Annotated in this window: 55 protein-coding genes (2 of these 55 only partly in view); 30 read left to right on the top strand and 25 right to left on the bottom strand. The window is 57.1% G+C overall.

Annotation, left to right across the window (positions count from 1 at the left end; genetic code table 11):
• The 6 genes from HY010_10035 to HY010_10010 form a co-directional block, all read left to right on the top strand.
• Positions 1 to 637 carry the final stretch of a protein kinase gene (locus tag HY010_10035; GenBank protein MBI3476062.1) on the top strand. 2,117 nt of this gene lie to the left of the window's left edge, so 637 of the gene's 2,754 nt are visible here — the last part of the coding sequence; its start codon lies off the left edge, out of view; it ends in the stop codon at positions 635 to 637.
• A 136-nt stretch (positions 638 to 773) separates the two neighbouring features.
• On the top strand, positions 774 to 1,667 hold the full coding sequence (locus tag HY010_10030) for a hypothetical protein (protein ID MBI3476061.1): 894 nt from the start codon (positions 774 to 776) through the stop codon (positions 1,665 to 1,667).
• A gap of 32 nt (positions 1,668 to 1,699) precedes the next feature.
• Positions 1,700 to 2,617: a hypothetical protein gene (locus tag HY010_10025; protein MBI3476060.1), complete on the top strand. Its 918-nt coding sequence runs from the start codon at positions 1,700 to 1,702 to the stop codon at positions 2,615 to 2,617.
• 162 nt (positions 2,618 to 2,779) lie between these two features.
• Positions 2,780 to 3,679 (top strand): hypothetical protein, encoded by a 900-nt coding sequence (locus HY010_10020; protein ID MBI3476059.1) that lies wholly within the window; start codon positions 2,780 to 2,782, stop codon positions 3,677 to 3,679.
• A gap of 97 nt (positions 3,680 to 3,776) precedes the next feature.
• Positions 3,777 to 4,661: a PQQ-like beta-propeller repeat protein gene (locus HY010_10015; GenBank protein MBI3476058.1), complete on the top strand. Its 885-nt coding sequence runs from the start codon at positions 3,777 to 3,779 to the stop codon at positions 4,659 to 4,661.
• Between the two features lie 526 nt (positions 4,662 to 5,187).
• The gene (locus HY010_10010) at positions 5,188 to 7,635 is read left to right on the top strand and encodes an SBBP repeat-containing protein (protein MBI3476057.1); all 2,448 of its coding nucleotides are present in this window, start codon (positions 5,188 to 5,190) and stop codon (positions 7,633 to 7,635) included.
• A gap of 166 nt (positions 7,636 to 7,801) precedes the next feature.
• Here the strand turns inward: HY010_10010 and HY010_10005 are convergent, their stop codons facing one another.
• On the bottom strand, positions 7,802 to 8,131 hold the full coding sequence (locus HY010_10005) for a hypothetical protein (GenBank protein ID MBI3476056.1): 330 nt from the start codon (positions 8,129 to 8,131) through the stop codon (positions 7,802 to 7,804).
• Positions 8,132 to 8,324: 193 nt separating this feature from the next.
• Here HY010_10005 and HY010_10000 point away from each other — a divergent pair, with 193 nt between their 5' ends.
• From HY010_10000 to HY010_09990, 3 genes are all read left to right on the top strand, one after another.
• The gene (locus HY010_10000) at positions 8,325 to 8,702 is read left to right on the top strand and encodes a helix-turn-helix transcriptional regulator (GenBank protein ID MBI3476055.1); all 378 of its coding nucleotides are present in this window, start codon (positions 8,325 to 8,327) and stop codon (positions 8,700 to 8,702) included.
• The gene (locus tag HY010_09995; GenBank protein ID MBI3476054.1) at positions 8,692 to 9,441 is read left to right on the top strand and encodes a hypothetical protein; all 750 of its coding nucleotides are present in this window, start codon (positions 8,692 to 8,694) and stop codon (positions 9,439 to 9,441) included. The genes HY010_10000 and HY010_09995 overlap by 11 nt, the downstream gene beginning before the upstream one ends.
• Positions 9,442 to 9,880: 439 nt before the next feature.
• Positions 9,881 to 11,065 (top strand): hypothetical protein, encoded by a 1,185-nt coding sequence (locus HY010_09990; protein MBI3476053.1) that lies wholly within the window; start codon positions 9,881 to 9,883, stop codon positions 11,063 to 11,065.
• A 297-nt stretch (positions 11,066 to 11,362) separates the two neighbouring features.
• On the opposite strand, the gene HY010_09985 is transcribed toward HY010_09990, so the two are convergent.
• A complete protein-coding gene (locus HY010_09985) occupies positions 11,363 to 13,285 on the bottom strand; it encodes a winged helix-turn-helix domain-containing protein (protein MBI3476052.1) in 1,923 nt (640 codons plus the stop codon).
• A 160-nt stretch (positions 13,286 to 13,445) separates the two neighbouring features.
• On the opposite strand from HY010_09985, the gene HY010_09980 reads away from it, so the two are divergent.
• A complete protein-coding gene (locus HY010_09980) occupies positions 13,446 to 15,407 on the top strand; it encodes a hypothetical protein (protein MBI3476051.1) in 1,962 nt (653 codons plus the stop codon).
• A 67-nt stretch (positions 15,408 to 15,474) separates the two neighbouring features.
• On the opposite strand, the gene HY010_09975 is transcribed toward HY010_09980, so the two are convergent.
• Positions 15,475 to 15,741, bottom strand: a complete 267-nt coding sequence (locus HY010_09975; protein ID MBI3476050.1) for a hypothetical protein — start codon at positions 15,739 to 15,741, stop codon at positions 15,475 to 15,477.
• A gap of 231 nt (positions 15,742 to 15,972) precedes the next feature.
• Here HY010_09975 and HY010_09970 point away from each other — a divergent pair, with 231 nt between their 5' ends.
• On the top strand, positions 15,973 to 16,167 hold the full coding sequence (locus tag HY010_09970; GenBank protein MBI3476049.1) for a hypothetical protein: 195 nt from the start codon (positions 15,973 to 15,975) through the stop codon (positions 16,165 to 16,167).
• Positions 16,168 to 16,263: 96 nt separating this feature from the next.
• On the opposite strand, the gene gltA is transcribed toward HY010_09970, so the two are convergent.
• On the bottom strand, positions 16,264 to 17,664 hold the full coding sequence (gene gltA / locus HY010_09965; GenBank protein ID MBI3476048.1) for an NADPH-dependent glutamate synthase: 1,401 nt from the start codon (positions 17,662 to 17,664) through the stop codon (positions 16,264 to 16,266).
• Positions 17,665 to 17,714: 50 nt separating this feature from the next.
• Positions 17,715 to 18,602 carry a sulfide/dihydroorotate dehydrogenase-like FAD/NAD-binding protein gene (locus HY010_09960; GenBank protein ID MBI3476047.1) on the bottom strand — a complete coding sequence of 296 codons (888 nt, stop codon included), beginning with the start codon at positions 18,600 to 18,602 and terminating at the stop codon, positions 17,715 to 17,717.
• Between the two features lie 199 nt (positions 18,603 to 18,801).
• Between HY010_09960 and HY010_09955 the strand changes: the two genes are divergently transcribed.
• Both HY010_09955 and HY010_09950 read left to right on the top strand, forming a co-directional pair.
• Positions 18,802 to 19,902 carry a hypothetical protein gene (locus HY010_09955; GenBank protein ID MBI3476046.1) on the top strand — a complete coding sequence of 367 codons (1,101 nt, stop codon included), beginning with the start codon at positions 18,802 to 18,804 and terminating at the stop codon, positions 19,900 to 19,902.
• 85 nt (positions 19,903 to 19,987) lie between these two features.
• Complete coding sequence (locus tag HY010_09950; GenBank protein MBI3476045.1) at positions 19,988 to 20,689, top strand: hypothetical protein; 702 nt, start codon at positions 19,988 to 19,990, stop codon at positions 20,687 to 20,689.
• 459 nt (positions 20,690 to 21,148) lie between these two features.
• Here the strand turns inward: HY010_09950 and HY010_09945 are convergent, their stop codons facing one another.
• Positions 21,149 to 21,376 (bottom strand): hypothetical protein, encoded by a 228-nt coding sequence (locus HY010_09945; protein ID MBI3476044.1) that lies wholly within the window; start codon positions 21,374 to 21,376, stop codon positions 21,149 to 21,151.
• A 93-nt stretch (positions 21,377 to 21,469) separates the two neighbouring features.
• Here HY010_09945 and cadA point away from each other — a divergent pair, with 93 nt between their 5' ends.
• Positions 21,470 to 23,959 carry a cadmium-translocating P-type ATPase gene (cadA, locus tag HY010_09940; protein MBI3476043.1) on the top strand — a complete coding sequence of 830 codons (2,490 nt, stop codon included), beginning with the start codon at positions 21,470 to 21,472 and terminating at the stop codon, positions 23,957 to 23,959.
• Positions 23,960 to 24,062: 103 nt separating this feature from the next.
• Here cadA and HY010_09935 read toward each other — a convergent pair whose 3' ends face one another.
• Positions 24,063 to 24,665 (bottom strand): TlpA family protein disulfide reductase, encoded by a 603-nt coding sequence (locus tag HY010_09935; GenBank protein MBI3476042.1) that lies wholly within the window; start codon positions 24,663 to 24,665, stop codon positions 24,063 to 24,065.
• Between HY010_09935 and HY010_09930 the strand changes: the two genes are divergently transcribed.
• The 6 genes from HY010_09930 to HY010_09905 all read left to right on the top strand — a co-directional run bounded on the left by HY010_09930 (position 24,579) and on the right by HY010_09905 (position 28,087).
• Positions 24,579 to 25,709 (top strand): glycosyltransferase, encoded by a 1,131-nt coding sequence (locus tag HY010_09930; GenBank protein ID MBI3476041.1) that lies wholly within the window; start codon positions 24,579 to 24,581, stop codon positions 25,707 to 25,709. The genes HY010_09935 and HY010_09930 overlap by 87 nt on opposite strands.
• 28 nt (positions 25,710 to 25,737) lie before the next feature.
• A complete protein-coding gene (locus HY010_09925; GenBank protein ID MBI3476040.1) occupies positions 25,738 to 26,148 on the top strand; it encodes a 6-carboxytetrahydropterin synthase in 411 nt (136 codons plus the stop codon).
• Positions 26,145 to 26,555: a 6-carboxytetrahydropterin synthase gene (locus tag HY010_09920; protein ID MBI3476039.1), complete on the top strand. Its 411-nt coding sequence runs from the start codon at positions 26,145 to 26,147 to the stop codon at positions 26,553 to 26,555. The genes HY010_09925 and HY010_09920 overlap by 4 nt, the downstream gene beginning before the upstream one ends.
• A gap of 82 nt (positions 26,556 to 26,637) precedes the next feature.
• Complete coding sequence (gene folE, locus HY010_09915) at positions 26,638 to 27,237, top strand: GTP cyclohydrolase I FolE (GenBank protein ID MBI3476038.1); 600 nt, start codon at positions 26,638 to 26,640, stop codon at positions 27,235 to 27,237.
• On the top strand, positions 27,227 to 27,712 hold the full coding sequence (locus HY010_09910) for a VOC family protein (GenBank protein MBI3476037.1): 486 nt from the start codon (positions 27,227 to 27,229) through the stop codon (positions 27,710 to 27,712). Before folE ends, HY010_09910 begins: the two co-directional genes overlap by 11 nt.
• A gap of 30 nt (positions 27,713 to 27,742) precedes the next feature.
• Positions 27,743 to 28,087, top strand: a complete 345-nt coding sequence (locus HY010_09905) for a hypothetical protein (GenBank protein MBI3476036.1) — start codon at positions 27,743 to 27,745, stop codon at positions 28,085 to 28,087.
• Positions 28,088 to 28,227: 140 nt separating this feature from the next.
• Here HY010_09905 and HY010_09900 read toward each other — a convergent pair whose 3' ends face one another.
• Positions 28,228 to 28,935 carry a rhomboid family intramembrane serine protease gene (locus HY010_09900; GenBank protein MBI3476035.1) on the bottom strand — a complete coding sequence of 236 codons (708 nt, stop codon included), beginning with the start codon at positions 28,933 to 28,935 and terminating at the stop codon, positions 28,228 to 28,230.
• A 105-nt stretch (positions 28,936 to 29,040) separates the two neighbouring features.
• Here HY010_09900 and truB point away from each other — a divergent pair, with 105 nt between their 5' ends.
• On the top strand, positions 29,041 to 29,922 hold the full coding sequence (gene truB, locus HY010_09895) for a tRNA pseudouridine(55) synthase TruB (GenBank protein ID MBI3476034.1): 882 nt from the start codon (positions 29,041 to 29,043) through the stop codon (positions 29,920 to 29,922).
• A 185-nt stretch (positions 29,923 to 30,107) separates the two neighbouring features.
• Positions 30,108 to 31,628, top strand: a complete 1,521-nt coding sequence (locus HY010_09890) for a zinc ribbon domain-containing protein (protein ID MBI3476033.1) — start codon at positions 30,108 to 30,110, stop codon at positions 31,626 to 31,628.
• A gap of 184 nt (positions 31,629 to 31,812) precedes the next feature.
• Here HY010_09890 and HY010_09885 read toward each other — a convergent pair whose 3' ends face one another.
• The 6 genes from HY010_09885 to HY010_09860 all read right to left on the bottom strand — a co-directional run bounded on the left by HY010_09885 (position 31,813) and on the right by HY010_09860 (position 37,297).
• Positions 31,813 to 32,145, bottom strand: coding sequence for a hypothetical protein (locus HY010_09885; GenBank protein ID MBI3476032.1), 333 nt, complete (start codon positions 32,143 to 32,145; stop codon positions 31,813 to 31,815).
• A gap of 26 nt (positions 32,146 to 32,171) precedes the next feature.
• On the bottom strand, positions 32,172 to 33,311 hold the full coding sequence (locus tag HY010_09880) for a hypothetical protein (GenBank protein ID MBI3476031.1): 1,140 nt from the start codon (positions 33,309 to 33,311) through the stop codon (positions 32,172 to 32,174).
• A gap of 97 nt (positions 33,312 to 33,408) precedes the next feature.
• Complete coding sequence (locus HY010_09875; GenBank protein ID MBI3476030.1) at positions 33,409 to 33,894, bottom strand: bifunctional nuclease family protein; 486 nt, start codon at positions 33,892 to 33,894, stop codon at positions 33,409 to 33,411.
• 77 nt (positions 33,895 to 33,971) lie between these two features.
• Positions 33,972 to 35,306 (bottom strand): tRNA (N6-isopentenyl adenosine(37)-C2)-methylthiotransferase MiaB, encoded by a 1,335-nt coding sequence (miaB, locus tag HY010_09870; GenBank protein ID MBI3476029.1) that lies wholly within the window; start codon positions 35,304 to 35,306, stop codon positions 33,972 to 33,974.
• A gap of 108 nt (positions 35,307 to 35,414) precedes the next feature.
• Positions 35,415 to 36,473 (bottom strand): YpdA family putative bacillithiol disulfide reductase, encoded by a 1,059-nt coding sequence (gene ypdA, locus HY010_09865; protein MBI3476028.1) that lies wholly within the window; start codon positions 36,471 to 36,473, stop codon positions 35,415 to 35,417.
• A 161-nt stretch (positions 36,474 to 36,634) separates the two neighbouring features.
• Positions 36,635 to 37,297 (bottom strand): O-methyltransferase, encoded by a 663-nt coding sequence (locus HY010_09860; GenBank protein MBI3476027.1) that lies wholly within the window; start codon positions 37,295 to 37,297, stop codon positions 36,635 to 36,637.
• Between the two features lie 73 nt (positions 37,298 to 37,370).
• On the opposite strand from HY010_09860, the gene hpt reads away from it, so the two are divergent.
• From hpt to lysA, 3 genes are all read left to right on the top strand, one after another.
• Positions 37,371 to 37,982 carry a hypoxanthine phosphoribosyltransferase gene (hpt, locus tag HY010_09855; GenBank protein ID MBI3476026.1) on the top strand — a complete coding sequence of 204 codons (612 nt, stop codon included), beginning with the start codon at positions 37,371 to 37,373 and terminating at the stop codon, positions 37,980 to 37,982.
• Positions 37,983 to 38,065: 83 nt separating this feature from the next.
• Positions 38,066 to 39,853, top strand: coding sequence for a GAF domain-containing protein (locus tag HY010_09850; GenBank protein MBI3476025.1), 1,788 nt, complete (start codon positions 38,066 to 38,068; stop codon positions 39,851 to 39,853).
• Between the two features lie 65 nt (positions 39,854 to 39,918).
• Positions 39,919 to 41,157, top strand: coding sequence for a diaminopimelate decarboxylase (gene lysA / locus HY010_09845; GenBank protein MBI3476024.1), 1,239 nt, complete (start codon positions 39,919 to 39,921; stop codon positions 41,155 to 41,157).
• 37 nt (positions 41,158 to 41,194) lie between these two features.
• Here the strand turns inward: lysA and HY010_09840 are convergent, their stop codons facing one another.
• The 5 genes from HY010_09840 to HY010_09820 form a co-directional block, all read right to left on the bottom strand.
• Positions 41,195 to 42,067 carry an alpha/beta hydrolase gene (locus tag HY010_09840; GenBank protein MBI3476023.1) on the bottom strand — a complete coding sequence of 291 codons (873 nt, stop codon included), beginning with the start codon at positions 42,065 to 42,067 and terminating at the stop codon, positions 41,195 to 41,197.
• A gap of 4 nt (positions 42,068 to 42,071) precedes the next feature.
• Entirely contained in the window at positions 42,072 to 43,730 is a 1,659-nt protein-coding gene (locus HY010_09835) for an amidohydrolase (protein MBI3476022.1), read from the bottom strand.
• Between the two features lie 69 nt (positions 43,731 to 43,799).
• Positions 43,800 to 44,684 carry an NAD(+)/NADH kinase gene (locus tag HY010_09830; GenBank protein ID MBI3476021.1) on the bottom strand — a complete coding sequence of 295 codons (885 nt, stop codon included), beginning with the start codon at positions 44,682 to 44,684 and terminating at the stop codon, positions 43,800 to 43,802.
• 143 nt (positions 44,685 to 44,827) lie between these two features.
• Positions 44,828 to 45,568: a TlyA family RNA methyltransferase gene (locus tag HY010_09825; GenBank protein ID MBI3476020.1), complete on the bottom strand. Its 741-nt coding sequence runs from the start codon at positions 45,566 to 45,568 to the stop codon at positions 44,828 to 44,830.
• 231 nt (positions 45,569 to 45,799) lie between these two features.
• Positions 45,800 to 46,546 (bottom strand): YebC/PmpR family DNA-binding transcriptional regulator, encoded by a 747-nt coding sequence (locus HY010_09820; protein MBI3476019.1) that lies wholly within the window; start codon positions 46,544 to 46,546, stop codon positions 45,800 to 45,802.
• 226 nt (positions 46,547 to 46,772) lie between these two features.
• Between HY010_09820 and HY010_09815 the strand changes: the two genes are divergently transcribed.
• Complete coding sequence (locus HY010_09815; protein ID MBI3476018.1) at positions 46,773 to 48,497, top strand: hypothetical protein; 1,725 nt, start codon at positions 46,773 to 46,775, stop codon at positions 48,495 to 48,497.
• Between the two features lie 36 nt (positions 48,498 to 48,533).
• Here HY010_09815 and HY010_09810 read toward each other — a convergent pair whose 3' ends face one another.
• Positions 48,534 to 49,070: an AI-2E family transporter gene (locus HY010_09810; protein ID MBI3476017.1), complete on the bottom strand. Its 537-nt coding sequence runs from the start codon at positions 49,068 to 49,070 to the stop codon at positions 48,534 to 48,536.
• 6 nt (positions 49,071 to 49,076) lie between these two features.
• Here HY010_09810 and HY010_09805 point away from each other — a divergent pair, with 6 nt between their 5' ends.
• The 4 genes from HY010_09805 to HY010_09790 all read left to right on the top strand — a co-directional run bounded on the left by HY010_09805 (position 49,077) and on the right by HY010_09790 (position 52,572).
• Entirely contained in the window at positions 49,077 to 49,652 is a 576-nt protein-coding gene (locus HY010_09805) for a sigma-70 family RNA polymerase sigma factor (protein ID MBI3476016.1), read from the top strand.
• 4 nt (positions 49,653 to 49,656) lie between these two features.
• Complete coding sequence (locus HY010_09800; protein MBI3476015.1) at positions 49,657 to 50,079, top strand: hypothetical protein; 423 nt, start codon at positions 49,657 to 49,659, stop codon at positions 50,077 to 50,079.
• Entirely contained in the window at positions 50,069 to 50,662 is a 594-nt protein-coding gene (locus tag HY010_09795; GenBank protein MBI3476014.1) for a periplasmic heavy metal sensor, read from the top strand. The genes HY010_09800 and HY010_09795 overlap by 11 nt, the downstream gene beginning before the upstream one ends.
• A gap of 266 nt (positions 50,663 to 50,928) precedes the next feature.
• Positions 50,929 to 52,572, top strand: a complete 1,644-nt coding sequence (locus tag HY010_09790) for a VCBS repeat-containing protein (protein MBI3476013.1) — start codon at positions 50,929 to 50,931, stop codon at positions 52,570 to 52,572.
• A 28-nt stretch (positions 52,573 to 52,600) separates the two neighbouring features.
• On the opposite strand, the gene HY010_09785 is transcribed toward HY010_09790, so the two are convergent.
• The 5 genes in view from HY010_09785 to HY010_09765 are tightly spaced (at most 43 nt apart) and all read right to left on the bottom strand, a layout consistent with a single transcriptional unit that may run on beyond the window.
• On the bottom strand, positions 52,601 to 53,542 hold the full coding sequence (locus HY010_09785) for an ROK family protein (protein MBI3476012.1): 942 nt from the start codon (positions 53,540 to 53,542) through the stop codon (positions 52,601 to 52,603).
• Positions 53,543 to 53,553: 11 nt separating this feature from the next.
• The gene (locus HY010_09780) at positions 53,554 to 54,732 is read right to left on the bottom strand and encodes a Gfo/Idh/MocA family oxidoreductase (protein ID MBI3476011.1); all 1,179 of its coding nucleotides are present in this window, start codon (positions 54,730 to 54,732) and stop codon (positions 53,554 to 53,556) included.
• A gap of 42 nt (positions 54,733 to 54,774) precedes the next feature.
• Entirely contained in the window at positions 54,775 to 55,191 is a 417-nt protein-coding gene (locus tag HY010_09775; GenBank protein ID MBI3476010.1) for an EamA family transporter, read from the bottom strand.
• A gap of 10 nt (positions 55,192 to 55,201) precedes the next feature.
• Positions 55,202 to 55,645 (bottom strand): EamA family transporter, encoded by a 444-nt coding sequence (locus HY010_09770; GenBank protein ID MBI3476009.1) that lies wholly within the window; start codon positions 55,643 to 55,645, stop codon positions 55,202 to 55,204.
• Positions 55,646 to 55,688: 43 nt separating this feature from the next.
• On the bottom strand, positions 55,689 to 57,070 hold the 3' portion of the coding sequence (locus tag HY010_09765) for a GMC family oxidoreductase (GenBank protein MBI3476008.1). 319 nt of this gene lie beyond the right edge of the window; only the last 1,382 of its 1,701 coding nucleotides appear in the window; the start codon falls outside the window, past its right edge — the gene reads right to left on this strand; it ends in the stop codon at positions 55,689 to 55,691.

Here is a 57,070-nt window from a genome sequence, read left to right as displayed (position 1 = left end):
AGCCGACGAACAGGCGCGTCGCGGCTACGTTAAATCCCTGAAGGGCGGCGACCCGATCGGAGCCGATCAGGCCCGCCTGATCGGCGTTTCAATCGCGCGAATCCGCGGCAACCCAGGCGAAGCGAAAAAGCTGTTGGCTGAACTACAACCCCGGTTGCGCACCCTACCGCCTGGAGATGTTTTCGCAGCTTCGTTTCTGGCGGAGAGCGCCCTGATCGAGCAGGCGCAGGGCGATTTGCCCGCGGCTCTGGATTCGATCAATCGTTCGGTGGCGATAGCCGAAGCCTCCGTGAGAGCCGGCAAGAAAGGCGCCGATCTGATCCCGATTTTCCTAACCTACCGATCGAACATGGAGCGCCCCCTCGGCCGGACGGCCGAAGCGGTTACGGACGCAAAACTGGCTTTGGACCAACTCCAGCGCGACGCGCAACCCGGTACATTCTCCTGCGACATCGGGCGCGCGTACCTGGCCCTGGGGTTGGCCCATCTGGCCAAGGACAAAGGAAAAACCAAAGCCGACGACAGCGTCCTCGCATTGCGATCCGCATCCACGCACCTCGAGAACACGCTGGGCCCCGACCACCCCGATACCCGCAGTGCCCGCCAGCTCGCGGGCCTCGACGCTGCCAGACCATGAACGCCCCTAATATTTCCTGAATTCTCCTGTCGTAGTTTGCGCGCGGCTTCCGTTTATCCCAAGTAGAGTCCGTTGTGGACGCCCCCCGCCACTACGGAATGGTCCAAAGGAGACCACCTTGGAAAATCAACCAGGAATGTCATTCGTTAAAATCCTTGCCCTCATTTTAGGAATGGTTTGTGCCCAAACCGCTCCTTCACAAACATTCAAAAAGGTTGCTGTAAAGGGAGGGGCACCGATCGTGCAGGTCTCGGCTGGCGGATCAAGCGTATGGGCACTCGCCAGCAACGGGCACCCTTACTTCTATAAAGGCGGTCAATTCGTCATGGCGCAGAACCTGGCTCTGACACAGATCGCGGCTGGGGGCGGCAGTCTGTCTCAACCAGATGCGGTGTGGGGGATCAATGCGGCTGGCGCCGTTTACAGCGCAACTCTTACGGGAACAAAGTGGGTCTTCTCGCAGATGCCGGGTGTTCTGGACTTCATCGCCGTGGGCATCGGTTACCACGATAGCTGCCACCCTTACGAAGTATGGGGACTCAACACAGCGGCCTTCATCTACCGGTACAACTACTGCCTCCAGAATTGGGAGCAGGCGCCTGGAACCCTCGGCACGATAGCGGTAGGCGGTGGCGAAGTTTGGGGAATTGGCGGCGGCCTACCCTTTGTATTCAATTTTTCGACCCTCAGTTTCGACCAGGCATTCGTCCACGGCACGCTAAGCCAGATCTCTGTCGGTCCCAATGGGGCTTGGGCGACCGACGGCAGTAGGGTTTACGCATACGACAAGCTTTTGGGCGAATTCTTTAACCTGGGACCCGGTGTTCAGATTCAGGCGGGCGGGAACGGGGCCTGGGCAATCGATGGGTTCCATAGTGTTTTTCACTTCGATCCCTACACGCTGAATTTCGATCGAATCCCGCACATATTTTCGCGTTCATCTCCCCAGCTCTACAACATCAGCGTGGGCGGCGCTGGCGTGTGGGGAATCAATAGCTCCAACGAAATCTACAACTTTTCTACGCCCTAGGCCGCACTCGGGGATGGTCCAAGGAGACGACGATGAAAAACAAAATTCTCTCATTGCCCTTACTGGCTTTGGCTGTGGGGTTGATTTGCATTCAAGCCGCAACTGCGCAATCGTTCAAGCGAGTCCCCGTCAAAGGAAGCGTGCCAATCGTTCAGATCGCGGCTGGGGATTCGAGCGTCTGGGCACTCGCCAGTAATGGCCACCCGTACGTCTACAAGGGCGGTCAATTCGCCATGGCGAAGAACCTGGTCCTGACACAGATTGCGGCCGGCGGAGGCAGTTTGACTCAACCCGACGCGGTCTGGGGGATTAGTGCAGCAGGAAATGTCTACAGCGCTACTCTGACCGGAACAAAATGGGTTTTCTCATTGATGCCGGGTGTTCTCGATTTCATCGCCGTAGGCATCGGCTACGCCGACGACTGCCACCCATACGAAGTATGGGGACTCAACACAGCGGCCTTCATCTACCGGTACAACTACTGCCTCCAGAATTGGGAGCAGGCGCCTGGAACCCTGGGCACGATAGCGGTGGGCGGCGGCGAAGTTTGGGGAATTGGCGGCGGCCTACCCTTTGTATTCAATTTTTCGACTCTCAGTTTCGACCCGCCGCCGGACGCATCGAACCGTTCTTATGTGGACATCACAGTCGGCCCGTTTGGCGCATGGGCCAAGAGGTCATTTACAGGTGATCCAGACGTTTATTTGTATGACAAATTGTTGTTTGAATTCTCTCCTGAAGGTGACTACCTCGATCAGATCAAGGCGGGAGGGAACGGAGTCTGGGGCCTTGGTTCCGCCCATTCCAGCATTTTTATCTCTCACTTCGAGCCGAGTACGCTGAAATTCGTTGAGATTTCTCGCGAGAAGCTCACTTCCATCAGCGTTGGCAACAGCGGCGTTTGGGGGATCAACGGTTCCCACGAGGTCTATAGTTTTTCCACTCCCTAGCTAGAGGGCCCCAGTCTTCGATCTTTGGAGACTGGGGATTTTTCCCGCAGGACTCCCCCGTCATTGGAGCCCCATTGTCGTCTTTTCCCTAAGAGTTTCGTTTATCCCAGTAGAGCCTGATGTGGGGCTGGCCTCGTCGCCACGGAATAGTCAAGGAGACCCATGAAAAACAAAAACGCAAAATCATTGCTCACGATGTTTGCCCTGATTGCGGGAATCGTGTGCTCCCAATCTGCGCCCGCACAAACCTTCAAGCGCGTACTCGTCAAAGGGGGAGCCCCGCTCGCTCAAATCGCGTCGGGAGGCGCGAGCGTATGGGCGCGCGCCAGCAATGGGAAACCGTACATCCTTAAGGCCGGTAAGTTCGTCCTGGCGAACAATCTCTCTCTAACCCAACTCGCTGTCGGAGGAGGCAATGCGTTCCAGGCGGATGCGGTTTGGGGTCTGGATTCTTCCGGCAATATCTACACCGCGACCAAGAGCGGAACTTCCTGGGTCTTCTCACCAGCTCCAGGTGTTCTCGATTTCATCGCGGTAGGTCCTGGCTATCAAGACAGCTGCCACCCCTACGAAGTATGGGGACTCAACTCGGCGGCCCTGATCTACCGGTTTAACTATTGCATCGGGAACTGGGACTTTGTGCCCGGAACACTTGGCACACTTTCGGTGGGCAGCGGTGAGGCTTGGGGGCTGAACGGCAACGGCGACATCTTTCGGTTCGATTTTACGACTCTCGCCTTTCGCCAGGTTGCGGCACCGGCGACCTTTGACCAGATCACGGTGGGCACCAATGCCGTCTTCGTGAATAAATTCGGCGGGTACCCATTATTCGAGTTGACACGAGTCGGGCAGAACACCGTAGAAGGATCGCTGATTCAGATCCAAGCGGGCGGAGACGGAGTCTGGGGACTTGGTTCCTCCCAGCAGATCTTCCGCTTACAGCCGTTTGCGATTGGTTTTACCCAGATTCCGGGCGCACTCGTTTCCATCAGCGTGGGCAGCGGCGGCGGCGTCTGGGGGATTGACAGTACCGGGAAGGCCTACGCGTTCTCGACTCCGTAATCAGTGCGTCCCAGTTTCGACCTTCGGGGCTGGGGCTGTAGCTCGATAGTCAATTCGGCGGAAAAGTAGGAAATCTCATCTTTACAGGAGGTACGTCATGAAGCTTTCTCCATATTCACTGCTCTTCGTCCTGGTTTTGGGGATTGCGTGCGCTCCATCCGCGCCCGCACAAACCTTCAAGCACGTAAAAGTGAAAGGCGGAGCCGCGCTGGAGGACATCGCAGCGGGAGCTTCCAGCGTCTGGGCGCTTTCAAATACCGGGAACCCATATGTTCTCAAAGGAAAACAATTTGCTCTGGCGAACACCATCACGCTAAGGAGCATCGCTGTCGGGGGAGGCAATCTGAGTCAGGCGGACGAGGTTTGGGCGCTCGACTCCGCCGGCAAGGTCTACCGAGCCAGCAAGAGCGGGACCAGTTACGCTTTCTCGCAAGTGCCAGGCATTCTCGATTCGATTGCTGTCGGTCCCGGCTACCACGACAATTGCCATCCCTACGAAGTTTGGGGACTCGACGCCGCTACACAAATCTTTCGCTACAACTATTGCACAAAGGCTTTCGATCAGGCGCCGGGATTTCTCTCCAGCCTGGCCGTGGGCGGTGGCGACATGTGGGGGATTAACTCCAACGGGAAGATCTTCCGGTTCGACTTCGCGACCGGTGGTTTCGTTCAGTTGCCCGGGATCCTCACGCAGGTCGCGGTGGGTCCGAATGGTTCTTGGGGTCTCTTCAATACTCAGATTTACGAGTTCTACGACAACATCCAGGATTTCGGACAACTTTCCGGAATACTAAGCGAGATCCGCGCGGGCGGGAACGGAGTCTGGGGACTCAATGCCTCTGGCTCAATTTTTCGCCTGGATTCCAGTTCGATGACGTTTGTTCAGGTTCCCGGCACGCTCGCCCGGCTCAGTGTCGGCAGCGGAGCTGGCGTCTGGGGAATCAACGGCGGCAAGGAAGCCTACGGGTTCTCCACGCCGTAGGAGAGTGCGCCATGACGGCAGGGGCCCCCGCGCCAAGCTGACATTGAGTCGCTCCGGTGTTGCGGGCCCTTTCGGCGTGTTGGCCACTTAACGTGCGAGTGTCCCTCGTCTTGTTCCTTGAAACGTGGGTGTCTGCGCTCTTCCGGGAAATGTCGGGCCACAACAAACGCTCTCTAGTTTCCGTACGCCAGAAGGCTCGACCCAGAAATCCGCTCCCCGACGATACGCTGAAACGCAAATGCAACGTCGTTTTCTTGCTCCAGCCCAGTTCGTTTTTCGCCTTGGATCGAACTTCTCACGGCGATAGGTGACCCTTGTCACCGCCTTCCACCGGACTACCTCCTACAATTCTCCACTGGTCAAGTATCCACGTTGCACGGCCTCAGGATACCGTCACCCAGGAATCTCACCGAAGAAGACTGCGCGATGCTTAGTGCAACATTCCTCATCGAACAGCTTCCACCCCAACACCTAACCCGCATTGAGCGCAGGATCCCGGGTGGGCCAAGGTGATTCAGGAGGAATTATGAAGACAAGAGTTCTCTGCTTCTGCTGTCTGCTGCCGCTCTTGACCGGTGCTCACGGGCAGACCGTTGCTCCACCCGCTCACTCTGGGATGCCTGCTCAGAAAGTGCGCGTAGCAGAAGGTTACGGCAAGCTTCCGCTTGCCTTCGAGGCCAACCAGGGCCAGAGCGATCCGCAGGTGAAGTTCCTCACGCGGGGCGCGGGCTACAGTCTGTTTCTTACGTCCACCGAGGCGGTTCTGACTTTACGAAAAGCCTCTCAGCAAAAGCCCGTCTCGCCCACTGCGAAGTCTCTGCCTCCGCTCGAACAATCTGCCGTGCTCCACATGAAGCTGGCAGGTGCCAACTCCAAGACGGAAATGTCGGGGCAAGATGAATTGCCTGGCAAGAGCAACTATTTCGTGGGCGACGACCCGAAGAAGTGGCAAGCCAATGTCCGGCAGTATGCCAAGGTGCGTTATGAAAACGTCTACCCTGGAGTGGATCTGGTTTACTACGGCAATCAACGAGAGCTGGAATACGATTTCGTGCTTCAGCCTGGAATTGACCCGAGCGTGATACGACTCGGAATCGAAGGTGCGACAAAGCTCCGCCTTGAACAGGGCGATCTGGTGTTGAGCAGCGCAGCAGGCAACGTTCATCTGCGCCGTCCGCAAATCTATCAACAGGTGAATGGGGCGAGGCGCGAGATTCGCGGTGGCTATGTAATTAATAAGAACGAGGTGGGATTTCGCGTAGGTTCTTACGATCACCAGAGACAACTGATTATTGACCCCGTACTTGCCTATTCCACCTACCTGGGCGGGAGCGGAAGAGACTTTGGTACTGGCATCGCGGTTGACCTGGCAGGCAATGCCTACGTGACCGGATACACATACTCAACTGACTTTCCTACAGCCAATGTTATCCAAGCTACGAATCATGGGTCTGCGGATGCGTATGTGACGAAGATCAATGCCGACGGCAGCGCCCTCGTGTACTCCACCTATCTGGGCGGAAGTCGTGACGACTTCGGTTGGGGCGTCGCCGTGGACGCGGCAGGCAACGCCTACTTGACCGGCTACACGCGATCAACAGACTTCCCCGCGGCAAACCCCATTCAGCGCAAGGACGGCAGCGGTTACAATGCGTTTGTCACCAAGATCAATAGGGACGGTAATGCACTCGTCTATTCAACCTACCTTGGCGGAGGCGGAGACGACTTCGGTCATGGCATCGCTGTGGACGCGGCGGGCAATGCCTACGTGACCGGGTGGACGTACTCAACTGACTTTCCTACAACCAATTCCTTTCAAACAGGGAATCACGGGTCTGCGGATGCGTATGTGACAAAGATCAATGCGGACGGCAGTGACCTCGTGTACTCCACCTATCTAGGCGGATCCTCACACGACTACGGTAGCGCAATCGCAGTCGATGCGGCGGGCAACTACTACGTGATTGGAACGACATGCTCAACTGACTTTCCTACGGCCAATCCCATTCAAGCCACGAATCATGGGTGTTACGATGCGTTCATAACCAAGATCAATGCTGACGGCAGCACCCTCTCTTACTCCACCTACCTGGGTGGGAGCGGGGAAGAGTTGGGGCAGGCCATCGCTGTGGACGGGACAGGCAACGCCTACTTTACCGGGTACACCCGATCAACCAACTTTCCCACAGTGCGTGCCATCCAGTCGACGAACCACGGCGAGTATGAGGTGTTTGTCAGCAAGATCAATAGCGACGGTAGCGCCCTCGTGTACTCCACTTACTTGGGGGGAGCCGATTGGGACTTCGGTTCCGGCATCGCTGCGGATGCGGCAGGCAATGCCTACGTGACCGGGTATACATACTCAACGGACTTTCCTACGGCCAATGCTCTCCGGGCAGAGAACAGTGGCTTTGACGATGCATTTGTCGCCATGGTCAACGCCGCTGGTAGTGGCCTCGTGTACTCCACATACTTGGGCGGCAAGGGGTATGACTACGGTCAAAGCATTGCGGTGGACGCGATAGGCAATGCTTACGTAAGCGGGTCAGCGCAGGCTCACCACTCATTCCCCACGACTCTCTTAGCATTTCAACCGTCGTCGTCGGGCAGGGCTGCATTCATTACCAAAATTGCCTCCCAGACCTTTGTAAGCGTCTCCCCTTTGAAACTCACTTTTGGCAAGGCTGTGGTGGGTACGTCCAGCAAGCCGAAAAAGGTCACCTTGACTAACACAGGCACGGGCGTGCTGGCCATCAACCAAATCTATATCGCCGGCAAGGACACTGGCGATTTCACTCAAACGAGCGACTGTGAAGCTTCGATTGAACCCACGGCGAGTTGCACAATCTCGATTATTTTCACGCCCACAGCCGTGGGAAAGCGAATTGCGGTTCTGGTAATCAGCGATTCTGACCCAGCAAGCCCGCAGGCGGTTGCATTAAGCGGAAACGGAATTGTCGGCCTCAATCCTTGACAGGTTGACTCTTTGTCGGCGTGATGGCCGCCAGGCAACTCGGGCAAGGGAGTAGCCGGTATCACTGCGGCTGTGACCAACGATCCTTGCGAGTGGCACATTTCACAACCTGCCGCACCCAAGCGGGTCGTTGCGTCCCTAGTGGATCGCATCTGGCGGGCAGCGCTCACTGCTTTATGTATGGGGATGTAGCTGCCGAGCCCATTACAACTCTGAACCAGTGCCGCTCGACGTCCAACGAGTCAACTCCCGCAGTCACCGTTCTCCAATCGCTTCTTAGATGACCAAAGCCATCGGCCACGGTCATGCTGCCATAAAGGTGCGCCCGTGATTCTTTAGGATCGAAATCCCAAGTTCCGCGAATCGTCATGGGCTGTTCTTGCTGTATCGCGACACGTTGGACAAAAGTCCCGTCCGCGTTCAAGGTAATCGTTTCGATTCCAAATGGATGCGATGCAACGTAAGTACCAACCATCGTTTCAGCAGGCACTCTCATGGAGCATCCTGCCAAGATCACCATAACCACGAAGGCAACTAGAGACCGAACGCCACTATCCATCAGTCGCTCCCCACTTTCTTTGCGGTCACTCGTACTTCATAACATATTGCGGATGCACGAAGTAGTCCTTAGGTATTCACTCACTCAGCCTGGGCTTGCCATATATCCGCAACGGATATAGTATCGGAGCATGGCGAAGAAGAGCGTGGTGCGAGATCCGCTGACTCCCGCAGTGCTGCACATCCTGCTGGCGCTTTCGACTGGGGAGCGGCACGGGTACGGGATCATGAAACAGGTGCAGGCGGACTCGCAGGGCAAGGCAAAGATGGGCCCGGGGACGCTCTATGGCTCGATGGGGCGGATGATGGAGGCCGGGCTGATCCGGGAAAGCGATAAGCGGGTCGATCCGGAGATGGACGACGAGCGGCGAATTTATTACGAGCTTACAGGGGCGGGGCGGGCGGCACTGGAAGCGGAGCTGAATCGGTATCGCAGCGTGGTGGCGGTGGCGAAAGCGCGCTTGGCGAAAGAAAACTTGTCGACAGAAAGCCTGGCGCATGGCCGCTAACGGCGCAGTCCGCCGCTATCAGACGTGGTATGCGATGCTGCTGCGGTTGTATCCGCGGCCTTTCCGCGAGCGGTTCGCCGAGGGAATGGTGCAGACATTTCACGACCTGTGCCGTGAGCGCGTGGACGCCAAGAGGGGACTAGCCGGGCTCGCGCTGTGGATCTTTTTCGAGACATCCGTGGGAATCGTCAGGGAGAACGCAACTCATATGCCGCAACTGGGTAAGACAATTCTGCGTGTCGCGCTGGGAGCGCTGGCTGCGTTGATGGTGCCGCTCGTGGCATCGCGGCTGGTACAGGGATGGAACTGGAGCGCGGGAAGTTTCGTGTTCGTGTATGTCCTGTTTTTCGCCACTGGGATGGTGTATGCGCTGATCGCGAGGAAGATGGGCGTGTGGTCGTACAAGGCAGGGGTCGGCTTGGCGCTGGTCACGGGGTTCGCCTTGGGGTGGTCCACCATGGTCCAGGTCGCGGACTCGGAACATCCGGAGAACCTGGCGTACCAAATCGTGCTCGTGGTGGGAATCATTGGGGCCTTGCTGGCGCGGCTGAAAGCGCGAGGGTTGGGTCGCACGTTGTTCGCGATGGCGGCGACGCTGGCGCTGATTACCGTGCTGCTGCCTTCGGGCGCGCCGCCCGACAGGGCGCGGGATATGGTCATCGGGCATTTTGTCTTCGTGGCGTTGTTCACCGCGTCCGGTCTGCTGTTCCGGCACGCGAGCTTGGCGGGAGTGAAGTAACACCGCGGCCGGATGCAAATCGCGACAGACTCGCAAACGGAGTGACGCCCGCTCCCCATTTCACGCTGAAACAACACATTGTGGAACAGGCGAGACGCCGCGAAAGAAGTTACATCCTAATGACAATGTCATGACGATGTTTTTACTTCAAAGTTCATTCGTGCACATCCAATCCTTAAGCGCTGAAGTCCCTCCCAATTCAGGCGACCTCTAATCGGGGATCGCTGGCGCCGAAAAAAAATGCGCGTAGTCGCTAGTTCCGCTCGCCATTTTTTATTTCGTATCACATTTGACCGGGGAACAACGACGGGCTGTTTGGCTCGCACACTCGTGGTGTGTGGTGTCCACAGCGGAGCTTTGCTCAATCGGAAAGGGAAGCAATCAAGATATTTCGTTCCAGCGCCCGCCTGTGCGGTCGCAGCAGACAAGGACAAAACTTATGAGAAAACGATACCTCACTCTTGTAGTACTTATCGGCTTTGCGTTGGCGATCCTGCCGACGCAGGCACAGACTTTCACCGCTCTCCATCAGTTCAACAACAATCAAACGGACGGGGCGTTCTCAGAGGGAGCAATTCTGCGGGATGCCGCCGGCAACCTTTATGGAACGACGACCAGCCCGGCAACTGTATTCAAGATCGACAACAAGGGTAAGGAATCGGTGCTCACTTTCTTGAACAACTCGGCGACCACTGGCGCGTTCCCCACAGGAACATTAATCCAGGATCAAGCCGGCAACCTGTACGGCGTTGCGGAAGGCGGACCAGGCGCCGGGGTCATCTATAAGATTTCTCCTCAGGGAGTTGAATCCATTGTGTTCGCCTTCTCCGGAGGGCTGAACGTCGACGTGCCCGAATTGCCGGCAGGCGGCGTCATCATGGACAGAACGGGAAACATCTTTGGCGCAGCTCAGTTTGGCAGCGATCAGAGTTGCCAACTTGGTTGCGGCAGCATCTTCGAACTGAGCACTACGGGCCACCTGCAATTGCTCCACAAATTCACGGGCGGTTCTGATGGCGCGAATCCGATTGGACCTCTCGTGCAGGATGCCGACGGAAATTTATTCGGCGTGACTCAGTCGGGCGGCGATTTCCTGTGCAAAGAGATTTTCTTGTTCGAGGGTGCGGGCTGCGGCGTGGTCTTCAAGCTCGACAAGAATCGAAACTTCTCCGTCCTACATACCTTCAAGGGCCGTAGCGATGGCGCAGTTCCGCAAGGCGGGCTGCTGCTGGATGCGGCGGGCAACTTGTTTGGCACGGCTTTCAAAGGTGGTAAGACCGAGCACGGAACGGTGTACAGAATCGCCAAAGATGGCACGTACACAATCCTCCACCGGTTTATCCAGCGCGAAGGACGGAACCCCAACGGTGGTCTGGTTGCAGACCCGGCCGGGAACCTTTATGGCACCGCGCAACAGGGCGGTATTCACAATCTCGGCACGGCATTTCAGCTTGCTGCCGACGGCAGCGTAAAGGTACTGCACGCGTTCGCGGGGCTTGAAGACGGAGCTGTCCCGTTCGCGGGACTGTTTCGGGACGGTGCGGGTCATCTCTACGGAACTACCGTGAAGAACTTCCTGATCCAGCAAGTGCAGGGCGGCAACGTATTTGAGATTACGCCCTAACGTTGTGAATTGGCTTCGATCCGGCCGGCCTCGGCAGGGGCCGGCTTTTTACTGGCAGTTTGCTGAAGAAGTGCAAACCCGCGACCTCGGGGCTGAACCGCTGCGCTACCCCGGGGCGGAAGTCGTTACTACTGCGGGAGTCATGTGGAACTGTCATCCTTACCTGGGCTGGGCGAAGGGGCGGCAGTCTCTGCGCACGAAGAGAAAGCAGATCCTTCGCTCGCCCTCGGCTTCGCCTCCGGGCGGCTCAGGATGACAGTTTCAGATGAAATCGCGTCTAGTAGGTCAGAGAAACTGTTAGGGGGTCGCAGGCGCCAACCCGACTCGACTTACTAAGTCGTGAAACCTTGGGTCGGACCGCAGTGAGTCCAATCTTGGATCGACATTGAGATAGACCATCCAGAAGGTGCGCTCCCGATAGGCCCGCTCCAGCCACTTGAAGGCCTCGTCGCGTTTCCCCAGAGCAGCATAGGCTTCCGCAATGTAGTACGACTCGGCCGGTTCGCGTGCCGGGGATTCGAGTTTTGCGAGGATATTGAACGCTTCACGACGCCGTCCGGAAGCGGCATAGAACCACGCTTCCAGTTCTTGAAAGGGCTGGGTTCCACCGCCGGCCAGTGCAGCGCCTTTGTGGAAGTAGGAGAGCGCGTCGTCCAGCCGGCGCATGTGCGCGTACGCGATGGCCACATAGAAATAGCCGCGGACAAACGTCGGGTCCATGTCAAGGACCTTGAGTTCCTGCTGCAGGGAGAGGTCGACGTGTCCAGTCCAGAAGTAAACGGACCCAACGTCGAGCCGGATAATCAGCGAAAGTGGATCGAGTTCCTGGGCGCGCTTGGCTTCGGCAATCGCTTCAGCGCCGCGGCCCATGGCGCTGAGAAAAATTGCGAACCAGTGGTGGGCAGTTGCATAGCCGGGATTCAGAGAAATGGCGCGGCGGAATTCGTGCTCCGCGTCCGCCCAGTTCCAATCGAGCTGAAATCGCACCCAAGCGAGAGAGGCATGAGCTTCGGCCGAATTGGCATCCAGTTCCAATGCTTTGAGCGATGCGATTTTCGCCTGGCCAAGTGCTTCGGTGGCGGGAATCGAGACGGAATCGCTAATCACGTTGTAGCAGTCCGCCAGGCCGGCATATGCCAGGGCAAAGTTGGGATCTCTACGGGTTGCGCTGCGAAAATATTCGATGGCTTGCGTCAAGCCTTCGGCATCTCTTCGGTTCCAATAGTAGCGGCCGCGGAGATAGAGTTCATACGCTTCCGGGTCGACACGGTGCAGGGATGACAGGCGCGACCGCTCGTCGGCAGTCAGTTCAAGGCGAACGCTGTCGGCAATAGCCTGCGCGACCTGACCTTGCATGATCAATGCATCGCCCAAATCCCGTTGATACATCTCAGCCCACAGGTGCCGGTCGTTCCGGGCTGCAATCAACTGAGCGGTGATGCGAACCTGGTTGCCCGCGCGAGTCACTGTACCCTCGACCACCGCGTCGACACCAAGTTCCCGTGCTACTTGCGGGATCGATTTGCGGGCGCCCTTGTATTGCATGACGGACGTACGCGACACAACCCGCAGAGAACTGATCTTCGCCAAGTCGGTGATCAGAGCGTCCGTCATTCCATCGGCAAAATAGGCTTGTTCCGGATCGTTCGAAAGATTTTCAAGCGGTAGAACTGCAATCGACTGAATGTTGCCGGCGCTGGTACCGAAGATGGCGTCCCGCCAGCCATGCACATTGAGCACTAGCGGTGTGGCGATCACGGCGATCAGGATGGCAGCGATCAGGACGGGAATGCGCCAGGCAGGACTGAGCCTGGGTTTCCGAGTATCGACAGACGCTGTCGACTGACCTGCTCCGCCAGGCTGTTCGGAGGTCGTCGATCGTGATTTGTGGTCCGCCGGAACGGATCGGACCTCGGCGACGAAGCGGTAGCCGCGCTTGGGAATATTCTCAATGCAGGCAACGCCGGCCAGACCCTCTTCCAGTACCTTCCTGAGAACCGAAATATTCCGCGTGAGGCTGCCTTCTTCTACGAACGTGTCGGGCCAAACGTGTTTGAGAAGCACATCCTTTTCGAGGATGCGGCCGTGGTTTTCGACCAGCAGAAGGAGCGTATCTAATGCCTTGGGCGCAAGGGGTACGACCTCGCCGTTACGGAAGAGCAGGCGTTGGTCAGGGTCGAGCCGGAATCCGAGAAATTCGTAGAAGTGGCTGGGCGACACAGGGTTAGCCCCTGGCAAAAAAGTGTAAGAACAATATCAGAGTTTTGTAAGGACATCCAGACTCGGGTTGGGCTATCCAGGTAGGCAAGAACTGGGTCGCGCTGCTTCTGACGGCGCACTTTCTCCACCCAGTACTAATTCTGCGCAAGGAGTACCGGGTATGAAGGTCTATCTGTGGTTGGCTGTCTTGTTGGCAATGGGCTGGGTGTCGATCCCAGCGGAGGCGCAGACATGGGGCGGAGGAACCGGGGTCTGGAGCAATGCGGCGAACTGGTGCGGAGGCATTCCCAACGGTGGAGACGCTTTCATCGGGAACTGCAAGGGCGGTGGGACCGGGGTGGTCACACAGGACACAGGCAATGCACCCGTCGGGAACCTCACCATTGACAGCGGGAACAGCGTGTCGGTAGCACCCGGAAAACGGCTCACCATCGCTGGTGCGACGATCAGCAACGCTGGCACGCTGACTCTAGCGGGAACGGGAAGTCAGGGTGCGCAGATGGTGTGGAGCGGCTCGACGGTGACGCTGAAGGGAGGCGGGACTTTTGCAATGAGCGATGCGCCGAACCTCGTCATCGGAGGCAGCGCCACGACGCTGATCAACCAGGAGACCATCTCAGGCGGAGGGACGATGGCGGCCGAAGGCAATTTCAACATGAACAACCAGGGTCTTGTGAACGCTAACCTCACAACGCCTCTGCAACTCCGCACGACTTTCGGCACGTTGCTGAATAGCGGCACGCTTCAGGCCAGCAATGGCGGTACCCTGCGACTGGTGGCAGGCACGGGCGGTCTGGGCTTTGACAACACCGGCGGGACCATCCAGGCACTCAACGGTTCGACGGTGACGTTGGAGGGTGTTGCCATCACTGGCGGCACTTTCAGCACAAGTGGCAATGGGGTGGTGCTGGTCAAAGGCCTTGGCGGCTTCAACAATCTAACCAACTCCGGTCTGATCCAAGTCGGTGGACTCACGAGCAACTCTGCATTGGCACGCCTGAGCGGAACCATCAACAATACCGGCACGTTCCAACTGGGCTCAGCGGCCTGGGGGGACGACAACACACTGATCGATGGAACCGTAATTTTGAAGGGAAAGGGCACCATCCAATATGTCAATGCGGTGGAGTCGATCGTGAGTGGCAGCGGCACACCCTTTCTGGACAATGTGGACAATCTGATCGAGGGGGGCGGAACGCTAGGCAACGGCATAATGGCTCTGACCAACGAAAAGAAGGGCTTCATTCTGGCGAACCTACCCGCGCAGTTTAACCTCAATCTCAACCCCTTCAACAACCAGGGGAAGTTGCAGGTGAATGTGGGCAGTGTGGCCGTAATTCCCAGCAAGTTCAGTAATTTCTCCGGTTCGACCCTGACTGGAGGCACGTACATAGTAGGTGGAACTCTCAAGTTCGCGAATGCCAACATCGTGACCAATGCGGCCAACATACAACTGACGAGTCCCACTGCGCTCATCACTGCCAGTACTACGAACGCGTTGCTGGGTTTGTCGTCGAATACGAAGAAGGGATCGCTCACGATTCAGGGCAAGGCAGCACTCACCACGAACATCGCCTTTACGAATGCTCACAACACATCTGTGAAGGCGAACAGCAGCTTCACCGTCGGCGGCGCCAGCACCTACACCCAGACCGGGGGCACGACGAAAGTGGATGGAACCCTATCGGCGACAGCCGGTTTTGCGCTGCAAGGCGGGAGTCTCCTCGGGAAAGGAAAGGTCGCAGCATCGGTGGTTTCTGACTCGATCGTGACAGCAGGAGACTCCACCAACGCTTCGGGCAAGCTCTCCATCATTGGGGGCACTGGAACCTACACACAGAGAGCGACCGGCACCTTGAATATCCAGATCGGCGGAATCGATGTGGGAGGGAAATACAGCCAACTGGCCGTCGCTAACGGCGCCAGCCTGGCGGGAACCCTGAACATCAAGCTGATCAAGAATTTCCTGCCTGCAATCGGCGACACGTTCACGATCCTGACAGCGAGTGCGCGCACGGGCCAATTCAGCACCGTCAACGGACTGAGCATCAACTCCGGCGAGCATTTTGAGATCAGTTACGCGCCAACGTCCGTCCAGTTGGCAGTGGTGTCTGGTCCGTAGCGCCTTCCGGTTTTTCTCGCCGGATTCAGGGGACTGGACGCCGAGGAAGACCCTGCTGGAAACCGGTCTAATCCTTTACGTTCTTCTGGGAATGGCGATCGTCGGAATAGCCTCCCCATTGCGGCAGAAATTGTGCAATGGAGTGTGCAAGAAAGAGCGGTCTCTGTCGCCGCCGTTCCCGAAGAGTGAACATCAGCGCAAGAAAGAATCCTGTCAAAGCTCCGAGAAATCCTTCCGTCATGGAGAGCGCATTGAACGTGCGCAGGCCCTGGCCGGTTAGCAGGAATCCCGTATATGCCATCGTCGGCGTCCACAAAATCGCACGAACCTTCATGGAATCCTCACTGCGAGGTGGCATCCGCGATATTGTCACAGGATGTCTCGCCTTGCCGAAATCCTTAGGGCAATTTGAGTTGTCATTGATTATTTTTCGCTAACACCCTGCCGAGGCAGGGCCCTCAGGCACGCCTGTGCTACTACCTTAACTCTTACGGGCCATTCCTGGTCAAGGTTGGGGAAGTGTAGTCTTCGGAAACCAGACTCGCGACACTTTTCAGGAGGTACTATGCTCAGCGATGCTCCGAGGCAACGTAAGAAGACTTGGGACGAACTTGCCTTAGCAGCTTCAAAGGAAACCGACCCCGAAAAGATTGCGACGATCGCGGAAGAAATGTTTGCCGCTCTCGAAGAGCGCGAACGATCCGTTCGCATGCAAACTGAGAACCCAAAGCCGTCGAAATACCCCGATTACACGCATTGACTCCAGAAGTTGCTGGTAGTTGACTACAGCTGTTGCAAGAATTCTGATCTTGTTTGCACAGGAGTCAGCGCTATTTGAACGGTCTCACCTCACCACTTACCATTGCCCATTCACTAGATATTCGTGGATTGCCTTCGCTGCTCTTCGACCAGCCCCCATCGCCAGGATCACGGTGGCACTTCCGGTGACAATGTCACCGCCGGCGAAGACTCCCTTTCGCGAAGTTTTTTGCGAGGTCAAGTCAGCTTCGATGTAACCCTTCTTATTTGTATTCAGGCCGGGCGTGGTGCTTTGCACGATTGGATTGGCGCTAGTTCCGATGGCAATGACAGCTACCGAGAGGGGCAGGTCGAATTCGGACTTTTGAATTGGGACGGGACGGCGCCGGCCGGAGGCGTCGGGTTCGCCGAGTTCCATCTTCTGGCAACGTGCTCCGACCAGCCAGCCTTTGCCGTCGGAGAGGAATTCGATGGGGGCGGTCAGTACGTTGAAGTCGATGCCTTCCTGTTTTGCATGTTTGACTTCTTCGAGACGGGCGGGCATCTCGGCTTCACTGCGACGATAAAGGACGTAGGCTTTGCGCGCTCCCTGGCGTAGGGCGGACCGAATTGCATCGAGCGCCGTATTTCCTCCGCCAATCACGGCCACATCTTTGCCACGGAAATCTACGATCGGCTCATCATAGCGAGGGAATTCGTAGGCGTGCATGAGGTTGATACGCGTTAAGAATTCGTTGGCGGAATAGACGCCGTTCAAATGCTCTCCAGGGATTCCCATGAACTGCGGAAGTCCGGCGCCGGTCCCGATGAAAACGGCGTCGTAGCCCTCTTCTTCGACGAGTTCATCGATGGTCACGGTGCGGCCGACGACGACGTCGGTTTCAAACTCCACGCCCATGGCGCGCATGTAGTCGACTTGCTCGCGGATGATCTTCTTGGGTAAACGAAATTCCGGGATGCCATAAACGAGCACGCCACCGACTTCGTGGAGTGCCTCGAAAACGTGTACGTGGTGGCCCCTTTGGACGAGGTCTCCGGCGGCGGTGAGCCCGGAAGGTCCGCTGCCAACGATTGCAACCTTCTTGCCGGTGGGCGCGGCCTTCACCAGAGTCTTGAGATCGAAGTGTTGTTGCTCGTAGTCGGCGACGAAGCGTTCCAGGTAGCCGATGCCCAGAGACTCGCCTTTCTTGTTGAGCAGGCAGCCTCCTTCGCAGTGATCTTCCTGTGGGCAGACGCGTCCCGTGATGGCGGGAAGCACGTTGTCTTCTCGGATCTTGGCAGCAGCGCCCAGGAAGTCGCCGTCCACAATTTTCTGAACGAATTCTTTCACTTTCACGCCGACCGGACAGGTATCGGTACAGCTCGGCTTGGCGCATTCGATGCAGCGCAGAGCCTCCTGCCGCGCGAGTTCGGCAGAGTATCCGAGATTGACTTCGGTGAACTGCTGGGCGCGCTCGAGGGCTGGACGCTCCGGCATGTGCTGGCGAGGCATCTTCATGCGGTCGCGGTTGGGAATCGGATTCTTAAACTTGGTTGGAGTTGTGGCCATTACTTTGCCTCCAGCGCGCACGGGACCGCCGGTTCAGAGGTTGCTGCGGTTTTTTTCGCGGCCAGTTCCTGCCGGTAATTTTCCATTGAGCGTTTCTCGGCATCGCGATACATGGAATTCCTCTGCACGAGGACATCGAAATCCACGCGACTGGCTTCGAACTCGGGACCGTCCACGCAGGCAAATTCGCTCTTGCCGTCCACCAGCACCCGGCAACCTCCACACATACCGGTGCCGTCGATCATGATCGGGTTCAGGCTCACGACCGTGCGGATATTCTCTTTGCGGGTCACTTCCGCGACGGCTCTCATCATGGGGATCGGGCCGACGGCAAGCACCAGGTCGATACGCGTGCCGCTGTCGATCAAGTGCCGCAGTTTGTCGGTGACCAGCCCTTTGTCCGCGTAGCTGCCGTCATCGGTGGTGACAAAGACGCTGTCACTCACTTCGCGCATCTCGCGCTCCAGGATGACGAGGTCCTTGCTGCGGCCGCCAATGATGGAGATCACATGATTACCGGCTTGCTTCATCGCGGCGGCGGTCGGATATGCCATGGCCGTGCCGACTCCTCCACCAATCGCGACGACAGTGCCGAAGTGTGCGATCTCCGATGGTTTGCCGAGCGGTCCCACGATATCGAGAAGACTGTCGCCGGTTTCGAGCGAGTTCAGCAGATGGGTCGTCTTGCCCATGGACTGCACGACGATGTTGACCGTGCCGTTTTGCGGGTCGGAGCGTTCGATGGTGAGGGGGATGCGTTCTCCGCTCTCACAAATTCGGATGATGACGAACTGGCCTGGACGCTGCTTGCGAGCGATCCGGGGCGCCTCGATGATGAAGCGCTTGATTCCGGGGGCGATGAATTGAGCATGAACGATCTTGAACATGCAGGCACCTTTGCAATCCTCAAATATTGTCCCGTGGGCATGTAACCAGGGGCGGTGATGTGCATCACGTGCTATGGGTCAGGGATTCAAGCGGTTACCGGGACAAAGTCCAAGAAATATCCGCTAAACTTTCCCCGCGGGCGTGGTGTAGCATCGCAGGTTCAGTTTTGCAGAACCTGACGAGGAGAATATTTTTTCCATGAACTCTGGACGGAGGCAGTTCGTGCAGGGAATTGGAAGTCTGGGAGTTATGGCGGTGGCTGGAAAGGGAACCTTAATGGCAGATTCGATGTCCTCTCCGATGCCTTGGCCCAAACTGGTGGGTAGTCCCGTGCTCGACAGCCTGCATCCGGTGATTGAGCACTCGCGCGACGTTCATACCCATATCGAGAGACTGCGGGAAGTTGCGGGATGGATGGCCTATGAAGAACTCCCGATGCCCGACTACGCCATCCCGCTGGGCATGGGAGAAGGCAAGATCGAAGATGCGATCGATTTTGTTCTGACGTCGGACGTCGTGGACACGGCCTTCACCGATTTCTCTACCCACGTAAAGTTCCAGGTCGACTATGCGGGACGGAACTGGTCGGATTCGGATGCCCTCTTTGCCTGCATGAAGCGGGCGTTGGACAACGGGATCCCGGTGCTCGATGGCAAGTTTCTGGCTCAGGTCACGCGGCCGGAAATGGACAAGATATTTGCGGGCAACATCGAAATACCGATGCTGAACGAGAAGATGGAAGTGTTTCACCAGGCGGGAGCGGTTTTGGCCGAGAACTATGATGGACGCTTTCACAATTTCGTGAAGTCCTGCTCGCCCCGGCTCTATGACAACGGAAATGGACTGGTGGATCGACTGGTCAAGGAGTTTACGCGGTTCAATGATGTGAGCGACTACGACGGCCACGCCATCAAGCTGTATAAACTCGCACAACTCGGACTGTGGCTCTTGTATTCGAGCCTTCGCAAGACAGGAAAGTTTCAGCTGGAAGATCTCGACAAGATGACCGCGTTCGCGGACTATATCGTTCCGGTTCCGTTGCGCTTGATGGGCATCACAAGTTATTCCGCGGATCTGGAACACGCGATCAATACGCATCAGATGGTCCCGAGGGATAGCCGGTGGGAAGTGGAGATTCGCGCTCACTGCATCTACGCGACCGCGATGCTGTGCGAAGAGATCAACAAGATTCGCCCCAAGGATCTGCAGATTATCATTCCGCAGATTGATGCGCGCCTCTGGACTCACTACCATACGACATGGTGGCCTCATCATCTGACGAAGACGATCATGTACTGACCGTGGTGACGAAACGATGGGTGAATTCTTCGCCTGAAGGGAACAGGTTTTACAAAATTTCATTTTCGAATTTGGAGTGGTAAACATGAAAAATCATCTCGTAGTAGTGTTGTGCGCTCTTGCTCTGGTCGCGGTTACGGGCTGCAAAAAGAACTCCGAAGAACCCGCGAAGCCAGCGGCCACCAATTCCAACAATGCGGCGTCTCCAGCCGCACCGGCTGCAAGCGCTGCGCCCGCCCCTGCCGCGAGCAGCGGGGCTGTCAACGGATCGTCTGCCGAGACCACGTCGAAGATGGCTGCGGCCGACTGGGCGTTGAAACAGGATGAAATCAAGCATGATGCCAACGGACAGTGGGCGATCCAGGCAACCGCTTCTTCAACATATGGCGATGCGCAGGGTGCGGCTTCCTATTCTGCCAATCAGGTGACTGGAACTCCCAATGTCGAAAGTTACGGAGACAATGGGAATGCGTGGGCGCCGAAAACTGAAAACGAGGGCATTGAGTGGTTGGACCTGAAATATCCGAAGCCGGTGCATGCCACCGAGGTTCGCGTTCGCGAATCGTGCGGATCGGGAGCTGTGATCAAAATTGAAGTATTTGATGAACAAGGCGTGGGGCACAGTGTCTGGCAGGGCAATGATCCGACGACGGAACTGAACTACCTTATGGTGAAGTTCCCCAAGACTACGTTCAAGACGGACCGCGTCAAGGTGACACTGGCGACCAATGTGATTCCCGGTTGGAATGAAGTGGACGCCGTTCAGCTGATCGGCACTAGTGAGTAATTTGCGTTCGGAATCTGGGCTGAACGAGCGGTGCGTACAGACGTCCAAGAAAGTGGCGGGCGCTGCAACGTGACGCGTCCGAAAAATCTACACACGGGTAAAAGTTTCCCGCCAAGCGCAAAACCTACCCGTCGGGGCGGGCCACAACCCAGTACTGGCAAGGGTTTAGCAATGGCACGTCAGATGCTCCATGGAAGAACAGACGAAGTGGCGCGCAACGGGGTACTCGGAATAAACTTCGGCCAGAGGTAGATCCGGGTGCCCCTTGCATAACCGACTCGTTGACGCACACTCTGCCTCGTTTCCCCACAGCCTTCCCCCGATCATCCCGTTGTACAAGACTGAAGGATGCGGGGCGGAGTGTGGGACAAACGGCTCTGGGCCTTTCGCACTTAGCACTTAGCTTTTCGGCCCTTCAACCATCGGTTCCGATTTGAACCTCTAAGGATTTCTGCTAGTTCAGGCTGGGGTCAGCTTCTCGGTGAGTTCCAGGCCGGCTTGGCGCAGGAGGCGTGCGACTGCTTCTTCGCTGAGGCGCGAGGCATCGAAGAGGACGCGCACCGTGTGTTCCTTCTCGTCGAACGTGGTGCGCTGGATACCGTAGACTTCGCGGACACTGTCGAGCGCGCGTAATTCCTTTTCGCCGGGCTGGGACTGGTAGTGAAACGCGACTTCAAGGTACGTCATCTCTTCTCTCCCCAAATCAAAGCTTCGCAGGTTACCCTTTGAGTATCTAATAAAGGTTCGATTCCGCCAAGGAGCATCTGGCGAACGGGGACAATGGAACACACTCACGCGGAAAAACCGGGCAGCTCGGGACTCGTGGACCCCGTCTGCGGGATGAAGGTCGATCCAGCAACGGCGAAGTTTCGCACCGAGTATGAGGGGAAGAGCTATTTTTTTTGCTGCGCAGGGTGCCTCTCCAAGTTTTCTGCGAATCCACAGCAGATTCTTTCCGCGCCGCCAAAGCCCATGGGATCGGGAATGGTCTCACTGGGGATGGTGCAGGGAATTGCGGCGGCTCCAGCGAAACCCGCTGCGACTGCGGGAAAAGGGGATGCGCGGATTTACGTGTGTCCGATGTGCGAAGGGATTCGACAAGTTGGGCCGGGACCTTGTCCGAAATGTGGGATGGCTTTGGAACCGGAATCCCTAGCGGTGCCTACCACGCGGACAGAGTGGACGTGCCCGATGCATGCGGAGATCGTTCGGTCGGGGCCGGGGAACTGTCCGATCTGCGGGATGGCTCTGGAGCCGCGCACGGTGACAGCTGCTGAGGAGGAAAATCCCGAACTGCGCGACATGACACGGCGTTTCTGGATCGGAGTCGGGTTGACGGCGCCGTTGCTCGTGATCGCAATGGGCAGCATGTTGTCCCCGCACTCGTTCATGGCCTCGCCGTGGCCTTCAGTTCTGCCTTGGCTGGAACTGATTCTCGCTACTCCGGTCGTTCTGTGGTGCGGTTGGCCCTTCTTTCAGCGGGGCTGGGCGTCCATCGTCAACCGCAGCACGAACATGTTCACGTTGATCGCGATGGGGACGGGCGTCGCTTATGTATTCAGCTTGGTCGCCACGATTTTCCCTGGAATTTTTCCTGCTTCCTTTCGCACGATGGCTGACCGTCCCGATGTCTATTTTGAAGCCGCGGCGGCGATAGTCACGCTGGTGTTGCTGGGACAAGTCATGGAACTGCGGGCGCGCAGCCAGACTTCAAGTGCGATCCGAGCGCTGCTGGATTTAAGTCCGAAGATGGCGCGTGTGATCGCAGGGGATGGATCGGAGCGCGACATCCCTCTGGACCAGGTGCAGGTGGGAGAGAAGTTGCGTGTCCGTCCGGGCGAGAAAGTTCCGGTGGATGGCGCGGTTCTGGAAGGATCAAGCGCGGTCGATGAGTCGATGATCACGGGCGAGTCGATCCCGGTTGAGAAGACTGCTGGCTCGCGGCTGATCGGCGCCACCGTCAATGGTCATGGCGCACTGGTGATGCGCGCGGAGCGCGTTGGCAGCGAAACGATGCTGGCGCAGATTGTGAAGCTGGTCAGTCAGGCGCAGCGCACGCGGGCGCCGATTCAGCGACTGGCCGATCGCGTGGCGGGATGGTTTGTTCCGGCGGTGATCGCGATTGCAGTTCTTACTTTTGTTGCGTGGGCGGTCTTCGGGCCGGAGCCGCGCTTTGCGCACGCGATTGTGAATGCGGTGGCAGTGTTGATTATCGCTTGTCCATGCGCGCTGGGACTGGCAACTCCGATGGCCATCATGGTCGGGACGGGACGTGGAGCGCACGCAGGAGTCTTGATCAGGAACGCGGAGGCACTGGAGACGCTGGAGAAAGTCGACACGATCGTCTTTGACAAGACGGGGACGCTCACGGAAGGCAAGCCGAAAGTGGTGGCGTACAGTGACGCGGAAGTCCTGCGGTTGGCGGCGAGCGTGGAAAGAGCGAGTGAACATCCGCTGGCTGCCGCGATTGTAGAAATGGCTCGCAAACAGAATCTTCGTCTTTCGGAAATTTCTGGCTTCGAATATCTGGCGGGCACGGGCGTGAAGGCGATTGTCGATGGCAAGCGGATCGCCGCCGGAAATCGTGCGCTTATGACCGAAATTGGCGTATTCGGCGCCGGGCGAAAGGAAGGCGTGCTGGTCGGAGGCGGACCAGGAGCGACACAGGTTTATGTTGCGATCGATGGACAATACGCCGGGCACATCGCGGTTACTGATCCCCTAAAGCGGAATGCGGCCGCGGCATTGCGCGAGTTGAAGGCGCAGGGTGTTCGACTGGTAATGCTGACCGGGGACAACCAGACAACGGCGCAGGAGATTGCGCGCGCCGTCGGGATCGAAGACTTCAAGGCAGAAGTGCTGCCAGCGCAGAAATCTGAAATTGTGAAAGTGCTCCAGAAAGAAGGACACGTCGTCGCCATGGCGGGCGATGGGATCAACGATGCTCCCGCACTCGCGTTGGCGCAGGTTGGGATCGCAATGGGAACGGGGACGGATGTCGCACTGGAGAGTGCGGGAATCACGCTGCTTAAAGGAGACCTTGAAGGAATTCTGCGGGCGCGAAAGCTAAGTCAGGCGACCATGAGCAATATCCGTCAGAATCTGTTTTTTGCGTTTATCTACAACTCGATCGGGGTGCCGATTGCCGCGGGCGTGTTGTATCCATTCTTTGGATTGCTGCTGAGTCCGATTCTCGCGGCGGCGGCGATGAGCTTCAGTTCCGTGTCGGTTATCGCGAATTCGCTGCGGTTGCGGCGCGTGCGGTTATGAATCCAGGCAGATCTGTCATCCCGAGCGAAGCGAGGGATCTGCATCTGGCTGGAGAGCTGCAGATCCCTCGCTTCGCTCGGGATGACAGTTCCTATTTTGTGCTTTAGAGTCTGCTGAGGTAATCGAGGACTTCCTGGCTGTTCCAGTTCACGGCGCCGATGAATTTGCGGCGGACGACTCCGTTGCGATCAATCACGTAGGTTTCGGGCCAACGGAAGGTACCGTAGAGGGTGGGCGCTTTCTGCGCTTCGTCACGGACGGCTACGAAGTTCACGCCGTATTCTTTTAGAAACTTGTGGTAGGCGGCATCGTCGGCGTCAATACTGACTCCTACGACGGTCACGCCGTTCTTCTTCATTTTCTCCTGCATCCGGACGAGGGATGGGGTCTCTTCGATGCAAGGAGCACACCACGATCCCCAGAAGTTCAGGACCACCACCTGGCCTCGAAACTCGCTGAGCGTAACTTTGTGATCTGAGTCCTGAACGGTGAAATCAGGGGCATTTTCGCCGATTCGGGGAGGCCGGTTGCCGCTGTAGCATCCAATTAGAGCCGTCAGCAATCCAATAGCGAGGGCAAGGATAGTTCGTCTCACACCGCTATAATAGCGGAAATCCTTATGGATGCTGTGATCCACGCCACACCTGAGGTTTCGATTATTGTTCCCGCCCGGAATGAGGAAGTGTGCCTGGGGGATTGCCTGCATTCGCTGGTTTCGCAGGCGGGAGTGACGTTCGAGATCATTGTGGTCGACGACCAGTCGACGGATCGAACTCGAGCGATCGCGAATAGCTTTGCAGGCGTGCGTGTGCTATCTCCGGGACCCTTGCCGAACGGGTGGACCGGAAAGAATAACGCGGTGGTTGCCGGAGCACGAGCAGCGCGCGGAGAGTGGTTGCTGTTTACGGATGCAGACACGGTGCACCTGCCCGGATCGCTGGCGGGGGCCTTGGCCGAGGCGAAAGAGCATCGGGCGGAATTGCTGTCGTATTCGCCAGAGCAGATCGCGGTGACGTTTTGGGAGATCGCCACGCTGCCTGTCGTGTTTGCGGCGTTGGCGCGGCAGTACCCGCCGGCGCTGGTGAGTGATCCAGAGTCTCCGGTGGTCGCCGCCAATGGACAATACATCCTCGTGCGCCGCGAGGCGTATGACGCTGTCGGCGGGCATGCGGCGGTTGCAACCGACTTGCTCGAAGATGTTGCGCTCGCCCGGGCGGTAAAAAGTTCGGGACGCAAGATTCAGTTTCGATATGCGGGCACTTCGGTACGGACGCGGATGTACCGCAATTTCCACCAGCTTCGCGAAGGGTGGACCAAGAATCTGGCACTGTTGTTTCCGAAACCCAGATGGCTCGCGGCGAAGGTATTACTTGGCTGGAGCGTCGCGTGGCTGATCTTCTGCCTGCCGTGGATCGTCCGTCTGGGTGCAGGCCTCACTACTGGAGCCGTGCATGAAGTGTTCCATCGGTGGATCGGAATAGGCTGGCTGAATGGAATTGTGCTGATCGGACCCCTCTCTCTCATGATCCGGCTGAGAAAGGCGAACTTTACATGGGACATGGAGGTTCTCGGAGCGATCTTCGGCTATCCCATGTTCGCGTACCTATTGCTGCGTTCGAAGAACGCACATGCGCGCCATAAAGTCCTGTGGAAGGGACGGAACTATGCGGGATCCGTTGGTCAGCCAGAGGCGACGGACAACGCTGCCGCAGTGATGATGAATCAGGCGCTATTGAAGTCGCACAAATGAGACTGAAAACTGGAAACGAGCAACCTAGATGGTCTATCTGACACGCAAGGCGGAATTTTCGGCGGCACATGTCTATCACAATCCGGCATTTACACCGGATGAGAACGTGCGGATTTTTGGCAAGTGCAACAACCCCAACGGGCATGGGCATAATTACACGCTGGAAGTGACTGTGAAGGGAGCCGTCGATCCGAAATCGGGGTTCGTGGTGGACTTGAAGCAGTTGAAGGAAATCATGAACAGGGAAGTGCTGGACGCGCTGGATCATCGGCATCTCAACAAGGAAGTGCCGGAGTTCGCGCATCGAATCCCTACGACGGAAAATATTGCGATCGTGATCTGGCAGCGTCTGGTGACGAAGCTCCAGACCGCGCAACTGCATCGCGTGCGGGTTTACGAGACGCCGGATTTGTTTGTCGATTTCTACGGAGAAGCATGAAAGCTCATCTGACCCGGCGGTACATGTTTTCTGCTTCGCACCGATTGCACAGCGAAGCCATGTCCGCAGAGGAGAACCAGGCAATCTACGGGAAATGCAACAACCCTCACGGACACGGTCACAACTACGTGATCGAGATCACGGTGAGCGGACAAGTCGACGCCCAGACAGGCATGGTTTGCAATTTAGTGGACCTGGACGCATTTGTGCACCAGCATGTCATCGAGCGTTACGGCCACCAGAATTTGAACCTCATGCAAGAATTCGTGCAAGAAGTGCCCACTACGGAAAATTTGTGCATTGCCATCTACGGAATTGTGCACCGTAGCTTCCAGAAAGCGCATCTTGAAAAGGTAAGGATTGAGGAGACGATGATGAATTCGTTCGAATACGGAGGAAACTTGTAGTCTTGCAATTTGTAATTGGCAATTGAGAACCGGTAAATCGGGTTCGGCAATTGCGAACAATAGATTGCAAATTTCAAATCTTATGAAATCAACTACCCAGCCGACCTCACTGACCAGTGCCAGCTATGAAGAACTCGTGCGCGAGATGCTCGTCCGCCTTGGGGAAGATCCTGATCGCGAAGGATTGATACGCACACCAGAGCGCGTCAAGAAAGCCAATGAACATCTCACTCGGGGCTATAAGGAAGATCCCGAGGCATTGTTGCGCGAAGCTTTGTTTACGGTCACCTATGACGAGATGGTGATCGTGAAGGACATCGAGATGTTCAGCCTCTGCGAACATCACCTGCTGCCGTTTTTTGGGAAAGTGCATGTCGCTTATATCCCGAACGGCAAGGTGATCGGTCTGAGCAAGATTCCGCGCCTGATTGAGATTTTCTCGCGGCGTTTGCAGATACAGGAACGTCTGACCACACAAATTGCGGAGACGATCCAGAAGACGATCGAGCCGCAAGGCGTGGGCGTTGTGATCGAAGCGCGGCACCTCTGCATGATGATGCGCGGCGTCGAGAAGCAGCATTCGTCGGCGGTGACGTCGTCGATGCTGGGATCCTTCCGAGACGAACAGGAGACGCGGACAGAATTCTTGTCGCTGATCCGGCAGCGGACGAATGGGGTGTGAAATGGCGGCCACGCCGGTTCGCCAGATCTTTGAGACTCATTTGACCGTGAGGGATCTCGACCGCTCCGTCGCGTTTTATCGCGATGTGGTGGGATTGGAAATGGCTCTTCGGAATGAAGAGCGCAATGTGGCATTTTTCTGGGTAGGGGGCCGTGGAACCACGATGCTGGGCCTGTGGGCGGTAGGGTCTTCTCCACTCGCGATGAAATTGCACACGGCGTTTGCCGTGGACCTTCAAGACTTGCTCGCCGCCCCGGAAGTCCTGCGCAAGGCGGGGGTCACTCCTCTCGATTTCTACAGTCGACCGGCGATCGAGCTTTCCGTTCTTGCGTGGATGCCGGCCGCTTCGGTCTACTTCGAGGATCCTGACGGCCATAGTCTCGAATACATTGCGATGCTACCGAACAACCCGAGGCCGGAAGTTGGGATCGTATCCTACAGCGAATGGATTAAAGGCATGGCGGCAGCAAGATAGCTAGTCTGTAATTTGTTAAGGCGACGCTTTATGAGTTGGATCGACACTTTCAAATCGTTGAAGAGATCGGAACATCGTCTCGCCTGGATTATCGCGATGACGGCTGATGCCATCCAGATCGTCGCATTGCCTTTCTTTGTCGAAGGCGCCCTGTCACCTGCGGATTCCGTACTGGATGTGCTTGTAGGTCTGGTTTTGATTCGTCTGCTGGGATGGCATTGGGCGTTTCTGCCTTCGCTCGCGGCTGAACTGATTCCGGGGATGGATTTGTTCCCAACCTGGACGGCGGCGGTTTGGTTCGTGACGCGGCACAAGATGCATCGCGGGGAACCAGAGATTCTGCCGCCGGGGCCGGCTCCGCAGGCGCGAAGCTAGCTCAAGCCCAATTCCTGATAGCCCCTCTTCCGTGTTCTACCTGAGTTTCCCTGCTCTGAGGCTTCTACTACACATGGTCCTGCCTGCTTTCATTGCAGAGTGATAGAACGCGGGCGAGGGCGCCCGCGCCACACAACCGGCTACCAGGCTCCATAGCGATGGCGCTGGGGACGTTCTGAAAATAGTTTGATTGCCAGAACGCCGGCGACGAATCCTCCAACGTGTGCCCAGAAGGCGATGCCACCCTCGGTCTGCGAAGTCGCTGTCATCGAGGACGCGGTTCCGATCAGGAACTGAACCAGAAACCAGTAGCCGAGCATCAGCCATGCTGGTACATGGAAGAAAAAGATCGGTGGAAACCACACCAGAACTCGCGCTTTTGGATAAAGAATGAAATAGGCCCCCATTACCCCGGCGATCGCCCCACTGGCGCCGACCGTCGGAACGATGGAGTTGGGGTTGACCATGATCTGCGATAGCGCTGCTACCACTCCACCGATCAGGTAGAACAGCAGATATCGGAAGTGTCCGAGATAGTCTTCGACGTTGTCGCCAAAGACCCAAAGGAAAATCATGTTGCCTGCGAGATGCTTCCAGCCGCCGTGCAGGAACATGGAGGTAAAGAAAGGAAGCAAGGCAGTGATCGCACCGTCGTAGGAACGGCCGGTGAGGACGGCGACGGTGTGCCGAGGCACGACACCGAACTCCGCGATAAATGCATTCAGGGCGCCGGCGCTGTGAGCGCCGACGGAGACTTCCCACAGGAATATCAGAACATTCAAGACGATCAGGAAATAGTTGATGAGCGGCGTCGAGAAGCTCGGTTGGTCGTCGCGGAGGGGAATCATCTAGTTGGGAATCTGGTAGTTTGGTGTAGGCAATCAAATCCAATTAACACGCGATCGACGACCTTCATCAGATTACCAATACCCAATCAAAAATTGCCAATGTCCATGAACAGCGTAGTTGTAGTCGACAAACCAGCGGGACTGACTTCGCATGACGTGGTGAACCGCGTCCGGCGAATCCTCGGGCAGAAATCGGTGGGACATCTCGGCACACTGGATCCGGCGGCGACCGGAGTCTTGCCGGTGGTGACGGGCAGTTTGACCAGGCTGGCCCAGTTCTATCTGCACTCAGAAAAGTGCTATGAAGGCGTAATCCGCTTCGGCTTCGCCACCGACACCTACGACGCGGATGGGGAAGCGGCAACTCCGGAGGTCGAAGTGACGTTGGACCTGGACAAGCTGCGGGAATTGAGTCTGCAGTTTCAGGGCGTGATTCAGCAGGTGCCACCGCCCTATTCAGCCAAGAAAATTGCGGGAGTTCGGGCGTACAAAATGGCACGCAAGAAACAGGACGTCAGACTCGATCCAGTAGAGGTCGAGATCAAAGAGCTTGCCATCCTTTCTGCGGAAGGGAACTGCTGCCACTTTCGGGCGCAGGTTGCAGCGGGAACCTATGTGCGCTCGGTGGCGCACGATCTTGGCGAAAAGATGGGCTGCGGGGCTCATTTGCAGTCGCTGCGAAGAACTGCCGTGGCGGAATTCAAGATCGAAGATGCGCATACTCTGGAAGAATTGATGGAAGCGGCCGGGCAGGGAAGAGTGGAAGAGTTATCAGTGCATCCACGAAAGTTGCTGCCGCACTTCCCTTGCGTTACCGCGACCGACGAGAACGCCGCATTCATTCGCAGCGGACGAGCCGTCAATCTACCGGAACTGTCGCGCGAGCGGCTCGTGAAGGTGTTTCATGGACAGCGAGACCTGATCGCCATCGGCACTCGAATCGCCGGAACGCTATTTCATCCCGGGATTGTGTTCGTGCAGGACTAGACAGTCTCCCGCGATCCCCGTCCTAAACCTCGTTCCAAAGCGACTCACAAAAAGGGATTCCAGTGCGATATAATTCGCGCGCCTTCCCCAGCTAGCTTCCGCGCGATCGCAACGATGCGGGTCGTTTCAGATCCACCAATTGCACGTTGGATTCAGGCGGTTAACATCCTCGTGAGGAGAGAACGATGAAGTGTACAAAATGCGCAGCCGAGGCTGGTTCAGGACGGTTTTGCCGGAGTTGCGGTGCGCCTACAGCGACCGCCAGCGAAGGAGCTGCGCAGGCGGTGGTTGTTTGTCCTTCCTGCCGAACGAGCGTACCGCCGGGAGCGAAATTCTGTGCGAACTGCGCAGCGCCGTTGGGAAGCGCTCCAGTCCAGCCGCCCGCGGCTGTGCCTGCAGAACCAATCCTGATTTGCGTGCATTGCGGGACAGAAGCAAAAGCGGGTACGAAATTTTGCAACGCTTGCGGAAAGTCGGTGGCCGCCGTGCCGCCGCCACCCACGCCGGATGCCGCGCCGACGCTGGCGTCGCCTGACCTGATGCCGACCGCGGTGATCTCAACGCCCGCTCGTTCAGCAGCTCCGCCGCAAGTAGCCCCACCTGCTCCTCAACCTGTGCCCGTTGTTCCAGCAGCGGCTCCGAAACTGGTGCCAAAAGTTCAGCCGAACGCACCCTTTGCTGGGCAAGCGCCGCAACAGCCGGGCGGCAGCCGCATTCTTGTAGTTACAAGTATTATCATTCTGGCGATTGCCGCAGCCGGATCAGTGTATTGGTTCGTTTTACGAAAGCCGACAGCTGCGAGTACGCAGAACGCGTCCCCTTCCGACACGACCGCTGTTGCGCAGCCTGCGAATCAAGCGCCGGCAGATTCAACATCGCAAGCGGGAGTGAGTCCGGATTCACAACCTGCTTCCTCCAGCGACTCGCAACCGTCAGCCGATGCGACTCCCGCGAGCACAGACGCGGCCGGAACGGCTCCGACAGGGAACAGTCCGGCGTCCGGTAACCCGAGCACGCCTGCACCTCCCGCCCATCCACTGAAACGACCGCCCGCCAAGGCCACGGGTTCGGCGTTTGCACAGGCTCATGCTAATGCTGAACAGGCATTTGCGGCTTCGCAATACCTCAATCCTCCGGAGGGCAGCGCTCTGTTTTGGGCGAGAAAAGCTAAAGCGCTGGGTGATCCGGGGGCGGCGCAGGTCGAGCAGGACGTCTTCAATAAATTGATGGCGGATTTCACGGCGGCTCGGCAGAGTCACAGCTACGACCAGGCCCAGGCGCAGCTCTATCAAATCGCCAGCAGTTTTCCTGAACACACCGAATTGCGGCACGTGCAAGATGAAGTCCATCAGGAGCAGCAGCATTACGCGCAACAGATGGAGGAGCAGCGACGCCAGGCCGAAGCGGCAGCTCAGACCAAGAAGTTCGCTGTGCAGCATCGCCATGGCACCGGGGAAAGTTCCTGCACCGGGACCATCTCGGTTACGCCTGATGGCGTCGGTCACTATGACTGCAGCACTCCAGATGGCAAGGGCCGTTGCGAACACGTTGTGTTTGGAGCCGACTCGTTGAAAGAGGTGAAGGTCCGGGGCGATGGTTCGTTACATGTGGCCACACGGCAACAAGGGAACTTCGATTTCACGGGTGCCGATATGACGGTGAGAGATGCGTCGACGGCCTTGGTGCATCTGGTTGGAAAGCACTGATATCCACCCCTGAAAGCCGACTGGCAGGATGGGATTGCGATGAGGATTAGGCATTATATGTAGTGTCCGATAACAGGTATTATGTCTATAGTTGAACCTGCCCTTGGACTGCTGCCTCTCTCGCATTGTCTAAGCCTCAAGTCACCCATGCGTTGATTTCTGACCCAGTTATCGGAAGTCCCGCTTATGGAACCTGATTCCCTGCGGGCGCTGGTCTACCCAATAGCCGATATAGATCCTCGCGGAATCGGGTAAGAATCTCCAGGCGTTCTGGCGTTGCTTCCACGATTTCGGATTTGGCCTGGAAAACTTTGCCTCCCTGTATTTCCGTGAGGACACCCATCACTTCGCCCATGCGCCAACCGGGGGTGCCCATGATCTGCAGGCCGTCCACGCCCGGGACCAGCAGCGCTACGCAATTGTCGCGCATCACTCCGATGCACTTGGGAAAGCGGTCGAATGTCTGGAGTTCGAAGCCGGCTATGTAGATGCGTTGAAGTTGTTCAGCGGAGTCCATGAAAATTGTGGGTATTCAAGAAACGGCTAGTGCGGCTCTGCTCGGATCACTTCCAGAGCACCACCTTCACCGAGTTGCAGGAACGTAAATACTTCTTCGTCGGGAGAGTAGCACACGAACGCCGGACGCATGGCGCCGGGAACAGACTCGGTCTCGACGATCTTTCCCGTGCGGCTGTCGCTGACTGCCACAGTCGGAGTACTGGAAGCACCCTCGAAGAAGCTGTAGGTAGCGATGCGGCGGCCTGACAGGAGATCTGTCACCACGATGATGGTGGTGAAGTCTTCCGACATGTAGGAAGTGGCAACCCGGTTGCTTGACACGTGAAAAGCATTCGGCATGAGGTCCGGAGCAGGAGGATTAATCTTCAAGGTACGGAGAATCTTGCCCGCCGGAGAAACTCCATAGATCAGTGCCGGTGACGACCGCCGCAAAGCATAGATGTTGCCGTCTTGGCCAGGTTCAGCACCGGAAAGGTCGAGGGTGACTGGACGATTCTCCGGGGAGGTCTTCCCCACTGCTCCGGTCTTTCGGATCGGTGCGGCGGTCCTCAACGCAGCCGCAAACGAGATTGGCGTGAGCATGCGTCCGTCGGCTGAGAACACAGCGGTGACTGGGTGTCCGGGATCGGAGCGGTCCGCCAAATCGCGCTGTATGCCGGAGACCAAGAGATTACCGTTGGCAAAGGCGGCAAACTCATACGGCTGGAAGTCGGCATCGAGTTGAATCGGCGAGGACGCCGATCCGTCGGACGAATAGTGAAGAACGTATATCTGAGGCTTGACGATGCCGACCCCTGCAATTTGATCGATACCTCCGTCGGCGCTTGGTGAAAAAGAGTCGGTACGCGTGAGTTTGAGCTGAGAAAGCGCAATCGGGTCAAATGAGGCCGTCCGCTTCCCTTCCGCATTGATCTTCACGATCGGGCTCAGCAAGGGACGGTCGGTGGCGTACTTGCGGATGTAGAGGTTGCCGTCGGCATCGCACTTCGCCGGGAACATGAACGCTCCCATTTCGGAGGCAAGCGTCTTGCGACTGGATTCCTGGAGCTTGATGGCTGGAGCAGAATTCGGCTTCGGATGGCTTGCTGGTTGCGCGTAAAGCAACCCGCCAATCAGGAGCGGGAGAGCGAACGCGAAACGCAGAATGTGCCGTGAGACTTGCATGGAATTTGCAGCGAACATCTGCGGTTGAAACTGGAAATCCAAACACACTGAGCGGGCGCCTTTACCTCAACAATCTAACTTCTCACCTCTGACCTTCTTACATCTTGTACTTGCCGAGATCGTCGTCGCTCAAGCCCTCGAGAAATTTACGGAGTTCGTCGCTGGTGGCGCGTTCGGACAGGTTGCTGGCCTGTTTCGAGTTCTTCAGAACTTCGTCCTCGACGAAGATAGGACAATCCATGCGCAGAGCGAGCGCCAATGCGTCGGACGGGCGGGAGTCCACGCTCACGACGCGGCCTTCCTTTTCCAGCCAGATCACGGCAAAGAAAGTGTCGTCCTTAAGTTCGGTCACAACTACTTTGTGGACAAGCGCGTCCAGGCCGGTCAGGACATTTTTGATCAGGTCGTGGGTCATCGGGCGCGGCGTACTGACTTTTTCAATTTCGAGCGCGATCGCGTTGGCTTCGTACACTCCGACCCAGATGGGGAGTACCGTGTCACTGCCGACATCCTTGAGCAGCACGATGGGCATGTTTGTGACTGGGTCCATCATGAGCCCGCGAATTTTCATTTCAACTTCCATAAGACCTCGAAGTGCAGTGGCCGGTGCTCAGGTAGCCGCAACCCAAATTCCTTCGCGGCATCACCGAACTCCAGTTGCTAGTCACTGCTACTCGCTAATTCGCCTACCATGCTGTTGGGGAAGATCGTGGTTACTTTCACGTCCACGTAGCTTCCGACTTTCAATTCCGTGCCTTCGGGTGCAGTGAAGTTCAGCACTTTGATCTGCGAGGTACGGCCGATCCACTGGCCGCGGGAACAATTCTTCCCTTCCACCATCACCCTGGCGACTTGTCCCACGTGTCTCTTATTTCGAACCATGGATATCTGTCGCTGTTTCTCATTCACCACGGCCAGCCGGCGCGCCTTTTCCTCATCCGGGAGGGCGTCGTCGAGGCGCAAGGATGGCGTGTTGGGGCGCGGTGAGTACTTGAACGTGAAGGCGCTGTCGTAACCGACGGCGTCCAGCAGAGAAAGCGTCTGATCAAGTTCGTGTTCGGTTTCACCCGGGAAACCTACGATCAGATCGGTGGTAATCGAGATATCGCGCTTGGCGGATTGTATCCACGCAATGCGTTCGAGATACTCGTCGCGCGTGTAGAGTCGCTGCATGGCGTCGAGCACGCGATCGGAGCCGCTCTGGATTGGAAGATGAACGTGGTCGCAAAGTGCGGGAGAGGCATCGATCGCTTCCACAATGTCGCGCGTGAAATCGCGCGGGTGGGAAGTGGTGAAGCGGACACGCTCAATGCCATTGACTTCGCTGACGGCAGTCAGCAATCCCGCAAAACTCTTGTTTCCATCGGGATCGCGGTAGGAGTTCACGTTTTGCCCGAGCAGTTGAATTTCCGTGTAGCCCAGATCGGCCATCCGGCGCGCTTCCTGAAGAACGGACTCAGAGGTGCGGCTGCGCTCTTTTCCGCGCGTATAAGGGACAACGCAGTAAGCGCAAAATTTGTCGCAGCCTTCGATGATCGTGATGTAGCCGCGATGAGGATTGGTCCGGGCGGTAAATTCAGTTTCGAAGCATTCGTCGGTGCTGCGGTCGTCGAGTCCGGTGGCGCGCTTCCCTGCTTCGATCTGGACGAGCATCGACGGCAGATTCCGGTACGAAGCCGAGCCTGCCACCAGCGAAACGTAGGGGGCGCGCTCAAAAATCTTCTCGCCTTCCTGTTGGGCGACACAACCGAGGACTCCAAATTTCTTGCCCTGGGCCTGTAGTTTTTTGTAGTCGTTCAGGCGGTTGAAGACCTTCTGTTCCGCCTTGTCGCGGATCGAGCAGGTGTTGTAGAGCACCAGGCCGGCTTCTTCGACGGTAGGGACCTGGCGATATCCCTGCTGTTGAAGCGTGCCGATCACCTTTTCGGAGTCGTGCACGTTCATCTGGCAGCCAAAGGTCTCGAGGTAAAACGTTTTGTCGACGTTGGCTTCCATCGCCTTAGTATAAAGCACCACGCAAATGGCCGTCGGGCTGGTTGGGGCAGCAGTATCAGGATGTGGCAGCGCCAGGACGCCAGCGCTGGGGCCTGCCGGGCCGATCTTTTAGTCTGCGCTCAGGCTAATGGGTCCGTTGGAACCGGGACGGATGGACTTGCGAAGGTGGGCAGCGATCTGTTTCCCGTGGAAGCGGCCATTCTCAATAAAAATTTCGCTGGTGCGGGATCCCGCAACGATCACTCCAGCAACGTAGATGCCCCGGACGTTACTTTCCAGAGTCTCCGGATCGCAGACCGGGCGATGTTGCTCGGTAGAGAGTTCAATACCTACGCTGGTGAGGAAATCGTAGTCAGGGTGATATCCAGTCAGCGCGAAGACAAAATCGTTCTCCAGGCGACGCGAGCCCTCCGGCGTGTCGAGTACAACAAAGTCCTGTCCAATCTCGATCACGCGGCTGTTGAAGTACGCGCCGATCTCTCCTGACTTGATTCGATTCTCGACATCGGGGCGAACCCAATACTTCACGTTCGGATGAATCTGGCTGCCGCGATACACCATGGTCACGCGAGCACCGTGCCTCCACAGATCGAGCGCCGCTTCGGCCGCAGAATTCTTCCCGCCTACGATGACGACATCGCTATCAAAATAGGGATGTGGCTCGCGATAGTAGTGGAAAACCTTCTGCAGATCCTCCCCGGGGATGCCGATCTGGTTGGGCAAATCGTAATAACCAGTGGAGACAATAATCTTGCGAGCGCAGTAATCGTGTATGTGTCCCTGGCGATCGGTGGCGGCAATGTGGAAGTCTCCATCTTTACCGTTAATCGTTTTGACCCAGTGGTACTGGCAAACCTGCAAATCGTAGTGCTGGGCGGCACGCCGGTAATATTCAAGCGCCTCCAGACGTGTCGGCTTCACGAGCGAACTGGTGAAGGGGATATCGCCAATCTCCAGCAATTCGGGTGTCGTGAAAAAAACCATGTTCGTTGGATAGTTGTAAATCGAGTTCACCAGGCAGCCTTTGTCGAGAATGCAGACCTTGAATCCGGCTTTCTGGGCCTCGATCGCGCAGGCCAATCCAGTGGGCCCCGCGCCGACGATGAGTACGTCAATACGGGTGTCCTTGCGGGGGACGGTCTGAGTACGAGTGAGTGTCTCGGGGATCAGGTCAACCGACACGATAGGCGCCTTCACGAAGAGGCTGAAAAACAGATTATTTTAGCACCGGGGATGCTCCCGCGAGGCTCCCCACTTGGAGCTTTAACCGCATGAGGACGCGACGGGCTCGCAAAGCTCACCGAGAGACCACCTTAGTGGACATTTCCTTACTTCTTCACGCAGACCGACAATCCATCTCGCAAAGGCAGGATGGTCGTGTAGACATCGGGTGATTGATACATCAACTGGTTGAGTTCAAGAATTGCCTTGGTTTCGGCGTCGGGGTTGGGCTTGGACACTTTTCCGCTCCACAAAACATTGTCGGCAAGGAAGAGGCCGCCGCTTTTAAGATGGGACAACGCCATCCGGAACGCACGCGGATAGTCGGTCTTGTCCACATCGCAGAAGATGATGTCGTAGGCTTCCGTCTCTTCCGAAAGGAATTCGAGCGCATCTCCAATGCGGATCGTAATGCGATCAGCCACGCCAGCCCGTTCAAAGTAGCGGCGAGCCTTGTCGGCGTTTTTCTTGTTGCCATCGGTATAGACAACGCGTCCGCCTTCACCGACGGCTCGCGCCAACCAGATCGTCGAGTAGCCGATGGCCGAACCCATTTCAAAAACTCTCTTGGCGCCCTTGATCGTCGCCAGTTGATACAGAACGCGCGCGACCGCCGGTCCGATGATCGGCACCTTGTTCTTTGCGGCTTCGGCTTCCATCTCGGCGAGAACTTCGTCCCGGGCAGGCAGGAGCGAGTAGAGATAGTCCTCGACGCTTTCGACGGTAATTCCACCCATGCGCCAGTGATAGTTTGGGTCCAGGTCAGCCATGTTTGTTCTCCTTGCTCGAAAGAAAATCTACCACGGGAACATCACGTTGCGGTCACAGGCCAAGAAACCACGAATGCACGGCAATCGGGCATTTCGATTCGACGCGATCTCGTGTATAAAGTGTGCCGTGAGTGAACTTAAAGTATTACTGTCGCGCGAGCAGATTGCCATTCGAGTTTCAGAGATGGCGGCGGAGATTACCCGCGATTTCGAAGGTCAGTCCATTATTTTTGTCGGGGTCCTGAAGGGGGCAGCAATTTTCCTGAGCGATCTCGCTCGCAAGGTTCCACTCGATGCCACGTTCGACTTTATTGGAGTATCCAGCTACGGAAACCGGCCAACACCGGCGGAAAATCCGGCGGGCCACGCGGCGTGGGACTCGCTCGGAGAGGTTCGCATGACCAAGGACCTCGATCAGTCGATGGCCGGCCGCAATGTAATTCTCGTCGAAGACATTCTGGACACAGGGCTGACGCTGAACTACATCCAGAAGCTTTTGCTTGCTCACCAGCCGCTCTCTCTGCGGATTGCCGCGCTGCTCGACAAACCATCGCGCCGGAAGATGCCGATCCATGCTCACTACATTGGATTTGCTATCCCCGACGCGTACGTCGTCGGCTACGGACTGGACTACGCAGAGAAGTATCGCAACCTTCCAGACATTTGTGTGGTCGAAAATCCTTAGACGTCAGTCGAAATTTTTATGACACGCCTTGCGATCTATTTTCGCAATCCAGGGTGTGCAAAAGGCGGCCGGAGGCGGCTGCTATGATTAAGGCAGTGAAATCTAGCCCCTTACAATCGGTAGCACCCTCCCAGGTGGAGCCCTTCCTGCTGGAAGTGGTCGACGTGGTCAACACCACCCTGGATCTGGAAACTACGCTCCGACGCGTAGCTGAACTAGTCCGCAAGGTCATTGATTACGAAATCTTCGCCATCCTTTTGCTCAACGAACAGCGCCAGGAACTGTATGTCCGTTTTCAGGTGGGATATCCAGTGGAAGTGGCGGATCGGGCGAGAATCAAGGTTGGCCAGGGCGTCACGGGACGGGCGGCCCAGCTTCGGCAGCCGATGCTGGTCAACGATGTGTCCAAGGAAGAGTTTTATGTGGATGCGGTTCCGAACGTGCACTCGGAACTGGCTATTCCGTTGATCGTGAAGAACCGCGTAATCGGTGTCATCGATATTGAAGCACGAGAAATCGGCTACTTCACCGAAGAGCACATGCGCCTGCTTACCTTGATTGCGTCCCGCATGGCGGTCGCGATTGAGAATGCGAGGCTATACACGCGCACGACGCGTCAGGCGCGAACGCTGCTCTTGCTAAATGAGATTGCGCGAGAGCTGACATCGATCCTGAACCTGGATGAGCTGTTGAAGCGGGTCGGCGAGCTGCTCAGCCGGATCATCGACTACCAGATGTTCAGCGTTTTGCTGGTGGATCCGGATACGGATAAGCTCCAGCATCGCTTTGCGCTCCGCTTTCAGGAGCGACTGCATCTCAAGCACGACATTCCACTCGGCCGCGGGCTGGTGGGACATGCAGCGCAGAGCAAACAAGCCATACTGGTTCCGGACGTCTCCAAAGACTCCCGATACATTCTGTTGAATCCGGAAACGCGGTCGGAACTAGCTGTTCCGCTCATCTACAAAGAGAAAGTCATTGGCGTACTCGACCTGGAACACACGCGCCGCGGCTATTTCACGGAAGATCACAAGCGCACTTTGACGACGCTGGCCGCGCAGGTCGCGATTGCGATCGAGAACGCGCGCCTTTACGAGCAGATTGCGAAACAGGAGCAGCGCCTGGAACGCGATCTGGCGCTTGCCCATGAACTGCAGTTTCGGCTACTCCCACATGCGAAGCCCAAGATTCCGAATCTTGAAGTGAGCGCGAAATTCGTTCCCGCGCGCGCCATTGGCGGCGATCTGTACGATTTCATCCATTACTCGCTATCGAGAGTGGGGATTGTGATCGGCGACGTCAGTGGCAAGGGGGCTCCGGCTGCAATCTATGCGGCGCTGGTAAGCGGCATTCTTCGCTCCCACGCTCCCATCGAGCCGGGACCGGCGGAAATGTTGTCGGCGGTCAATTTATCGCTCGGCGAACGGCGCATCGATGGACAGTTCGTTTCGATCATCTATGCGGTATGGGACGACGAACGCCGCAGCCTGCAGGTGGCAAACTCGGGACTGCCGCGTCCGATCTATTGTCACAATGGCAAAATCGAAACAATTGACGTAACCGGCTTGCCTCTGGGGCTTTTCGATGAAGCCGATTATGACGAATTGAGCTTTAAGGCGAAGCCGGGTGATCTGTTCGTGTTTTACAGCGATGGAATTCTCGACGCACGCAACCGCGACGGCCGTTCTTTCGCACGCGAACGGCTGGAGGAGATCATTCTCGGGTGTCAGACCCAGTCGGCGGACTGCGTGGTCAGCAATATTTTCAAAGCCGTGGCCGAACATGCCGCGGGTGCGGATCCGTTCGACGACCAGACAGTAGTCGCCATTCGCGTCAAGGACGGCGCAGCCGGGGCAGGCAAACGGAAGTGACGCGCCGTCCGAAAACAGAGCTTGTTCGCTCACCTTCCCTTTCTTATTCCCATGTCGTTCGCGACGTGGGCGACGCAGAACTGTTCTGCGAAGCTACTCCGCTTGTGAAACTGGCGGGACGGTATGGGACTCCCCTGTATGTGTACTCGTCCGAGATGATCCGGGCACGCCTGCAAGCATTTGCTCGGGCCTTTCGGGCCGTCCCCCATACCCTCTGTTACTCGGTCAAAGCGAATTCGACGCTGTCTATCTTGCGGTTGGTGGAGCGTGCCGGAGCAGGATTCGACATCGTGTCGGGCGGAGAACTCGAGCGAGTCTTACGAGTGAGAAAGACAGCCGCGCGCCAGGTTGTGTTCTCAGGAGTCGGGAAGACCGTGGCGGAAATGGAACTCGCGCTCAAGGCGGGGATCCTTCTCTTCAATATTGAAAGCGCCTCGGAGTTGCGAGTATTGGCGGCAACCGCAGCACGATTAAAGAAGCGCGCGGCGGTGGCAGTCCGGGTAAACCCTGACGTTTCGGCGAAGACGCATCCTTACATTTCCACGGGACTGCACCAGCACAAATTTGGCGTGCCGATTCCGGAGGCACGCGAACTCTACGCGGAAGCAGCGCAGCATCCGTCTTTGAAAGTCAGCGGAGTGAGCGTACACATCGGATCGCAGATTGCGGATGTCAGTTCATTTGCAGAAGCGTTGGAACGAGTCGCGGATCTTGTTCGGGAACTACGCGGTGCCGGTCATGACATTCGCTATGTGGATGCAGGCGGCGGGTTGGGGATCTCGTACGAGGGTACGCAGGAACAATTTGGTGACCAGATCGCGGCCTATGCTGCCTCAGTATTGCAACCGTTACAGGGACTGAAGGTGCATTTGTTGCTGGAGCCGGGACGATCGATTGTAGGAGCTGCGGGCGTGCTGTTGACTCGCGTGATCTACCGCAAGGCAAATCACGACAAGCGCTTCCTCATCGTGGATGCTGGCATGAATGACCTGTTGCGTCCTTCGTTGTACGGGGCGCACCACGAGATTGTGCCGGTGGTTCGAACGTCGAGCGAAACAGAGACCACCGACATCGTGGGACCAGTATGCGAAACCGGCGACTTTTTCGCACGAGACAGGCAGCTCCCGGTTGTACGAGAGGGAGACCTACTGGCAATTCTCGATGCCGGCGCCTACGGCGCTGCGCTCGGATCGAACTACAACACGCGCGGAAAACCGGCGGAAGTACTGGTGGACGGAAAGAAGGCGCGGGTCATTCGAAGACGCGAGAATGTGCGGGACCAGTTAAGGCTGGAGGAGCTCTGAGTGCTGGGCGATGATGATCTGCGCTGTGAGGACCGTTTTACAGCGACTCCAGAAAATTCGTCACTGCCCTCAGGACGGGCTCCGGCTGTTGGATGAACAAGGCGTGGCCCAGAGTACGAAGCTGGACGTGAGCATGGTGCGGCAGCAGGCGCGTGGCGAGGGCAACGTCGGCATCGGACATTAGTCCTCCTAGTTCACGATTTGCCTGCAACAGCAGTGTTGGGCAAATGATCCCCCGCAAGACCGTCTCACCATTCCAGGCTCCCAGCGCGGAGCCGTCGATCGCCATTGCGTAAGTGTCGGGATCGGCTTGCGCAACGCTTCTCGCCCACGAGAGTAGATAGGCTTCGTCGTTGCCGGGAAGATTTCTGATGAACACCGATTCCGTTGTGCCGCGCACGGGCAGTTCGATACGGCCGATACCAGTCGCAATCTCTTCGACCGAGCCACCTTTGCGTGCCAAATCGCGCAAGCCGGTGAAGAGAGCGACATACATCGGGCTGGGAGTATGCTCGGTCACAATCATGTTGTCGCCCAGAATGAGCGCGCGTACCAGTTCCGGATGATGGCTGGCGATCCACATCGCAACCATGCCACCGAGCGAATGTCCGAAGACAATGGCGTTGGCGGGTACGCACTCCCGGAGAAAGTGGGTGACATCCTCCGCGTAATGAGTGCCTCCGTAGCCGCGAGCGACTCGGCTGGATTTGCCATGTCCGCGAAAATCGGGAGCGAAAATGTGCCAGCGCATGCTGAGCGCGGGAATGAGCGGAAGAAATACCTGCCAGCGACGTCCCAGGCCGTGCAGCAGAACCAGCGGCGGGCCATTGGATGGGCCTTCCGCATAATGGAGGCGAACTCCCGCCGCGTCAAACTCATGCTCGTTGATTCCTGGCAGCGCTTCGTTCACGAGGTCACCGGAGAGGGTTGTCGTCGCCGTACGTCAACTTGCCGCCGACCCATGTCTTCAGGACTTTCACTTCGCGTATTTTGACGGGATCGATCGCAAGGATATCGTCGCTCACCAGAACCATATCGGCTAGTTTTCCGGGAGTGATGGAGCCTTTAACAGTCTCCTGAAATTCCGCATACGCAGAGCCCATGGTGTACGCCTCGATGGCTTCTTTAATGGTCAGCTTCTGTTCAGGAAACCATCCGTTGGGATTTTTCCCGTCGAGTGTGGCGCGGGTCGTGGCGGCATAGAGCGACAGCATGGGATTCAGAGGTGCGACGCTCCAATCCGTGCCAAAGGCCAGCCTGACGCCGTGATCGAGAAATGTGCGGAAGGCGTAGGTTCGGCTGGCGCGGTCGTGGCCAATACGTCCTTCGGCCCAGCGGCCATCGTCGATCGCATGGTAGGGCTGCATGGATGCGATGACATGCAGTTGTGCGAAACGATCGAAGTCCTTCGCGGCCATGTGCTGGGCATGTTCGATGCGCCAGCGGCGGTCGCGTGGGCCGTGTGCTTTGTCGATTTCGGCGTAGATATCCAGGATGGCGGAGATGCCGGCGTCACCGATCGCGTGCGTACAGAGCTGCAGGCCAGACGCGTCAGCCCGCATCATGCGATCCCGCATCATCGAAATCGGGTGCATGGCATCGGAGAGCAGTCCGTGATTATTGGGCTGGTCGTTGAAGGGCTCGAAGAAATATGCGGTGCCGGAACCGAGCGAGCCGTCGGCATACGATTTGAGCGCGCCGATGCGAAGGTAGGGACCGCCAAAGCTGTGGCGAATACCGATCTTCACCTGGTCATCGACCTGCGAAATCAACGGAGCGGCGTAGATGCGGGTGGTCAGTTTGCCTTCCTCGAGCAATTCGGCATAGATCGCGATGTCGGCGTACTCGGGATTCATGTCCTGCACACTGGTCACGCCGAGCGATGCGGCATGGGCAAGCGCGCGCTCCGCCATGTGGCGGCGCTGGTCGTGGGTCGGGTCAGGAATCACTTTGAAAACCAGATCACTGGCGGCGTCCTTTAAAGCGCCAGTAGGGTTTCCCTGCGCGTCATGGACGATAACTCCTCCGTCGGGGTCGGGAGTTTTGGCAGTGATCCCTGCAAGCTTCAGCGCCAGAGAATTAGCCAGAATCATGTGGCCGTCGTAGCGACTGAGGGCAGTCGGCGTGTTCGGTGTAATCGGGTCGATCACTTCTTTGGTGGGAAGTTGGGCGGGAGTCCACTTGGTTTCGTCCCAATCGCCGCCGACCATCCATTCGCCATTAGCAGTCTTCTTGGCTCGCTCTGCAATGCGTCGTGCGAACTCCTGCTGGCTAGTCGCGTCATTCAATTGCACGTTGTCGAGTTGCTGGCCGCCCGATGTGAAGTGGACGTGAGCATCGTTAAATCCGGGGACGAGGCGCTTCCCTGCTGCATCAAGCACGCGAGTATTCGGTCCGCGCCAGAGTTCAACTTCCTGATTGGATCCGACGGAGACAATTCGATCGCCCAGGATGGCGACCGCTTCGGCTTCTGGACGAGCAGAGTCGACGGTCCAGACCTTCGCGTTACGGATGATGAGGTCAGCCGCAGGTTTGGATTGCGCGAGCGCACACACCGCACATGTCAACAGCATTGCGACTTTCAGGAAATGCCGATTCATAGTTCCTCCGGGATAAACCTCAGTCGCAATAACCTTTCGGGGCTAACGCTCTCCCCACTTCAGCTTCGTACTGAGTACTTCGAAGAACGTTTTGCGGAAGCGCAACAGTCTGGCGGGATGTTCCGCTTTGACACAGCGCACAGTATCCCCGTCGCTCACCGGCATGCCAACCTGCCCGTCGAGACTCAAGTAGGCTTGCTCTTCGCCCGTCACGACCTGAATTTCAATTTCGACGCTGTCGCGCACGACCACCGGGCGGTGGGTCAATCCATGGGGAGACACAGGTGTGATCACAAACGCACTGACGTCGGGCTTCAGGATGGGACCTCCTGCACCCAGCGAATAAGCGGTGGAACCAGTTGGCGTGGCGACAATCACACCATCGGCTCGATAGCTGGAAACGAATTCCCGGTCGACATAAAGTTCGAAGTGATTCAGACGAGCGATCGCGCTTTTGCTGATCACAATGTCATTCAAGGCGATATGGGTCGCGACGGCGCCACCTGCACGAACCAGGGAGCAACTCAGCATGGCGCGGCTGTCCACCATGTACTGGTCCTTTTCAATCGCTTCGAGCGCGGGATAGAGATCGTCGAGAGCAAGTTCGGTGAGGAATCCGAGCGTGCCCAGGTTTACTCCCAGGATGAGAGTCCCGGCCCGACACACTGCGCGCGCCGCCGAAAGTAGAGTGCCGTCTCCGCCTAACACCAGGGCGAGGCCGGGGGCGCGGGACGCCATCTCACTACGCGCAACGACATCGGCCGACGAGAAATATTGCGCGCTCTCCGGGTCGACCATCACTTTATAGTTTCGCTGGGTTAGCCATTGGTGAAGTTGCGGCAGGATGTCCGACAATTCCGGACGACCGGGTTTCGAGATAATGGCGACCGTCACTGGCCGGGCAAGGATTTTGGAAGACTCTGGCATGGAACTCACGATTGTACAGAAGTAAGGTCAGAGGTGAGAGGTGGAAGTGAGGTGAGAGGTTAGAGGTCGGAATGCAAAGGTGAAATCACACTACCGGGACTGGGTCTAACCTTTGCAATCAGACCTCTAACCTCTGACCTCGCCTAGAACTCTCCGAACAGCAGGAATTCGCGATTGCCTTCCGCTCCTAGGATGGGAGACTCGATGGAATCTGTCCGCTTCGCACCCAGGCTGCGGAGAGCAGTCTCGACCTTCACTAACGCGGCCTGTTGTGCGGCTGCGTCGCGTACGATTCCGCCTTTGCCCACCAGGTCACGGCCAACTTCGAATTGGGGCTTCACGAGGACGACCATCCGATACGGGCGGTTGATGTCGATGCGGGATGACAGGATAACCGCGGGCAGCACCAGGGTCGCGGAAATGAAGGAGACGTCCATCGCGACGAAATCAATTGGCGCGCCAACCTGCTCCGGAACGAGATACCGTGCGTTGGTTTTCTCCAGCAGTTGCATGCGAGGATCGTTGCGGAGGCGGAATTCCATCTGGCCGTATCCGGTGTCGACCGCAATCACGCGGCTCGCGCCGTGCTGGAGCATGCAGTCACTGAAGCCGCCGGTGGAGGCGCCGACATCGAGACAGGTCTTCCCATTGAGATCGATCTGCCAGTGTGCCAGGGCTTTCTCCAGTTTGAGTCCACCACGGCTCACGTAGCGAAGATCGTCGCCGAGCAGGCGGATAGCACAGTCCGGGTCCACGGATGCGCCAGCTTTTTCTATCTTCTGTTCGTTGACGAGAACTTTTCCAGCGAGGATGAGCGCGTGCGCGCGCTCACGGGATGGCGTGATGCCACGTTCCACCAGAAGTTTATCGAGTCGCGTCTTCACGTCGTCATGTTGCTGGACAAATATGGCGTCAGCCTTCACTCGCCTAGCACCCGATGCAGTGCAGAATGCTGAACCAATTTGTTAAGAGAAGGTTACAGGAGATACACCCACGTTTTGCACAGAGTTTTCCACGATGATGTTGAAAACTATCCGTTAGATACCTGAGTTTTGAAAAAAATAAAGCCGTCCCCGACGAGGACGGCTCTCGAATCTTGTGCCGATCGCGAAAAACTATCCTGCTACTTCTTCCAGAAGCTTTTCGTCGATGTCGAAGTTGGAGTGCACGTTCTGGACATCGTCGTTGTCTTCCAGGGCCTCCACCAGTCGGATCATCTGGGTCGCCTGCTGGCCTTCGAGTTTGATGTAGTTCTGCGGAATCATCGCGACGCTGGATGAAACGGGCGTGATGCCAGCCTTCTTGACGGCCTCAAGCACGCCTTCGTAAGCGGAAGGCTCGGTGATGATTTCCCAGTTCTCGCCTTCGTCCTTCAGATCTTCTCCACCCGCTTCGAGGATGATGTTCATCAAGTCATCTTCCTTGGCAACGGATTTGGGGATGATGATGTCGCCCTTCTTGTGGAACATCCAGGAAACGGCGCCGGCTTCCGCCATGTTGCCGTTGTTCTTGCCGAAGACGTGGCGAATTTCGCTGACCGTGCGGTTGCGATTGTCGGTCGAGATTTCCGCGAGCAACGCAACGCCACCCGGTCCGTAGCCTTCGAGCGTGAACTCTTCGTAGGTCAAGCCGGGCAGTTCGCCCGTCCCGCGCTGGATGGCACGCTTGATGTTGTCGGCGGGCATGTTCTCGGCCTTCGCGGCCAGGATCGCCGTGCGCAGGCGCGGATTCATGTCCGGATCGCCGCCGCTCTTGGCAGCCATGGCGATTTCCTTGATGAGACGGGTGAAAATCTTGCCGCGCTTCGCGTCCAGCGCGCCCTTTTTATGCTTGATTGTGGCCCACTTAGAATGGCCAGACATAGGGATACCTCGGTCTATTGAACTTGAAGTGCGTTATTTAAGAAGTCGCCCGCGGAGGAAATCACTGGATAGCCTCTACGAAAAACTGGTCAGGCGAACTGAGATTATAGCATGGGTTATACGGAGAAAATCCTTCGTTTGCAGTGGCTAGAAAGGGGCATTTAGCGGTCACCCTGGAAAATAACAGTGAAATGAACAGCATGCGGTAGGCTGGTGTGGCTTTCCTATGGCAACCCAATCCCTCGATCGACTCCTGACCCGATTGGAAGAGTCGCGCTTTGATTTTGGCGTGGGCGGCTCGGCCCAGGTCTTGCTGGCCCTCCGCGCACTCGAGAAGGCACGTTTCAAGGGCGCCCCTTCCCTCATCCGTTTTCACGAAACCCTGCTTTTCCTGCGAGCGTTTCCGCAGGGGCCCGCTGTCGTCAGGAAAGCAGAAAGCCTGCTTAACTCGTTCTGGAAACGGGTCGCCGCCCTGCGCGCCAGCGGCGAGGATTTGAGTGAATGGGACACATTCGAATTCGCCGGTGTCGCCGGCACGACGATGGAAGATACGCTCGGTTACGACGTTGCCCGCTGGCTGGTCGGCCAAATGCCGGACAAAGTCGAGATTGCGTGGGACAACTGCGAACCGGGGCGAACAACGGTCACGACCTGGCCGCGTTTCATGCCACTCCTGGAGGACGATGCCTTCGTTGAGGCCGATACGCCCTGGCAGAAGTGGATGGAAACGGCGCGCGGAAAAAAAAGCCGCAGCGCGGAATGGCTGATCCGGCAATTTGAAAACCTGTCGCTGCCGGATAGCGAGAAGGCCGAACTCTACGATTCTCTTCGGCTTCCCTTGCGATGGGATCTGGACAATGCGCTGGTCTCTCGCACCCGGAATTGGAACACGGTCAGATCCGGCAAGGCGACTGCGCGCCCGGAGATCTTCTATCACGATGGCCCGCTCATCAGTCGCAGCGAAGTGTCGCTCGCAAAAGAGTTAGCGAAAAAACCGCCGGCGCTCATCAAGTTATCGCGCAGGGACGGCGAGCGGGTGATGGATGCCATCCGCGAAGTAATGCTGGTCCGGTATCGCGAGCTATACGGGACTACGTTGGGTGATCCGGCGTCGGTAGTACGGGCGGATGTGGGCCGCGGCGTGTCGATCTACTTCTGGAATCTTCCGCCTGAACGCCGCTTGCCGCTGCGTTCTTATGTGGCCGGATTCAGTTTCAAGAATGGCGTGCCCATCAATTACATCGAAGCGATCGGACTATGCGAATGGATGGAAGTCGGCTTCAACACGTTCTATACCTTCCGCGGCGGTGAAGCCGGATGGGTCTATGCGCAGGTGCTGCGCGGTCTTTGCCATCTGATGGGGACTACGTGTGTTTCGGTGTATCCGTATCAGCTCGGACATGACAACGAAGAGGCGATCGAGTCGGGCGCATTCTGGTTCTACCGGAAGCTGGGATTTCGGCCCGGGCGTCCGGAGCTGTTGCGATTGGTGCAGAGTGAAGAGAAAAAGATCGCGGCGAATCCTAAGTATCGAACTTCGGCGCGCACGTTACGACGGCTGGCGGCTTCGCATGTTTTCTACGACCTGCCCGCGAGTGAAATAGGGGCGTGGGATCGATTTTCGACCCGGAACATTGGACTCAGGGTCAACGCTCGTATGGCGCGAGACTTTGGAGGAGACGCTCGCGTGATGCGTGCGGAATCGGCGAGAAAGATCGCAAAGATGTTGGGAATGAATACCGCATCGTGGACGGCACTCGACAAAGCGAACCTCGAGAACTTTTCTGTGGCATTGATGACCGTGCGCGATCTTTCGTCGTGGACGCGAGCGGAGAAAGACGCATTGGTCCAAATAATTCGTGCGAAGGGCGCGAACGATGAGATGAAATTCTTGCACCTGACTCAGCAGCATCAGCGATTTCGCGACGCCATCAGAAAGATGGGATCGTAGAGTCGTCACTGGATCGCGCTCCCAGGATGACAACTCTTAACCGGGGTTTGAATCTTTGTTCGCTTTGTACGCGTACACCACGGCAAGCAAGGGCGGGGCGATGAGAAATCCCCAGAAAGGGATCGCGAATCCCAGGGCGAGTGGGACGAGTATTGACGCCCACATCGGCACTCTGGCGGCGCGGCGCATGATGTAGGGCTGCAGGAGCAGGCCGTCGACGACCACGATGGCTGCATAGAGAATCAGGACATAGAGGGGATGTTCCCAATCCTGCCAGCGAAGAAGGGCTGCGAGCGCCGGGCCGACCAGGCTAAGTACGGGGCCCAGGTGGGGAACGATTTGTAGCGCCGCCGCCAGGAGCGCCCAGAGCGCAGCCCATGGCACTCCAATGATCCACAGGCCGAGCAGCCAGAGCAGAGCTACGGCGATAGAATCCTGAATCTGGGCGACCGCCCAGTTCTTGAGTGCGGAGCCGGTGAGGCGAATGTGCTCGCGAGGATCCATTTTCAATTTGTTTGGGGCTCCTCTGTAAACCTTATCCCGCCAATTCCGTCCATAGCAATAGAGCCACACGATTCGATGAGCCTTTCTCTCCCGGCGTTAGCGGCGCAAACCGAGGTCGTCCCAACGGCAATCACCGCCGCGGACTTCGATCGGATCGTCCGCCAGTACCAGCGCAAGGTTTATCGCGTGCTGCTCCTGATCCTCAAACGGCCAGAAGACGCGGACAACCTGACGCAGGAATGTTTTCTTCGCGCCTACATGAGCATGCGAAGTTTTCGGGGCGATTGCAGCGTCCAAACCTGGCTGCTGAGGATTGCGGTAAACCTGGCGCGGGACGAGGCGAGGAACCGTCGCGCTGGCTTTTGGAAACGATTGTTGGGACTGGAGGACGCCGGCGTTGGGATGGACGAGTATGAGCCTCCATGCGTGAAGGCAACGCCCGAGCGAGGCTTGATCGCGCAACAGGAACTGGCAGCAGTGTGGCAGGCGGTGGATAAACTATCACCTCGCCAGAAAGAAGTTTTCATTTTGCGGTTTGCGGAAGAAATGCAACTGAAGGAAATCGCAGAGGTGCTTAACCTCAGAACAGGCACGGTAAAAGCCCAGCTTTTTCGGGCGGTGACGAGCGTACGAGAGCAAGTCAGGAGATGACGAAATGAATACCAACCAGCGATCTGGCGACCAGGAATTGCCGCCCGAGGTTTTGGCTGAGTGGCGGCAGGAGGCAGCGCGCTTGGGTCAACGTCCGGAGGATTTCTGGGCACGGCAGCAAATGCAAATTCGCGCTCGCATACAAAGTCATGGAGAACGAAAGCCGATGCGCCTCTGGGTGGCGGTGGCCACGGCAGTGGTGGTTTTCTTCGCAGTGTTGCTGGTGGTGCCCGCTGGGCCTCGTCCACCGAAAGCACCGCCGCAGGCCGCGGTCGATGCCGATCAAGAGCTTCTCCTCGCCGTCGAACACTCGCTAGCCACGGGAACTCCTGAGGCTCTCGAACCTCTTACGCTCTTGGTTGTACCCGCTTCCAATAACAACGGATCCGAATCCAGTTCAAACAAGGAGCATGGACATGAAAATTAGAAACATAGCGTTTGTGGTTCTAGCCGTGGGAGTATCGTGCGGACTGACCGCCCAGACTTCCTCCACTGAAACTCGCGTCGTGCGAAATCCAAAAAAAATAGAAAGACGGATTATCCTGCGCTCTGGCGAGCCCGGAATGCGCGGAGAGATGGGCAAGTGGTGGCGCGACACCGAAATCTCCAAAAAGTTGCAGTTGTCGGATGGGCAAATCCAGCAACTCGACCAGATTTTCTTTGATCACCGCGTAAAGCTGATTGACCATGGCGCGGAAATGGAAAAGCAGGATATGAAACTGCAATCCCTGCTGGACGCGGATCAGCCGGACGAAGGGCAGATCGGCTCGCAGGTCGACCTGGTGCTCGCCGCGCGCGGCAAGCTGGAGCGGGAATACACCTTCATGAATCTGGATCTGCGAAAAGTGTTGAGCCTCGACCAATGGCGTCAGCTGAAAGCGGTACGGAGTGAGAGGGATGGGGACAACGTCATCTACCTTCATCGCAAGCTCGATGGCCCTGGGGCTGGACCGATGCTGCCACCTCTCCCGCCTGATTCTGAAGGAGAAGCGCCGATACCGAATCTGTAAAGACTGATCATTCGGTGCAACGACTAGACCCCGGGGGCGCGTGACTGACATCATGCGCCCCATTTCTATATGCTTCACCCCCATTTGTTAGGCCGGAAGTCCCACTGGTCGCAGGTCGTAGTGTCCGCTCAAACACGTTGACAGTCGCCTTCTCACGGAGCTAGGATCACCAAGTTCCGCTCGGTCAGACGTAATCCTCAAATCGAACTTTTCTTTCCCCGTCCCCAGGTCTCGCTGGATAAGTCGAGATCAGTAAGGATTGCCGCATGAAGATGTCTCTCCTGCTCGTGTTGCTACTCGTTTCGCTCCCGCTCCTGGCAACAAATCCTGTCCCTGCCATCAGCGAACCGTTGGTGCCGACGAGCGTTGCACCCGGAAGTTCTGCGTTTACACTGACGATCCACGGCATTGGCTTCGTTTCCGGGACAGTGGTGAACTGGAACCACGTCGCGCGACCCACTACGTTCGTGAGCAGTTCACAGGTCACCGCACAGATTTCCGCAGCAGATGTCGCCGCTGCGGGAACCGCTTCCTTGTCCGTGGTAAGCCCTGGTCCCGGCGGAGGCGCGTCCAACGTCGCCTTCTTTTCCGTGACCTTTCCCACGACAGGGATTGCGGTACGACGCGATGCGATCAGTGTTCCAAACGGCGGTTTTTCCATCGTCACAGGCGATTTCAATAACGATGGGAGGATCGATACCGCAAGCCTCGGCTCTTTTCATAAACAGGTTGCACTGGTCATTTCTGGCAACGTCTCCCCGCACACCTATGACCTCGGAGCCGGACTACCCGGTGGGCAGCCGATTCAGGTCGCGGTCGGAGATTTTAACGGAGACGGCAAGCTTGACCTGGTAGCGGCAGCAGGTCCTGTCTGGGTGCTATTGGGAAATGGTGATGGCAGCTTTCAGGCGCCGGTCAAATACCTGGAAGATTCACTCTCCGGCCAAGTTGTGGTTCGGGACATCAATGGCGACGGCAACCTGGACTTGGTGTTCGGATCGCAGAGTACGGACGGCATGAATCCCGTGCTACTCGGAAACGGTGACGGGACATTTCGGCCTGGAACGAGTTACGCGGGCGGCACTCATGTTGCTGCGTTGGCGGCGGCCGACTTCAATGGTGATGGCGTGACCGATCTGGCTCTAGTGCCCGATCCTAATGTAGGTGAAGTCTGTGTGGAATTCGGCAATGGAGATGGGACGTTTGTACCCGGATCTTGCGTCGCCTTAGCGCCCGGCCTTAACGTACGTGGAATGACTGTTGCCGACTTCAACGGCGATGGGAAACCCGATCTCGCCATTACCCCGGGATATATTGCGCTCGGAAATGGCGATGGAACATTCAATATTTCCGGTTCCCTTTGGAGAGCGCTCTGGTTCGCTGCAGCGGACGTGAACGGAGACGGCTTTGTCGATCTGGTGTTTACCGATCCGCGCCCGCTGGTCGGTCTTCAAATCTCACTGGGCAATGGAAGTGGGCACTTTAATGGAGCTTTGTCATTTACCTTCCCTTCGTCCACTCGCGGTATTGCGGTGGCGGACATGGATGGCGACGGCCGGCTCGACTTCATCGGCGTCCGCGGAGCATTGGATTTTCAGGCACCTGCAGTGACGTTGAGCACGAAGACCCTCGCGTTTCCAACGACAAAAGTTGGCAACGCAAGCGCTCCCAAGAGCGTCACCGTGACCAACTCAGGCAGCGCCGACCTGGCGTTCACAGGCTTCGCAACGAACAGTACGGACTTCTCGGAAACGAGTGACTGTCCATCGATCTTGGCGGTAGGGTCTAGTTGTTCCGGGAGTGTTGTGTTCACGCCCAGTATCATTGGCTTGGAAACTGCAGCGCTAACCATCTCAGACAACGCCCATCCCGGATTTCAGACCGTAAAACTTCACGGCAAAGGAAAGTGATCGGAGCACAATAACGAAGCGGTCTCTTCTATTTGCAGACAATGGCGGCGGCTCCAATCAATCCTGCATCGGGGCCGAGCTTCGCGGGGATGATTGGCAGGTCCCTCGATACCTCCGACCAGATACGGCGCCGCGTGGAATGAATGAAACGGTCCCAGTACAATCCTCCCGCGAGGCCAAGTCCTCCTCCCACGACGATCGCTTGCGGATCGAGAATGTTGACGAGAAACCCGACACTGTTACCGAGCGCATCGGCCGCTGATTGAACAATGTGTTGGGCGATGGGATCTCCCGCAGCGGCGGCAGACGTTACTTGTTCTCCAGTCGTGACTGCAGTGTCGGCGTGCCTGTTGTAACGTGCGACCAGGCCCGGCCCAGCTGCAAATTCTTCCAGAACCTGATCCTGCACCGTTCCACACTTTTCACATTCAGAAGTGAGGATGCCGCTCGCCACCAGGATGGCGTGTCCGTGTGCCCCGGTATAGGGTTTGCCCTCGACCATCAGGCAATAACTGATTCCGGTACCGACAGTTAGATAAATAAAGTTAACGAACGGTTTACCGGCACCCAGCAAGGATTCTGCGATAGCAGGAGCGCGCGCATCGGACTCGAACTGCGTAGGAGCAACCTGCGACAACGCTTGCTTCGCAGGAAGACCACACCACTTGATCAGGTATTCGCTCGTGATCTCTCCCTCAAGATTCACTAGTTCCGCGATGCCGACGCCGATGCCGCGAACTTCTTTGCCCAGGTCGCCTGCCCGGCGCCTTAAATTGCGAGCAACAGCGATCGCGTCGTCGAGGACAGCCTGTCCGCCTCGCTCCGGGCGGGTGGGGACGATTTCTTTCGCGAGAATATTTCCTGACGGGAAAGACACCAGGCCGGCGGCGATTTTCGTTCCGCCCAAGTCGATCCCGATTCCGCAGATCTCTTGCGATTCGGCGGGCGCATTGGGCGTGGAAGCGGGCATAGATTGAAGGGCTATTTGAGGCGGCGGTCGTGCACGCGATGTGCAGCCTCCCCTTCGACATATTTCTTTGAGCCCGTTCGCTTTTTGAAAGTACTCTTAAGCGCCTGCGCTCGTCCCGTCTTTCCGGCAGTTTGCGCGGCGAGCATGATTTCCAAGACGTGATAGGCGTGCTCGGGTGTCACGGTTGGCCGTTTTCCATTGCGAATACATTCGATTAAGTGTTGCAGGCCAGCTGTCCATTGCCAATGCGGATCCGTTTCAGAAAACACTTGCCAGGCTCCAACCTTGTTCTGCCAGAGTTCATAACCTTCGGGAGCCCAGTCGTCGCCCATCATCTGAATGGTGCCTTCCGTTCCGTACAGCTCCAGTGCGGGAGAACGATATTTCTGCATGGTGAATCCGGAAGTGACGACGGCAAAGGTTGCAGACCCAAAGTCGAGAAGGATTTGCGCGTTGTCTTCCACCTTTACCTTGACCCTTCGTCCATTGACGATTCGACTGGGTTGCGCTGTGCCCGTCATCGCCGTGACTTTTTTCGCGGGGCCGAGAATTCCAGTGATAGTGGTGAGGCTGTAGACGGCCAGATCGAAGATAGGACCGCTGCCGGGCTGATAAAACCACTCGGACCAGTCCGGCCCCGACCACCCGTAGCGGGCTCGCACTAAACAGACCTTGCCGAGGTCACCGGCATCGACACGATCGCGAATGATCTCGAACGTTGGGCTCAACGTAACAAAAGGCGCGCTCACCAAGAAACAATTCGAGGTGCGCGCGAGGTCAACCATCTTCTTAGCTTCGTGAAGAGAAACTGCCATTGGCTTCTCAACCAGCACATGCTTCCCTGCGCGCAAAGCGGCACGAGCAATAGCGCCGTGCTCTTTCATGGACGTAAGCACGACAACAACATCGATTTCGGGAGTGTCGCAAAGTTGCTGATAGGTTTCGAAGTAGTTCGGAATCGCCCATTTATCCAGTACGGGTTGGCAACGTTCCCTACTCGTGTGGGACGCGCCCACCACTTGAACCCAGCCTTTGCTCTGCAGTCGCTGGATCGCAGGCATATACGCGCCGTCCATGACATTGCCGCAGCCGACGATGCCGAGGCCGATTGGACGCGTAGAACCGGTATCAATCGCGTTGGACGATTGCTGTGCACCGCGAGACGTGGATCGAGTTTTCCTGGCGCTCATGACGTTGTCGATTGGTTCTCTTCTACCCAGGGCGACCGTGCCCTAGCTGGCCAGCAAGAGTATCGCACCCAGGCCGCACGCGATGCCTGCACCCTGCGTCAAGGTGATGTGTTCCGGCAAGATGAATGGGGCAACCAGGCACACGACCATCGGATAGACCGCCGTTAAAGGTACGACGACGGAAGCCTTTCCGCCACTCTTCATCGCCGCAAAAACTGCCCAGGTTCCGAGAGCATTCATCAGTCCCGCGAGAAAGATAAAGGCGATGCTGCGAAACGAATACTGGAAAAGCGATCGTCCGGGATAAACAAAAGGTTCAAGCAACAGAAAACCTACGATGAACCACAGCAGAGCAGATTCAGCGGAGATGAGATCCGTGGAGAGCTTCTGCAGAAGCCCTACGATACCGAAACACAATAGCGCCAGGATGGTAAACACGAGCCAGGCGGAAATGATCATTCTGATCGCCTTATAAAGAAAAGATCACGATGGATGCGGTCGCAAGCAGCAAGCCCAACATCTGGACCTTGGTCAATTTTTCGTGAAGTATCGGCACGGCCAACGCAAACGTCACGATTGGGTAGAGCGCCGACATGACGGCCACGACAGAAACGTTGCCACCGCTTCGATAGGCCGCTACGAGACACAGGATGCCAATGCCCGTGATAATTCCGTTCAGGAGCGAATAACCGAGTCCGATCTTGCTTTCTGAGCGGCGCACAGTTCGAGCCAGCACCATGATGACGGCGAGAGGGATCATGCCGGTCGTTTGAAGAAAGAGTGAAGGGCCGGTGGGAATCTCAGCCGATCCGATCTTCAGGAACAGAGCCCATCCGGCCCATCCCACTACCGTAAGGATGGAATACCAGAACCAGCGGCTCTTCAATGTTCCAGATAGCGCGTTGATTGCCACGTATGTTCCTATGCGGACTTGTGTCGCAAACCGCTGGCAAAAGTCACGCGCGCTTGTGCAGGCCTTTCTTGAAATTTGCCAGAATGTTGTCGCAGGTGCGCATCGCGAACGCAACAATGGGCATGGTAGTGGTCTTGTCGGTGGGATTGGGGAAGACGCTGGAGTCACAGATATAGAGATTCGGGACGTCCCAGGCCTGTGCCCACTTGTTGGTCACCGAGGTCTTGGGATCGCTGCCGAAGCGGCATACACCTGTTTCATGCAGGCTGGTGCCGGGACGGTCGGGCACGCTGCCGGCGCCCCACATCTCACCACCGGAGGCCTTAAACAAATCGATCACAACTTGCTTGGAATGCTCCCACATCATCAACTCATTCGGTCCCCATTGAAAGTGGAAGCGCAGCTGAGGGATTCCGAAAATATCTTTCTTCTCCGGATCAATGTCGATGTAGTTTGCGGGGCTGGGCAGAGATGGGGCCTGAATCAGAAAACTGATCGGCGCGGGATAGTACCGTTTCACTTCGCGCTTGAAACTTGAGCCAAACCCTTCGATTTGCCGGTAGTGTCCGGGAAAGTCTCCGCATCCACCGTACATATACATGGAATATCCACGAATGAACTTTTCCTCGTGAGCGCCATTCAGGTTCTGCCAGCGAGGCAACCACGCGACCGTCGAGTCGGCAATGTTGTCGGGGCTGGGAGGCTGGCCGAGGAGTTGGGGCAAATATCCATAACCAGGAGTACCGTAAAGGTGATCGCACAGATTCTTGCCCAGTTGGCCGCTGGAATTTGCGATTCCGCTCGGCCAATGCCTGGACTTGGAATTGAGCATGATGTGCGCGGTCTCGACACAGGAGGCAGCGAGGACGATCACCTTGGCGAATACCTCGACTTCCCTTTTCGCCTTGCGATCCACGTAGGCCACGCCGGTCGCCTTGCCGGTTTCGTCCACGAGCACCTTGTGCACTAGGGCGTCGGTGACGAGGGTCAGTTTCTGCGTTTTCTCTGCATCGGGAATTGTGAACCACGTAGGAGAAAAAAATGATCCGACATCGCATCCCTGGCTGCAGTTTCCACAATAGTGACACGCAGGATGCCCGTTATGCGCGACCGTCAACTGAGCACAACGGTCGGGCAGATACGGCACGCCGATCTTCTCCCCCGCTTTCTGCATGATGTGATCAAAACAACGCCAGGGGATCGGCGGCAGATAGTCGCCATCAGGATTGCTCGGCCGATTCTGGATTGTGCTGGCGACGCCCATGTATTTCTCGGCCTTCGAAAACCACGGAGAAATTTCGGCGTAGTCAACGGGCCAGTCTTCACCAAAACCATCGAGACTGGCAGCCTTGAAGTCGATATCCCCATATCGGCACGATGATCGTCCCCAGAAATTTGCCTTGCCCCCAGTGCCCTTGCAGCGCT

Source organism: Acidobacteriota bacterium, from assembly GCA_016196065.1.
Classification (GTDB): Bacteria; Acidobacteriota; Terriglobia; order Terriglobales; family Acidobacteriaceae; genus Acidiflorens.
Note: the sequence above shows the minus strand (reverse complement) of the source record. Positions and strands in the feature narration are given on the sequence as shown.

Excerpts from the sequence above, each read along its gene's own strand:
- HY010_09950 (MBI3476045.1), top strand. The coding sequence starts at position 19,988 with ATGAAAAATCATCTCGTAGTAGTGTTGTGCGCTCTTGCTCTGGTCGCG.
- HY010_09890 (MBI3476033.1), top strand. The coding sequence starts at position 30,108 with ATGAAGTGTACAAAATGCGCAGCCGAGGCTGGTTCAGGACGGTTTTGC.
- HY010_10000 (MBI3476055.1), top strand. The coding sequence starts at position 8,325 with ATGGCGAAGAAGAGCGTGGTGCGAGATCCGCTGACTCCCGCAGTGCTG.
- HY010_09980 (MBI3476051.1), top strand. The coding sequence starts at position 13,446 with ATGAAGGTCTATCTGTGGTTGGCTGTCTTGTTGGCAATGGGCTGGGTG.
- hpt (MBI3476026.1), top strand. The coding sequence starts at position 37,371 with ATGCACGGCAATCGGGCATTTCGATTCGACGCGATCTCGTGTATAAAG.
- HY010_10030 (MBI3476061.1), top strand. The coding sequence starts at position 774 with ATGTCATTCGTTAAAATCCTTGCCCTCATTTTAGGAATGGTTTGTGCC.
- HY010_09905 (MBI3476036.1), top strand. The coding sequence starts at position 27,743 with ATGAGTTGGATCGACACTTTCAAATCGTTGAAGAGATCGGAACATCGT.
- gltA (MBI3476048.1), bottom strand. The coding sequence starts at position 17,664 with ATGAAGATGCCTCGCCAGCACATGCCGGAGCGTCCAGCCCTCGAGCGC.
- miaB (MBI3476029.1), bottom strand. The coding sequence starts at position 35,306 with ATGGAAGCCAACGTCGACAAAACGTTTTACCTCGAGACCTTTGGCTGC.
- HY010_10025 (MBI3476060.1), top strand. The coding sequence starts at position 1,700 with ATGAAAAACAAAATTCTCTCATTGCCCTTACTGGCTTTGGCTGTGGGG.
- HY010_10015 (MBI3476058.1), top strand. The coding sequence starts at position 3,777 with ATGAAGCTTTCTCCATATTCACTGCTCTTCGTCCTGGTTTTGGGGATT.
- HY010_09815 (MBI3476018.1), top strand. The coding sequence starts at position 46,773 with ATGGCAACCCAATCCCTCGATCGACTCCTGACCCGATTGGAAGAGTCG.
- HY010_09820 (MBI3476019.1), bottom strand. The coding sequence starts at position 46,546 with ATGTCTGGCCATTCTAAGTGGGCCACAATCAAGCATAAAAAGGGCGCG.
- HY010_09800 (MBI3476015.1), top strand. The coding sequence starts at position 49,657 with ATGAATACCAACCAGCGATCTGGCGACCAGGAATTGCCGCCCGAGGTT.
- HY010_09975 (MBI3476050.1), bottom strand. The coding sequence starts at position 15,741 with ATGAAGGTTCGTGCGATTTTGTGGACGCCGACGATGGCATATACGGGA.
- HY010_09900 (MBI3476035.1), bottom strand. The coding sequence starts at position 28,935 with ATGATTCCCCTCCGCGACGACCAACCGAGCTTCTCGACGCCGCTCATC.
- HY010_10005 (MBI3476056.1), bottom strand. The coding sequence starts at position 8,131 with ATGAGAGTGCCTGCTGAAACGATGGTTGGTACTTACGTTGCATCGCAT.
- HY010_09910 (MBI3476037.1), top strand. The coding sequence starts at position 27,227 with ATGGGGTGTGAAATGGCGGCCACGCCGGTTCGCCAGATCTTTGAGACT.
- HY010_10010 (MBI3476057.1), top strand. The coding sequence starts at position 5,188 with ATGAAGACAAGAGTTCTCTGCTTCTGCTGTCTGCTGCCGCTCTTGACC.
- HY010_09830 (MBI3476021.1), bottom strand. The coding sequence starts at position 44,684 with ATGCCAGAGTCTTCCAAAATCCTTGCCCGGCCAGTGACGGTCGCCATT.
- HY010_09925 (MBI3476040.1), top strand. The coding sequence starts at position 25,738 with ATGGTCTATCTGACACGCAAGGCGGAATTTTCGGCGGCACATGTCTAT.
- HY010_09970 (MBI3476049.1), top strand. The coding sequence starts at position 15,973 with ATGCTCAGCGATGCTCCGAGGCAACGTAAGAAGACTTGGGACGAACTT.
- HY010_09805 (MBI3476016.1), top strand. The coding sequence starts at position 49,077 with ATGAGCCTTTCTCTCCCGGCGTTAGCGGCGCAAACCGAGGTCGTCCCA.
- HY010_09930 (MBI3476041.1), top strand. The coding sequence starts at position 24,579 with ATGGATGCTGTGATCCACGCCACACCTGAGGTTTCGATTATTGTTCCC.
- HY010_09880 (MBI3476031.1), bottom strand. The coding sequence starts at position 33,311 with ATGCAAGTCTCACGGCACATTCTGCGTTTCGCGTTCGCTCTCCCGCTC.
- HY010_09835 (MBI3476022.1), bottom strand. The coding sequence starts at position 43,730 with ATGCTGTTGACATGTGCGGTGTGTGCGCTCGCGCAATCCAAACCTGCG.
- HY010_09955 (MBI3476046.1), top strand. The coding sequence starts at position 18,802 with ATGAACTCTGGACGGAGGCAGTTCGTGCAGGGAATTGGAAGTCTGGGA.
- HY010_09790 (MBI3476013.1), top strand. The coding sequence starts at position 50,929 with ATGAAGATGTCTCTCCTGCTCGTGTTGCTACTCGTTTCGCTCCCGCTC.
- HY010_09860 (MBI3476027.1), bottom strand. The coding sequence starts at position 37,297 with ATGGCTGACCTGGACCCAAACTATCACTGGCGCATGGGTGGAATTACC.
- HY010_09850 (MBI3476025.1), top strand. The coding sequence starts at position 38,066 with ATGATTAAGGCAGTGAAATCTAGCCCCTTACAATCGGTAGCACCCTCC.
- HY010_09945 (MBI3476044.1), bottom strand. The coding sequence starts at position 21,376 with ATGACGTACCTTGAAGTCGCGTTTCACTACCAGTCCCAGCCCGGCGAA.
- HY010_09995 (MBI3476054.1), top strand. The coding sequence starts at position 8,692 with ATGGCCGCTAACGGCGCAGTCCGCCGCTATCAGACGTGGTATGCGATG.
- HY010_09795 (MBI3476014.1), top strand. The coding sequence starts at position 50,069 with ATGAAAATTAGAAACATAGCGTTTGTGGTTCTAGCCGTGGGAGTATCG.
- HY010_09785 (MBI3476012.1), bottom strand. The coding sequence starts at position 53,542 with ATGCCCGCTTCCACGCCCAATGCGCCCGCCGAATCGCAAGAGATCTGC.
- HY010_09960 (MBI3476047.1), bottom strand. The coding sequence starts at position 18,602 with ATGTTCAAGATCGTTCATGCTCAATTCATCGCCCCCGGAATCAAGCGC.
- HY010_10020 (MBI3476059.1), top strand. The coding sequence starts at position 2,780 with ATGAAAAACAAAAACGCAAAATCATTGCTCACGATGTTTGCCCTGATT.
- HY010_09935 (MBI3476042.1), bottom strand. The coding sequence starts at position 24,665 with ATGCAGGCAATCCCCCAGGCACACTTCCTCATTCCGGGCGGGAACAAT.
- HY010_09775 (MBI3476010.1), bottom strand. The coding sequence starts at position 55,191 with ATGATCATTTCCGCCTGGCTCGTGTTTACCATCCTGGCGCTATTGTGT.
- HY010_09885 (MBI3476032.1), bottom strand. The coding sequence starts at position 32,145 with ATGGACTCCGCTGAACAACTTCAACGCATCTACATAGCCGGCTTCGAA.
- cadA (MBI3476043.1), top strand. The coding sequence starts at position 21,470 with ATGGAACACACTCACGCGGAAAAACCGGGCAGCTCGGGACTCGTGGAC.
- HY010_09875 (MBI3476030.1), bottom strand. The coding sequence starts at position 33,894 with ATGGAAGTTGAAATGAAAATTCGCGGGCTCATGATGGACCCAGTCACA.
- truB (MBI3476034.1), top strand. The coding sequence starts at position 29,041 with ATGAACAGCGTAGTTGTAGTCGACAAACCAGCGGGACTGACTTCGCAT.
- folE (MBI3476038.1), top strand. The coding sequence starts at position 26,638 with ATGAAATCAACTACCCAGCCGACCTCACTGACCAGTGCCAGCTATGAA.
- HY010_09990 (MBI3476053.1), top strand. The coding sequence starts at position 9,881 with ATGAGAAAACGATACCTCACTCTTGTAGTACTTATCGGCTTTGCGTTG.
- HY010_09920 (MBI3476039.1), top strand. The coding sequence starts at position 26,145 with ATGAAAGCTCATCTGACCCGGCGGTACATGTTTTCTGCTTCGCACCGA.
- HY010_09780 (MBI3476011.1), bottom strand. The coding sequence starts at position 54,732 with ATGAGCGCCAGGAAAACTCGATCCACGTCTCGCGGTGCACAGCAATCG.